General features: G+C 49.9%; 56 protein-coding genes and 1 tRNA gene (1 of these 57 running past the window's edge). 29 read left to right on the top strand and 28 right to left on the bottom strand.

Annotated elements, in window-relative coordinates; translation table 11 throughout:
* On the top strand, positions 1–479 hold the 3' portion of the coding sequence (locus QFX39_RS03905; RefSeq protein ID WP_300477668.1) for a HemK2/MTQ2 family protein methyltransferase. 139 nt of this gene lie to the left of the window's left edge; 479 of the gene's 618 nt are visible here — the last part of the coding sequence; the start codon falls outside the window, past its left edge; the stop codon is at positions 477–479.
* Here QFX39_RS03905 and dapF read toward each other — a convergent pair.
* Both dapF and lysA read right to left on the bottom strand, forming a co-directional pair.
* The gene (dapF, locus tag QFX39_RS03900; RefSeq protein ID WP_300477667.1) at positions 463–1,335 is read right to left on the bottom strand and encodes a diaminopimelate epimerase; all 873 of its coding nucleotides are present in this window, start codon (positions 1,333–1,335) and stop codon (positions 463–465) included. The two genes, QFX39_RS03905 and dapF, sit on opposite strands and share 17 nt — an antisense overlap.
* 5 nt (positions 1,336–1,340) lie before the next feature.
* Entirely contained in the window at positions 1,341–2,627 is a 1,287-nt protein-coding gene (lysA, locus tag QFX39_RS03895) for a diaminopimelate decarboxylase (RefSeq protein ID WP_300477665.1), read from the bottom strand.
* An 84-nt stretch (positions 2,628–2,711) separates the two neighbouring features.
* On the opposite strand from lysA, the gene QFX39_RS03890 reads away from it, so the two are divergent.
* The gene (locus tag QFX39_RS03890; protein WP_300477663.1) at positions 2,712–3,119 is read left to right on the top strand and encodes an NUDIX domain-containing protein; all 408 of its coding nucleotides are present in this window, start codon (positions 2,712–2,714) and stop codon (positions 3,117–3,119) included.
* Positions 3,120–3,136: 17 nt separating this feature from the next.
* On the opposite strand, the gene QFX39_RS03885 is transcribed toward QFX39_RS03890, so the two are convergent.
* Positions 3,137–4,312, bottom strand: a complete 1,176-nt coding sequence (locus QFX39_RS03885; protein ID WP_300477661.1) for an acetylornithine transaminase — start codon at positions 4,310–4,312, stop codon at positions 3,137–3,139.
* Positions 4,313–4,389: 77 nt separating this feature from the next.
* On the opposite strand from QFX39_RS03885, the gene QFX39_RS03880 reads away from it, so the two are divergent.
* Positions 4,390–4,815 carry a peptidylprolyl isomerase gene (locus tag QFX39_RS03880; RefSeq protein ID WP_013296499.1) on the top strand — a complete coding sequence of 142 codons (426 nt, stop codon included), beginning with the start codon at positions 4,390–4,392 and terminating at the stop codon, positions 4,813–4,815.
* A 90-nt stretch (positions 4,816–4,905) separates the two neighbouring features.
* Here the strand turns inward: QFX39_RS03880 and QFX39_RS03875 are convergent, their stop codons facing one another.
* From QFX39_RS03875 to hisF, 4 genes are read right to left on the bottom strand one after another with little or no spacing between them, the layout of a single operon-like run.
* On the bottom strand, positions 4,906–5,415 hold the full coding sequence (locus tag QFX39_RS03875; protein ID WP_300477657.1) for a GAF domain-containing protein: 510 nt from the start codon (positions 5,413–5,415) through the stop codon (positions 4,906–4,908).
* Positions 5,408–5,965 (bottom strand): hypothetical protein, encoded by a 558-nt coding sequence (locus tag QFX39_RS03870; protein WP_300477655.1) that lies wholly within the window; start codon positions 5,963–5,965, stop codon positions 5,408–5,410. Before QFX39_RS03870 ends, QFX39_RS03875 begins: the two co-directional genes overlap by 8 nt.
* Positions 5,943–6,875: a DNA glycosylase gene (locus QFX39_RS03865; RefSeq protein ID WP_300477653.1), complete on the bottom strand. Its 933-nt coding sequence runs from the start codon at positions 6,873–6,875 to the stop codon at positions 5,943–5,945. The genes QFX39_RS03870 and QFX39_RS03865 overlap by 23 nt, the downstream gene beginning before the upstream one ends.
* A gap of 7 nt (positions 6,876–6,882) precedes the next feature.
* The gene (hisF, locus tag QFX39_RS03860) at positions 6,883–7,722 is read right to left on the bottom strand and encodes an imidazole glycerol phosphate synthase subunit HisF (protein WP_300477963.1); all 840 of its coding nucleotides are present in this window, start codon (positions 7,720–7,722) and stop codon (positions 6,883–6,885) included.
* A gap of 134 nt (positions 7,723–7,856) precedes the next feature.
* Between hisF and QFX39_RS03855 the strand changes: the two genes are divergently transcribed.
* The 6 genes from QFX39_RS03855 to QFX39_RS03830 all read left to right on the top strand — a co-directional run bounded on the left by QFX39_RS03855 (position 7,857) and on the right by QFX39_RS03830 (position 11,104).
* Positions 7,857–7,932 (top strand) — tRNA-Arg (locus QFX39_RS03855).
* Between the two features lie 128 nt (positions 7,933–8,060).
* A complete protein-coding gene (locus QFX39_RS03850; protein WP_300477652.1) occupies positions 8,061–8,450 on the top strand; it encodes a hypothetical protein in 390 nt (129 codons plus the stop codon).
* 233 nt (positions 8,451–8,683) lie between these two features.
* Positions 8,684–9,565 (top strand): cysteine peptidase family C39 domain-containing protein, encoded by an 882-nt coding sequence (locus QFX39_RS03845; RefSeq protein ID WP_300477651.1) that lies wholly within the window; start codon positions 8,684–8,686, stop codon positions 9,563–9,565.
* A gap of 38 nt (positions 9,566–9,603) precedes the next feature.
* Positions 9,604–10,035: a hypothetical protein gene (locus tag QFX39_RS03840; RefSeq protein ID WP_300477650.1), complete on the top strand. Its 432-nt coding sequence runs from the start codon at positions 9,604–9,606 to the stop codon at positions 10,033–10,035.
* Between the two features lie 66 nt (positions 10,036–10,101).
* On the top strand, positions 10,102–10,368 hold the full coding sequence (locus tag QFX39_RS03835; protein WP_300477648.1) for a hypothetical protein: 267 nt from the start codon (positions 10,102–10,104) through the stop codon (positions 10,366–10,368).
* A gap of 472 nt (positions 10,369–10,840) precedes the next feature.
* A complete protein-coding gene (locus QFX39_RS03830; RefSeq protein WP_300477646.1) occupies positions 10,841–11,104 on the top strand; it encodes a hypothetical protein in 264 nt (87 codons plus the stop codon).
* A gap of 109 nt (positions 11,105–11,213) precedes the next feature.
* Here QFX39_RS03830 and QFX39_RS03825 read toward each other — a convergent pair whose 3' ends face one another.
* Entirely contained in the window at positions 11,214–11,729 is a 516-nt protein-coding gene (locus tag QFX39_RS03825; protein ID WP_300477645.1) for an FmdE family protein, read from the bottom strand.
* A gap of 161 nt (positions 11,730–11,890) precedes the next feature.
* On the opposite strand from QFX39_RS03825, the gene QFX39_RS03820 reads away from it, so the two are divergent.
* The gene (locus QFX39_RS03820) at positions 11,891–14,692 is read left to right on the top strand and encodes an FmdE family protein (RefSeq protein WP_300477643.1); all 2,802 of its coding nucleotides are present in this window, start codon (positions 11,891–11,893) and stop codon (positions 14,690–14,692) included.
* Between the two features lie 23 nt (positions 14,693–14,715).
* Here QFX39_RS03820 and QFX39_RS03815 read toward each other — a convergent pair whose 3' ends face one another.
* The gene (locus tag QFX39_RS03815) at positions 14,716–16,470 is read right to left on the bottom strand and encodes an ATP-dependent DNA helicase (protein ID WP_300477642.1); all 1,755 of its coding nucleotides are present in this window, start codon (positions 16,468–16,470) and stop codon (positions 14,716–14,718) included.
* A 92-nt stretch (positions 16,471–16,562) separates the two neighbouring features.
* Between QFX39_RS03815 and cobI the strand changes: the two genes are divergently transcribed.
* Positions 16,563–17,261, top strand: a complete 699-nt coding sequence (cobI, locus tag QFX39_RS03810) for a precorrin-2 C(20)-methyltransferase (RefSeq protein ID WP_300477641.1) — start codon at positions 16,563–16,565, stop codon at positions 17,259–17,261.
* Positions 17,262–17,313: 52 nt separating this feature from the next.
* On the opposite strand, the gene QFX39_RS03805 is transcribed toward cobI, so the two are convergent.
* Entirely contained in the window at positions 17,314–18,063 is a 750-nt protein-coding gene (locus tag QFX39_RS03805) for a V4R domain-containing protein (RefSeq protein ID WP_300477639.1), read from the bottom strand.
* 123 nt (positions 18,064–18,186) lie between these two features.
* On the opposite strand from QFX39_RS03805, the gene QFX39_RS03800 reads away from it, so the two are divergent.
* The 3 genes from QFX39_RS03800 to QFX39_RS03790 are packed head-to-tail and all read left to right on the top strand — an operon-like array spanning position 18,187 to position 20,356.
* A complete protein-coding gene (locus QFX39_RS03800; RefSeq protein WP_300477638.1) occupies positions 18,187–19,401 on the top strand; it encodes an FprA family A-type flavoprotein in 1,215 nt (404 codons plus the stop codon).
* A 5-nt stretch (positions 19,402–19,406) separates the two neighbouring features.
* On the top strand, positions 19,407–19,820 hold the full coding sequence (locus tag QFX39_RS03795) for a ferritin family protein (protein ID WP_300477637.1): 414 nt from the start codon (positions 19,407–19,409) through the stop codon (positions 19,818–19,820).
* A gap of 2 nt (positions 19,821–19,822) precedes the next feature.
* A complete protein-coding gene (locus tag QFX39_RS03790) occupies positions 19,823–20,356 on the top strand; it encodes a rubredoxin (protein WP_300477635.1) in 534 nt (177 codons plus the stop codon).
* A gap of 101 nt (positions 20,357–20,457) precedes the next feature.
* On the opposite strand, the gene QFX39_RS03785 is transcribed toward QFX39_RS03790, so the two are convergent.
* Entirely contained in the window at positions 20,458–21,237 is a 780-nt protein-coding gene (locus QFX39_RS03785) for a hypothetical protein (protein ID WP_300477633.1), read from the bottom strand.
* Positions 21,230–22,582, bottom strand: a complete 1,353-nt coding sequence (locus QFX39_RS03780) for an FAD-dependent oxidoreductase (RefSeq protein WP_300477631.1) — start codon at positions 22,580–22,582, stop codon at positions 21,230–21,232. Before QFX39_RS03780 ends, QFX39_RS03785 begins: the two co-directional genes overlap by 8 nt.
* 204 nt (positions 22,583–22,786) lie before the next feature.
* On the opposite strand from QFX39_RS03780, the gene QFX39_RS03775 reads away from it, so the two are divergent.
* From QFX39_RS03775 to tusB, 6 genes are read left to right on the top strand one after another with little or no spacing between them, the layout of a single operon-like run.
* Positions 22,787–23,179, top strand: a complete 393-nt coding sequence (locus QFX39_RS03775) for an arsenate reductase ArsC (RefSeq protein ID WP_300477629.1) — start codon at positions 22,787–22,789, stop codon at positions 23,177–23,179.
* Positions 23,180–23,827 (top strand): DUF166 domain-containing protein, encoded by a 648-nt coding sequence (locus QFX39_RS03770; protein WP_300477628.1) that lies wholly within the window; start codon positions 23,180–23,182, stop codon positions 23,825–23,827.
* Between the two features lie 57 nt (positions 23,828–23,884).
* Positions 23,885–24,250, top strand: a complete 366-nt coding sequence (locus tag QFX39_RS03765) for a DsrE/DsrF/TusD sulfur relay family protein (RefSeq protein WP_300477627.1) — start codon at positions 23,885–23,887, stop codon at positions 24,248–24,250.
* A 1-nt stretch (position 24,251) separates the two neighbouring features.
* Positions 24,252–24,608 (top strand): DsrE family protein, encoded by a 357-nt coding sequence (locus tag QFX39_RS03760; RefSeq protein ID WP_013296526.1) that lies wholly within the window; start codon positions 24,252–24,254, stop codon positions 24,606–24,608.
* A gap of 9 nt (positions 24,609–24,617) precedes the next feature.
* Positions 24,618–25,217, top strand: a complete 600-nt coding sequence (locus tag QFX39_RS03755; RefSeq protein ID WP_300477626.1) for a (Fe-S)-binding protein — start codon at positions 24,618–24,620, stop codon at positions 25,215–25,217.
* A complete protein-coding gene (gene tusB, locus QFX39_RS03750; RefSeq protein ID WP_300477624.1) occupies positions 25,202–25,540 on the top strand; it encodes a sulfurtransferase complex subunit TusB in 339 nt (112 codons plus the stop codon). Before QFX39_RS03755 ends, tusB begins: the two co-directional genes overlap by 16 nt.
* A 74-nt stretch (positions 25,541–25,614) precedes the next feature.
* Here tusB and feoB read toward each other — a convergent pair whose 3' ends face one another.
* The 3 genes from feoB to QFX39_RS03735 form a co-directional block, all read right to left on the bottom strand.
* The gene (gene feoB / locus QFX39_RS03745; protein WP_300477622.1) at positions 25,615–27,570 is read right to left on the bottom strand and encodes a ferrous iron transport protein B; all 1,956 of its coding nucleotides are present in this window, start codon (positions 27,568–27,570) and stop codon (positions 25,615–25,617) included.
* A gap of 1 nt (position 27,571) precedes the next feature.
* Entirely contained in the window at positions 27,572–27,802 is a 231-nt protein-coding gene (locus QFX39_RS03740; RefSeq protein ID WP_300477620.1) for a ferrous iron transport protein A, read from the bottom strand.
* Between the two features lie 134 nt (positions 27,803–27,936).
* Positions 27,937–31,944, bottom strand: coding sequence for a cobaltochelatase subunit CobN (locus QFX39_RS03735; RefSeq protein ID WP_300477618.1), 4,008 nt, complete (start codon positions 31,942–31,944; stop codon positions 27,937–27,939).
* A 236-nt stretch (positions 31,945–32,180) separates the two neighbouring features.
* On the opposite strand from QFX39_RS03735, the gene QFX39_RS03730 reads away from it, so the two are divergent.
* Both QFX39_RS03730 and QFX39_RS03725 read left to right on the top strand, forming a co-directional pair.
* On the top strand, positions 32,181–32,492 hold the full coding sequence (locus QFX39_RS03730; protein WP_300477617.1) for a ferredoxin family protein: 312 nt from the start codon (positions 32,181–32,183) through the stop codon (positions 32,490–32,492).
* A gap of 132 nt (positions 32,493–32,624) precedes the next feature.
* Positions 32,625–32,774, top strand: coding sequence for a hypothetical protein (locus tag QFX39_RS03725; protein ID WP_300477616.1), 150 nt, complete (start codon positions 32,625–32,627; stop codon positions 32,772–32,774).
* A 34-nt stretch (positions 32,775–32,808) separates the two neighbouring features.
* Here QFX39_RS03725 and QFX39_RS03720 read toward each other — a convergent pair whose 3' ends face one another.
* Both QFX39_RS03720 and glp read right to left on the bottom strand, forming a co-directional pair.
* Positions 32,809–33,966: a site-2 protease family protein gene (locus tag QFX39_RS03720; RefSeq protein ID WP_300477615.1), complete on the bottom strand. Its 1,158-nt coding sequence runs from the start codon at positions 33,964–33,966 to the stop codon at positions 32,809–32,811.
* A 74-nt stretch (positions 33,967–34,040) separates the two neighbouring features.
* Positions 34,041–35,255 carry a gephyrin-like molybdotransferase Glp gene (gene glp / locus QFX39_RS03715; RefSeq protein WP_300477613.1) on the bottom strand — a complete coding sequence of 405 codons (1,215 nt, stop codon included), beginning with the start codon at positions 35,253–35,255 and terminating at the stop codon, positions 34,041–34,043.
* 94 nt (positions 35,256–35,349) lie between these two features.
* Between glp and QFX39_RS03710 the strand changes: the two genes are divergently transcribed.
* The 3 genes from QFX39_RS03710 to QFX39_RS03700 are packed head-to-tail and all read left to right on the top strand — an operon-like array spanning position 35,350 to position 38,459.
* On the top strand, positions 35,350–36,255 hold the full coding sequence (locus QFX39_RS03710; RefSeq protein WP_300477612.1) for an ABC transporter ATP-binding protein: 906 nt from the start codon (positions 35,350–35,352) through the stop codon (positions 36,253–36,255).
* Positions 36,256–37,338 (top strand): ABC transporter permease, encoded by a 1,083-nt coding sequence (locus QFX39_RS03705; protein WP_300477611.1) that lies wholly within the window; start codon positions 36,256–36,258, stop codon positions 37,336–37,338. It begins immediately after the preceding gene.
* Positions 37,335–38,459 (top strand): ABC transporter permease, encoded by a 1,125-nt coding sequence (locus QFX39_RS03700; RefSeq protein WP_300477609.1) that lies wholly within the window; start codon positions 37,335–37,337, stop codon positions 38,457–38,459. The genes QFX39_RS03705 and QFX39_RS03700 overlap by 4 nt, the downstream gene beginning before the upstream one ends.
* Before the next feature lie 67 nt (positions 38,460–38,526).
* Here the strand turns inward: QFX39_RS03700 and QFX39_RS03695 are convergent, their stop codons facing one another.
* Genes QFX39_RS03695 through QFX39_RS03680 form a run of 4 tightly spaced genes read right to left on the bottom strand, consistent with a single transcriptional unit; the run spans position 38,527 to position 45,608 of the window.
* On the bottom strand, positions 38,527–39,087 hold the full coding sequence (locus tag QFX39_RS03695; protein WP_300477607.1) for an SEC59/DGK1/VTE5 family protein: 561 nt from the start codon (positions 39,085–39,087) through the stop codon (positions 38,527–38,529).
* An 8-nt stretch (positions 39,088–39,095) separates the two neighbouring features.
* Positions 39,096–41,240, bottom strand: coding sequence for a phosphoribosylformylglycinamidine synthase subunit PurL (gene purL / locus QFX39_RS03690; RefSeq protein WP_300477605.1), 2,145 nt, complete (start codon positions 41,238–41,240; stop codon positions 39,096–39,098).
* A gap of 2 nt (positions 41,241–41,242) precedes the next feature.
* A complete protein-coding gene (ileS, locus tag QFX39_RS03685; RefSeq protein WP_300477603.1) occupies positions 41,243–44,380 on the bottom strand; it encodes an isoleucine--tRNA ligase in 3,138 nt (1,045 codons plus the stop codon).
* A 22-nt stretch (positions 44,381–44,402) separates the two neighbouring features.
* On the bottom strand, positions 44,403–45,608 hold the full coding sequence (locus QFX39_RS03680) for a methionine adenosyltransferase (protein WP_300477602.1): 1,206 nt from the start codon (positions 45,606–45,608) through the stop codon (positions 44,403–44,405).
* Positions 45,609–45,701: 93 nt separating this feature from the next.
* Between QFX39_RS03680 and QFX39_RS03675 the strand changes: the two genes are divergently transcribed.
* Positions 45,702–46,067, top strand: coding sequence for a DUF192 domain-containing protein (locus QFX39_RS03675; RefSeq protein ID WP_300477600.1), 366 nt, complete (start codon positions 45,702–45,704; stop codon positions 46,065–46,067).
* A gap of 41 nt (positions 46,068–46,108) precedes the next feature.
* Here the strand turns inward: QFX39_RS03675 and QFX39_RS03670 are convergent, their stop codons facing one another.
* The 7 genes from QFX39_RS03670 to QFX39_RS03640 all read right to left on the bottom strand — a co-directional run bounded on the left by QFX39_RS03670 (position 46,109) and on the right by QFX39_RS03640 (position 55,205).
* Positions 46,109–46,501: a HEAT repeat domain-containing protein gene (locus tag QFX39_RS03670; RefSeq protein WP_300477598.1), complete on the bottom strand. Its 393-nt coding sequence runs from the start codon at positions 46,499–46,501 to the stop codon at positions 46,109–46,111.
* A gap of 105 nt (positions 46,502–46,606) precedes the next feature.
* Positions 46,607–47,302 carry a dihydromethanopterin reductase (acceptor) gene (locus tag QFX39_RS03665; protein ID WP_300477596.1) on the bottom strand — a complete coding sequence of 232 codons (696 nt, stop codon included), beginning with the start codon at positions 47,300–47,302 and terminating at the stop codon, positions 46,607–46,609.
* The gene (glyA, locus tag QFX39_RS03660) at positions 47,303–48,574 is read right to left on the bottom strand and encodes a serine hydroxymethyltransferase (RefSeq protein ID WP_300477595.1); all 1,272 of its coding nucleotides are present in this window, start codon (positions 48,572–48,574) and stop codon (positions 47,303–47,305) included.
* Between the two features lie 211 nt (positions 48,575–48,785).
* Positions 48,786–50,765, bottom strand: coding sequence for a H(2):CoB-CoM heterodisulfide ferredoxin reductase subunit HdrA (gene hdrA, locus QFX39_RS03655; RefSeq protein ID WP_300477594.1), 1,980 nt, complete (start codon positions 50,763–50,765; stop codon positions 48,786–48,788).
* A gap of 183 nt (positions 50,766–50,948) precedes the next feature.
* Positions 50,949–51,848, bottom strand: coding sequence for an AEC family transporter (locus QFX39_RS03650; RefSeq protein WP_300477592.1), 900 nt, complete (start codon positions 51,846–51,848; stop codon positions 50,949–50,951).
* Positions 51,849–51,867: 19 nt separating this feature from the next.
* Positions 51,868–52,803, bottom strand: a complete 936-nt coding sequence (gene radA, locus QFX39_RS03645; RefSeq protein WP_300477590.1) for a DNA repair and recombination protein RadA — start codon at positions 52,801–52,803, stop codon at positions 51,868–51,870.
* A gap of 23 nt (positions 52,804–52,826) precedes the next feature.
* A complete protein-coding gene (locus QFX39_RS03640) occupies positions 52,827–55,205 on the bottom strand; it encodes an OB-fold nucleic acid binding domain-containing protein (protein WP_300477588.1) in 2,379 nt (792 codons plus the stop codon).
* A gap of 326 nt (positions 55,206–55,531) precedes the next feature.
* On the opposite strand from QFX39_RS03640, the gene hacA reads away from it, so the two are divergent.
* The 3 genes from hacA to QFX39_RS03625 all read left to right on the top strand — a co-directional run.
* Entirely contained in the window at positions 55,532–56,788 is a 1,257-nt protein-coding gene (hacA, locus tag QFX39_RS03635) for a homoaconitase large subunit (protein ID WP_300477587.1), read from the top strand.
* 15 nt (positions 56,789–56,803) lie between these two features.
* A complete protein-coding gene (locus QFX39_RS03630; protein WP_300477585.1) occupies positions 56,804–57,292 on the top strand; it encodes a 3-isopropylmalate dehydratase small subunit in 489 nt (162 codons plus the stop codon).
* Positions 57,293–57,297: 5 nt separating this feature from the next.
* Positions 57,298–57,671, top strand: a 374-nt coding sequence (locus QFX39_RS03625; protein WP_300477584.1) for an isocitrate/isopropylmalate family dehydrogenase, incomplete at its 3' end; no start/stop codon positions are given.

The following is a 57,671-nucleotide window of genomic DNA, read 5'->3' as shown; positions in this document are numbered from 1 at the left end:
CCGGTACTGGGCTGGTTGCCATAAAGGCCTCAGAGAAGGCCGATGTGACTGCAACAGATATAAATCCCGCTGCAGTTGAATGTGCCAGAAAAAACGCTGCCCTGAATGGCTCCACGTTAAGGGTACTCCAGGGTGACCTCTTTGATCCTGTGAGGGGTGAGAAATTCGATGTTATACTCTTCAACACCCCCTACCTCCCGGTGGGAGAGGAGGATCTCACAGAGGACCCCATAGACCTTGCCTGGAATGGGGGACCCGACGGGAGGAGGGTTATAGACCGCTTCCTTGATGGTGTGGCCGAACACCTCAAGCCCGGTGGAAGAGTCCAGCTCGTTCAATCCTCACTCTCAGACACCAGTAGGACACTTGAAAGGCTCCGGAGTCTTGGTTTTGATGCGGAGGTTACCGCGAGTGAAAGGTACTTCTTTGAGGAGATAGTACTCATAAGGGCCATTATGAAAGCTAGGGATCCCTTATGAGTATCCCATCGAACACGAGGACTGCATCGCCCTCCATGTAGGCCCCCAGCTCTGTACCCTCCTGGTAGACGTCTATTTTCAGTTCACCTCCAGGTAGATGCACCAGGACGCTGTCATCCAGTTTTTCGAGTTTAACCCCTGCAATAACACTGGCAGTGGCCCCTGTTCCACATGCCATTGTTGGCCCGGCGCCCCTCTCCCAGGTTACCATGATGATCTCAGATGGATCAACCACCTCAACAAAGTGCACGTTGATCCTCTCAGGAAAGAGGGGGTGATTCTCTATTGCAGGTCCAAGCCGCTCCAGGTCCACCGATCCGGCATCATCCACAAATATCACCGCATGGGGGTTCCCGACGCTCAGGGCTGTGAGTTTGATATCCTCACCCTCAACCGGGAGGAAACGGTCTATGAACTCATATTCCCCCACATCCATGGGTATCTGGTCTGTCTTGAATGTTGCTGTGCCCATATCAACCCTTGCGGAGACCACTGAACCATCATCCCCGATCTCAAGCTCCACGGTTTTGATGCCTGCAAGGGTTTCAGCGTCAAGTTTTTTCTTTCTCACAATTGCATTTTCGTATACAAACTTTGAGAAGCACCTTATTCCGTTACCGCACATCTCTGCCTCGCTTCCATCGGCATTGAATATCCTGAACCTTATATCCCCTTCACCAGCTGGTGGCTGGACAAATATGACGCCATCGGCCCCAACAGAGAATCCCCTGGTACAGACCTCCCTGACGAATTCAGGCTTTTTATCCTCGGGTATGCATTCCTGTGTGCTCTCATCTATAACCACATAGTCATTTCCAAGTCCATGCATCTTGGAGAACATTACCATCCTCGTCATTCTATCTACCTCTTAAGAAGCCTTGCAGGTACAACCTGCCCTGCCAGTAGATCAGCGAATGTCTCCCTCCTCCTCACAACCTCGGCCTCGCCATCCCTTACAAGCACCTCAGCCGGTCTTGGGCGGGAGTTGTACTGGGATGCCATTGAGAAGGAGTAGGCACCTGCATTCATGATGGCAAGTAGATCGCCCTCATTGACCTCAGGCAGGGGTCTGTCCCTGGCAAAGAGGTCCCCTGATTCACATACATTCCCTGCTATGTCTATCTTTTCTGAGGGCCCGGCAAGGGGCCTGTCTGCAACCAGGATGTGGTGGTAGGAGCCATACATTGCAGGCCTCAGCAGTGTGTTGAAGCCCGCGTCAACCCCTGCGAATTTCCTGTAGCTCTCCTTTACTGTGTTAACGCGTGTTAGGAGATACGATGCATCACCAACTATGTACCTTCCAGGCTCAAGGCACATAACAGGCTTTCCAAGACCATAATCAGATAATTTATCCTTAAAGAGGCCAGTTATCCTTGATGCAAATTCATCAATGTCCAGTGGCTCCTCATCTGGAGTGTATGGTATACCCAGACCTCCGCCGAAGTCTATGAATTCAAATTCGACCCCTGTCTCCCCATGAACCCTTCCCGCGATATCCATCAGGGACTCAACTGCCAGCATGAAGGGCTCCGGGTCAAGTATGCCTGACCCTATATGAGCGTGTATACCCACCGGCTTAAGGCCAAGGTCTAGTGCGAGTCTGTAAACCTCCGGGGCCTCGCTTTCCATGATGCCGAACTTGCTCATCTCCCCGCCGGTGATGCAGTGCTCATGGTGGCCTGCACCCACAAGGGGGTTGACCCTGAATGATACCTCAAGTCCCTCAGGGGCCATCTCCGCCAGCCTCAGAAGCTGTGACCTTGAATCAATATTGATCCTCACACCCGCTTCAAGGGCAAACTGCAGCTCATCATCCCTCACATTGTTGCCTGTGTAAAGGATCCTTTCAGGGTCAAAGCCTGCCATGAGGGCGGTGTAGATCTCCCCAGGGGACACAGCATCGATTCCGCTGCCCTCCTCCTCCAGTATCCTCATGACCGCGAGGTTGGTGTTGGCCTTGCATGCGTAGAATACCTGGAAGTCTGGATAGTTCCTGGAGAATGCCCTGTGGAGCCTCCTGTAATTGTCCCTTATTCTCATCTCGTCGATGACATAGAGGGGGGTGCCGTATTCATCTGCCAGTTCAACTGCATCGGCGCCTCCAATCACAAGGTGTCCCTTATCGTTAACCTCAATATCAGAAAACATAATCGGTGATCCTCCCAGATTAATTAATGAATCAATCAAATCTTTCATTCAACTGACTAATAAAAGTTCGTGGGATGTGAAAATATGAAACCATTCATACCGGTTGTTAGGGCCCTTATAAGGGGTGATGATGGTGTTCTCATTCTGAAAAGAGCCGGTGATTCGGCAACAAACCCCTCACTTTGGGAGCTTCCCGGTGGAAAACCTGATGGTGGTGAAACACTGGATGAGGCATTATTAAGGGAAGTTTATGAGGAGACAGGCCTTGAAATCAGGCCTGTGCATGTTCTGGGTGCATTTGAGCAGGTTTTCCCGGAGAAGGTATCGGTCAACATTATCTTCTCTACTGAGTTTAGAGGGGGCGTTCCGAAAATCAGCAGCGAACACGAGGACTGGTGCTGGTTCACTGGTGGTGAAATGGACTTTTCACCCTGGCTCCGTGAATTTAAAAATAAAAATCCATGGCTTTTTGGGCAGACCAAACCTCGATGACACCACTTTACCATTACTTACTGAACCTCGGAGATGACATGTCCAAGGACATAGACCGCTGCGTCTATCTCCTCCTTCTTTATGACAAGTGGAGGCGTTATCCTTATCACGTTATCCGCAGTACAGTTTACCAGCACCCCCATCTTCCTTGCCTCGTCAACGACACTGCTGCAGCCGCCATCAAGTTCTATCCCGATCATGAGGCCCACGCCACGGATATCCTTCACAGAATCACAGCCCTGCAGGACCTGCCTGAGCCTTGCCATGAAATAGGAACCCATCCTGGCTGCCCTCTCAGGGAGCTTCTCATCCAGCAAAACCTCAATGGTTGCTATGGCAGCTGCACATCCCAGCGGGTTCCCCCCGAATGTTGATCCATGGTCTCCTGGTTTGAATGCCGATGCAACCCTTTCATCTGCAAGTACTGCACCTATTGGGTATCCTCCACCCATGGCCTTTGCAACCGTGGTGATGTCAGGTCGCACATCAAATAGCTCCGATGCGAACATTGCCCCGGTCCTTCCAAAACCTGTCTGTACCTCATCGAGTATGAGGAGAACATCGTTCTGCCTTGCAAGTTCCCCCACGTCCCTCAGGTAGCCCTCAGGGGGGACGATAACGCCGCCCTCACCCTGCACTGGTTCAAGTATTATGGCTGCTGTGTCATCTCCTATGGCATCTGCCATTGCCCCCAGGTCACCGTAGGGGACGTGTTTGAATCCCTCTGGCAGCGGCCTGAATGGTTCACTGTACTTCTTCTGTCCCGTGGCGGTTACAGTTGCAAGGGTCCTTCCATGGAAGGAGTTCTCCGCGGCTATTATTTCGGATTTTCCTGTGAACTTTCTTGCAAGTTTTATGGCCCCCTCATTTGCCTCAGCACCGCTGTTTGCAAAGAAAACCCTGTCATGGGGGGATATCCCTGTGAGGAGCTTTGCAAGTTCCGCCTGCTCCCTGGTATAGTATATGTTGGATGAGTGGATGAGCCTCTGGGCCTGGTGACAGATTGCAAGGGCAACCTTGGGGTGGGCATGTCCAATGCTATTAACCGCAACACCGGCAAAGCAGTCAATGTAGGAGTTACCATCAATATCCCATACAGTGGCGCCCTTTCCATGTGATAGTACAATGGGCTGCCGCGTGTAGGTCTGCATGATAAATTTTTTTTCAAGTTCAATTACTTCCTCTGAATCCATGATATCACCGACATGTGGTGGACTTATATTAATCTTGAACCTAAAAGGATAATAAATATGTATGTTATGGTGGTTAAATGAAAAGGGCTGTTATTGAAACCGTTAAGGGAGAAATAGAGCTCATCCTCTTCCCTGAGGATGCCCCGAATACAGTTGCCAATTTTGAGAAACTTGCAAATACCGGCTTCTATGATGGACTCACATTCCACAGGGTAATACCTGACTTTGTGATTCAGGGTGGCTGCCCGGTGGGTGATGGTACCGGTGGTCCAGGTTACACCATAAAGTGTGAGATAAACCCCAATAAACACGTGAAGGGGGCCCTTTCAATGGCCCATGCAGGGAGGGACACCGGTGGTAGTCAGTTCTTCATAACACTCTCCCCCCAGCCTCACCTTGATGGGGTTCACACCGTCTTCGGGCGGGTTGTGAAGGGCATGGATGTTGTTGAATCAATAGAGAGGGGTGACCGTATGCTGAAGGTCAGGGTCTACGATGAATGAGAATTCCCTCTTCGATTTCATTGAGGATCAGGATGAGGACATCCCGGTCAGGGTCTACGACGAGTGATGTTTTCCCGGTGGTGTGAAATTCTATCTGAGGGGTATCTCGCCACGGTAGAACCTTCTAAGGACCCCTGCGTAGACCTCTGCGATCTCCTCAGCCACCCTGAGGTGGCCCTCATTGTAATTTTCAGGGGGATCCGCTGCCACTATCTGCCCTAGGATCCCCTCATCATCCTTCACCGCCACGGATAGGAATTTTGAAACCTTTATGTGTCCCTCAGGTATCCCATGGGCTGCAGGGTGTCCTGCCGGGTTGTTGGTGAAGAATGACTCCCCTGTATCAAGGGAGTACCCTAGGAGGCCCCCGTACCTCCCGCTTTTGGGGAGCCTGAACCTTGCCTCGCCCAGTTCCTCATAGTAACTGCAGTAATCGGTCAGGTGGGAGAACCTTATACCGACACTGTCACCATTTTCAGGGTCAACGTAGGCAACATAGCAGTACCTGCTTCCTGTTCTCATTTTTATTTCATCAAAGACAATATCAGAGGCTTCCTTAACAGACGAAACAGATTCAAGTTTTTCCCTCAGATCATTCATTCTGGCCCTCCAGTGACCTTATATAACTGTAGAGTGGGTGCCCTGGTCGAACCCTGTCCAGGACCCTGCCCCGCACCTCATAAAGGGGGTACCTTCCCCCATCGGTTATGACAGCGGCACCATCCAGCCCCTCAACCCTGAGGATCCTGGATCCAACCATTACCTCATGGCCCATCCTGAGGCCGGAGGTGCTATCCCTGATGATTATGTATCCCCCCTTCTCCCTGATTATCTTAATGGTGGGCTTCTCAGTCTTATCCCTGATCCTTAAGAGTACAGTTTCATGATAGCTCTCCCCGAGTCCCTTCACCTGTTCTGTGAGTTCCTCCTCAAGGGCCGATCTGAGACGCATCCATGCCTCAACCTCCCTGCAGCCTATCCTGTCCCTTGTTGACCTCTGAGGACACTTCCAGCAGTATTTTTCATCCAGGACCCTCCTGAGTTCCCTGAAAGATTTCCCTGCGGCCCTCCTGAATTCATCAATAACATCCTTCATCTTAAAGTTCCCGGGCACAGGTTGCCCTTCATCATTGGCCTCTGAGTTTTTCAAGTAGCCCTGACCTCCTTGCATGGTTGAAGAGGTAGAGCTGGACGTAACCAGCCATTTCACCGTACTCTCGGGCTGCAAATTCAGAAATATCCCTGGCACTGAAGTTTCTATCAGGGTACAGGTGGTTCATTATCCTCCTCACCCATACATCGACAGGGAAGGCCTCGGTCTTCCTGAACCCATAGAGGAGTATGCAGTCAGCCACCTTCGGTCCGACCCCTGGCAGTTCAAGGAGGACCTCCCTGGCATCCTGGTAGTCCATCCTGTGGATTTTGCTGATATCAAGTTCCTCAGAGAGTATCCTTGAGGTCTCCCTTATGTAGGGGGCCCTGTAGCCCACCCCACATGACCTGAGGTCAGTGAACCTGAAATCATCGGGTAGTTTATCCTCGCGCCTCTGAAGGTCCTCAAGTGATTCCTCCTCAACCCCTGCAAGGGTGGCAGGAGATGGGAAGGTGTAGAACCTCTCCCCCAGGAATTCGTGGCAGTCACCCCAACCCCTTTTGATATCAGCCACTGCCCTTGTCCATCTCTTAATGGAGCAGTTGGCGGAGGCTATGGATGAGATTATGCACTCAAATGGATCCTTTGCAAGGAATAGCCTCAGGCCCCCTGATGATTGAATGGTGTCTGATAGCCCCTTATCCTCAAGAAAACTGTATAAATCTTCAATTTCAAATTTAAGGTCGAATATGTACTCTATCTTCTTCTTTAAAGGTTTTCTGGGGACATCAATGTAGGGGTTCACCCTGAGGACTTCATCCTCAACCCTCACCTCCACAGGGCATGGCACTCCCCCGATTATGAGGAGCTCCCTGAAGGCGCCGTCAGTCCTTCTCCATGGTGGCTGGGATGTCTGGCCACTCTCCTGGGTCAGTTCAAGGTCGAATTCCCTTACAGGTATATCCATGTATAGTTTAACCCCGTTTTTCCTGTAGCCTGACCGGGATACCCCTTGAATGAAGGTACTCCTTCACAGCGGGGACCGGATACTCGTTGAAGTGGAATATACTTGCAGCGAGGGCCGCGTCTGCCTTTCCATCTGTGAAGGCCTCGTATATGTGCTGGGGGTTTCCCACCCCCCCTGATGCTATGACAGGTATGTCCAGGTTTTCGCTCATGGTTCTTGTGAGTGGAATGTCATAGCCCTCCTTTGTGCCGTCGCGGTCCATGGATGTGAGGAGTATCTCCCCTGCCCCCCTGTCCTGGCACTCCATTGCCCAGTTTATGGCGTCTATCCCTGTGAATTCCCTTCCACCGTATATGCTGCACTCGTACCAGCAGTAGCCGTCGTCAACTTCTATTATGAATCTCTCATCGGATTCCCGGGGGTTTTCAATGTATCTCTTCTTGGCATCTATTGCCACGACACATGCCTGGGACCCCACGAGTTTTGATGCCTCACTGATGAGTTCAGGGTTTTTTATTGCCGCCGTGTTTGTTGAGCACTTATCTGCGCCGGCCTTCAGCATCTTAACGTAGTCTTCTGGTTTCCTTACGCCTCCGCCCACACATATGGGCACGAAGACGTTCTCGGTGGTTGCCTCTATCACATGGGTCATGGTCTCCCTTCTCTCATGGGAGGCTGTTATGTCAAGGAAGACTATCTCATCGGCACCATCCTCGTAGTAGCGGGTTGCAAGTTCCACAGGGTCCCCCGCATATCTTATCCTCTTGAATTCAACGCCCTTCACGACCCTCCCATGCGGAACCTGGAGGTCGCAGTCAAGACATGGTATTATCCTCTTTGCAAGCATTTCAATCGCCACTGGCCCATTAAGATTCCTGAAAGTTTATGTATATCTAACGGGTACCCTCTATAAATCTGTGGTGGTGTACGGCTTATGAGAAAATATTTAAATGGTTAAGTTTAAATAGAGAAGTGTCTGTAGGGCCCGTAGTCTAGCCTGGAATATGACGTGGGACTTCGGATCCCAAGGTCGGGGGTTCAAATCCCCCCGGGTCCGTATTTTATTTTGTTTTGAATTTATTAAATAAAAGCCTAAAATCATTTATTCTACAGCCCATTCATAGCTATCAAGTAATTACCTAGTTCACAAGTATCATTGCGATGGGTAATATGATGGTGGTTTTAATGAAGTCAGAGAAGAGTTATTTTGTAAGTATGGCTGGAATGGTGATTGTTCTCATATCAACACTACTTCTCATCCTATCCTCAGGGGGCATCCCGGCAAGCGGACTCTTTCAACTCATCTACCACCGATTGAACACAGCCCTGTTTTACATTCTGCTCAATCTGCTCCTCCTAAGTCTCCTGAAGGCATGGTGGGGGGAGAACTGGCAACCATGTCTCCTATCCCTTGCCATCATCAACATCACAGGTATCACCTATTCAACACTCATGGATATCAGTTTAACCAAAGGCACAATAGAGAGCCTATGGTCAGCCATTCTCCCAGCCGGAATAATCAACATCATCCCAGAACCCCTCAAACACAAAAGAACCCAAAAAAAGAGGGGATGAAAAAATAATATCCACCAATTAACAGTATCCCCAAAGCTATAACAAAAAAGGGATATAAAGAGTTCTCGAAGACAAACCATGCGCCCAATAACCCTGATGATCACCAGCTGACAGGAAAGCAACCCGCAGAAGAATCCTTTCCCATCAACGTGAATAATACATTAGAAGTGAACCGTAATATATATATGAGTTTTTCTTATAGATTTATTATCAATTTATGGTGGTGATGATGGATGAGAAAGTTGTGTCTTTGGGGTTTGCTGATCCTCTTCACACTCGCAGTATCCTTTAACGCTGCTGCGGCCGCAGAAACCCCACAGGATAACAGCAGCAACCCCACCGATCCCATGGAACTATCCACAGCAGATAACCCTGAAGTGAACTTCACGGATCCAGCAGAGTTCACCATAGACGATAACATCACAGCCGACACCACAGGAGTGGTTATGCAGACCAGGAACTACACCTGCGGGCCGGCAGCACTCGCCACACTACTCCAGAACCTCGGAATAAACACAACCGAAGATGAGCTCGCAGACCTCGCCGAAACCACAGAAGACGGAACAACAATGCAGGGACTCATCAAAGCAGCAAAGGCCAAAGGCGTGAACCTCATTGGAGTGAAACTCAACATCACTGAACTCCGCGGGAACATGATCGCCTATACAGTGAGTGACGGCGAGGGACACTACACCCTCATCAGGGAAGTCACCAGCAACACCGTTAAACTCGCAGACCCCACACAGGGAAACATAGAAATACCACTGGAAGAATTCCAGAAAATCTACACCGGCTACACCCTCACAACCACCAACCAAACAGAAACAACTGAAAACACAACAGAACCAGAAAACCAGACAAACCCAGAAAACCAAACAGAAACAGAGCCCCATATAAACACAGGAAAAATCCTAAGCACCGAGGAAATGCAGAGGATTAAAGGGCGGTTATGGTGGCTTCCAGTGACTTTATATGGGCTGGGTAATCTAATCATCACAATCAGAGATAAATATGTTCCTCAAAGATACTGGAAATATTGTGCTTATCATCCGCCAAACAAGAAGGTGAAAGCATACGTGGGGCGTGATCACTGCATACATTATGTAGAATACTAACCACCAAACCAATTATTTTTTAAAAGAGGAGGAAAGCTATGAAATATAAAAGGTTTATATTAACGCTGCTGGCGGTTTTTGCCATAACTGCAGCTATAGTTCTATCAGGGTGGCTGCAGGGGGATGAGCTGGCCCCATTCTTCTATGCTGTCTCAGGGGACCCTGTTGATTCAGCAGCCTATATTCTCATTTTAGATGTCATTGCTATACTGTTCATGACTGGTTTGAAGGAGGTTATCATAGACACGGGTGGATGCTATGACCATGGCTTTACCGGGACACTGCTGATCAGCGCCCTGTTCACACTGGGATTCAACCTCATAGGTTTAACAAACGCCATCCTCACTGAAACACCCATCAACAAAAATGTTGTGGGCACCACATGCGTCGCGCTTACAGTAACCGCCACCGCATATATCGCCTTTACAGTGTTAACCATAATCAAGCCAGTAACTGATTCAAAAGATTGAGAAAAAAGCATTATTAAAATACAGTAAGCAAAAAAATAAAAAATGGCATGGTGAGGAGTTTAACTGGTGGAATGTTTATTACATGGTTTGCCGGGACATTGCAGGGGGATCCTGGTAAAGGATGCTCCCATATCCTCTTTGAACCTGCAGAAGGGCGTTATTATCGTGCACATTGTGGGTGGTGGTATTAAAGTACCGCCATTCCTCCTTATTCAGAGGTTTTTAGGCCTATTCACGGTTTTTATGGTAATTTCATTCCTCTATGTGTTTGATGTCCATGTAGCATCAGAGTTCATGGTTTTTCTCTTGATGCTTACCATGCTCTCCCTCTAGGTTATAGAACTTCAAACCAGCACAATAGAGGGCATCTTAAAATTTTTGTTGAGACGGTCCTAACAGCACTCCTCCTCTACATCATACTGGTACTTCAACCAACGCTAAACACCTTAAACTGGTATGTTGCCATCATATTACTGACAACACTCCTCCTGATCAACACACCCCAACTGAAAACCCTCCTAAGAACCAGCAGTAAAAACAAAAAGACATAGGGTACCTTTTTGGGATGCTAAGACCCTATTTATATCAATGTTGAGGTAGAAGGGTGGCTTCATTGTGGAGATATTGGGAAAGTAGATTTTCGATGGGTTCCAAGATTATAGTGAAAGCTACATGGTCTGGTACCGTCACGAGGGTTATGGATATGCATCATGATGGGGCCTCCCTATTCATTGATAGGTGGTGATTTAGTGCGAAGTGCATATGTACTCATGGCTGGGGTTATATTGCTCCTTTTTCCTGGATGGTGAGCAGAAATTCAGGTTTCCTTCTGGGCCTGGCATTCGCCATCTTCACGGGACTCGTTATCGCACGCTTCAGTAAGCCTGCTGAAGAAAAGAGCAACATGATAATATCAGCAGTATCCTGTTACACAATCCTTGTCATGCTGCAAGCTCTTAGAGGTTTTCCATTAAATTCGTGGACATTGCTGTTCACAGCAGGGTCATTTTTCCTCTCACTGATCCTCATGCAAACAGGAAGCATTCTAAACAGCGCCCTCCCCCAGTAAACATTTAATTTCTGGGAAGCCAACCTACCAGGTAATCCATTTAACGTTTTTTATATCTGGATGATCATCTGGTGGAAGTGAATATAACCTGATGATAAAAAATAAAATTTTAGGCCCTGAAACATGGGATGCAGACTATTTCACCATTCTTTATTCTTGCCCTGTGCTCTGAAACCGGTTCTCCACATTCAGCACATCTCACAGATCCATAGATCCTCGCCTTCTCTGGAATCTCCTCCACCACATCGGTGACATCAAAGAGTTCATGGGGGTCCATTTCAAGTATCCTGTCTGTCATCTCAGCCCTGTCAGCAACTCCCAGTTCATCCATGAGTTCATCAATGGTCTTTTTAAGGGATATCCTTATCCCCTCACCTGTTTTTCTGTTCAGGAACGTGTAGACATGTTTTCCATGGTCCCTGAATATCAGGTTCCCCTTACCGAATGTGCACCCTGTCATGAACTGGATGGAGTCTATGCTGCAGCTGTCGTTCTCAACAACCGCCACTATCTCCTCATCCTCTGATCTTCCAAATCTCTCTGCCACGATCTTTCCAACCATGTATCCAAGGGCTGTTCCCGCACAGGAATGACCGTGAAATTTGACTATGTCACTATAATCCATGTTATCACCCATTCTATCTCTGGAGGCCACACTAAATATAAACGTTTGTGCTGGATCCAGAGAATATTATTACTCATACTTATATTAATTTAAAAAAAGTAATAATATTAATTTTTATAGTAGTAAAATTATCTTAGTGAAAAATGGATGGAGGTGAAAAAATGCGTGAGCTATTTCTGGTCTCAGTGCTCTTACTGATGGTCCTAATGACAGGATCAGTGGCGGCTGCAGACAACACAACCTGTGAGGTTGGCGTACTTGTCAGTTACCAGTATAGTGATGACACAGCCAGAATAAACCCAACATTTGAGATCACAGACTCGGGGGTTGGTTTGAATTACACGAGAACCTACGACCCATCAAGCGGCTACACAAAGCTGATATTCCAGCACACAAATATAAGCTCAGCAAATCTTACACTCACGGTGAGGGCCCCTGGATACATAACCGCAGAGAGAAGACTCAACCTCACATTAAACCCGAGGGATCCCAGAGACACAAGGTACTACTCCAGCCTGAACCTTCTGCTCAATGCAACAGAAGCATACCGTCTTGGCAGAGATGTGACCGAGAGGGCCGACAGAATCCTGAACTTCACATCAGGAAGTGAAGTCCTGGTTATAACAACCGCAGGTCTTGTTAAATACAGAAATAAGACGACCGAAGACGTGATAGAGGGCATACTCAACAGGGCAGGGGGTGTTATCAGTTATGGAAAGGCAAACATACTCACCCTCAGGAGAACAGCAGTGGATCCACTCTGCACGGCCTTCATAATAAAAAAGGGCAAAGACCTTCTTATGGCTTTTTACAGGAACAGCACCCTTGTTTATCTTGGAACCGTCTCCCAGAACATGACCATCACCCAGTGGAACAACCTGACCTCAAGGCTGGGGGAAGACGCCTTCCCGTTCGCAAGCCTTGCCAATGCATGGGCTGTTGGAGCCCCCGCTGACCTTCTCAAGCAGGCAGCTTTCCACGGTCACATGTGTATTGGAACAATCAGCGGCTATGCCATGAGCAAAACGTTATGCATGTACTACCCGCCACTTCAGGACTGGTCAACAGGTTCCCCAATAGAAATCACCAACTATGTAACAATAGGTGTTCCAGGCGGATCAGATGACGACGCACTCATAGTTGCACTCGACAATACACCTGGAAAGAGGTCATACCTTGGCTTTGATACATCAGGTACTGGTGCAGATGCGAGTATGGTTGGCTTCATAAGATGGAACTCAAGGACAAATACGGGTACCCTTGTTGTCATGAAGTTTGACCAGCAGGCACTCATCGACCTCTACAAAAGGGAAACAGGTGCAATAGCAGTATCAGAACTCAAATTCAATGCCTGGCTTGTTAAAAAGGTTACACAGAACCCCACATCACTTGTAACCATAGTCAAAGAGCTCGATAATCTCACAGCCGATCAGTACTACTACCTTGTGGGAAGGGAGGTCAACTATAACCAGGTGAACGAAACCCACGGCCTTGACATGGAATACATAAACAGACTCAATCTTCCAAATGCAACCAGGGCAACCCCCGCCACATCAGCTGGTGGTGTGAATTACACGGAGCTCAGGGAGATCGGAAAAAGGGCTGCTGAGATGGCAAAGAACATATTCATGGCTGAGAGGGGTGTGAACCTTGAAAGAGATAGTCTCAACATTGCCGTCCTCACATCGGCAGGTTACGTCTACCTCAACGGCACGCCAACAGATGCATGTTATGACGGAATCTTTGAGGTCCTTGGTTCAAGACTCAGCAGGAAAAATCTGCTACCGATCCACAGCCCATTCTACAAGCCCCTGTGGTTCACATTCGTCCTTAAGGGAGCCGATGGAAGAACACTGGACTCAGTATACATAACCTACAACCCCACAACAGGTGCCCTCACTGCATGGGCCACACCGGATGGTATACGGGTCAACGACATAGGTCCCGCAGCCCTTAATGACGCCGCAAGAGACACCGCAAATTCAAGGATATTTGGAAGTTCATATTTCAGCATAGAGAGCATAGCAAACGCATGGAAGTACGACATCCCCTACGACCAGCTCGTGACGTTCCTATTCCACAACCATGTCTGCCCCGGTGTTCAGCCAGGTTTCTTCATAACAGAGTATGCCTTTGAGAACTATCCTCTGGAAGCTGGCCAGCAGTACCAGTGGTTCGGGACAAGCATATACTGCAAGGACGACGCCCTCCTCTACCTCATGGGTGTGAGTCCTGGTACAGGCACATACTTTGCGAAGAGGGTCCTCCAGGATGAACTTGAATCACCCATGATCCCCGGTGGAAGTGAAGAGGGAATACTCATACTATGGGACCCCGTGAAGAAGGTTGGTAAGGCGGTGATGATAAGCTTCAGATGGCCACAGTTTGACCTCAGTGACTGCACCACAAGGAATGCCATGTTCGAGAAATGGGCTGCCGCCTTCATAATGCTCTACAGCGGCCAGACACCAGCTTACATGACATCTCCCATGGTGCTAACAAAGGAGGTTGAAAAGTGGATAACAGAGGACGAGCTGAGGGTGATACAGAGTGGTGCAAATGGTAACCCGCTCGCATACCTGCGTTCAATACCTGCAAGAACTCTGGATGACCTCATACCTGTGAACAATGGAGGATCACAGAGTGGGAACCAGGGAGGTGTTCCTGGTGGCTCCACAGGCGGCTCAACTGGTGGTGTGTCCTCAGGTTCTCATGGTGTTACAGGTGTCCATGCCGGTTACTCACCGGGTGTTGACCTCAGTACTTCACCTGCCGGTGAGAGTGCTGCATCTGAAGTCTCAGAGGAGTCCCCGGTTGAAGGTAAGAAGGCATATGAGGTTAAGAATGCGACATCATCTTCCAGTGGCGGAGACTCATCATGGTATGTTTATGGTATCGTGGGCGTCCTTGTGGCTGCTGGTCTCGTGGCCTTCGGGTTCCTAAGGGGTGGAGCTGGAAAATAAAAAAACTTTTTTCTTTTTATATATCACTCATTGACTATGGCCTCCTTGAAGAACTCAGGGAGGAGCGACCTGTAGAGGGGGCTTCTGAAGAGCATCTCTATGTTACCGTCCAGTATGTAGGTGTAGCATGAGTCGTCATGAGCCCTCATACCACGCCCATATGCCTGCATCAGTGTCATTATGGTCTTGTAGGCGTACCACCTCTGGTCCATCCTCTGCCTCCTGTTCACCTGCTTATCCCCAAGGTAGGGGAAGGGTATCTTGTAGATCACCTGGAACCTGCACTTATCATAGGGTAGATCAACGCCCTCGCTCATTGATGGGCTCACAAGGACCAGTGGTTCAGTGGAGTCCTCAAAGTATCTTAGAACGGCCTCCCTGTTGGATGCCTTGTGGTCGATGAGTCTCCTGTTTGGTATGTTCTCCATTATGAACCTCTGGCAGCGGTAGTTGTGTGTATGTATGAGTCCCTTATCGTTTCTGTGCCTCTCAAGGATTCTGTTCAGTATGGGGATGGTCTCCGGGGCCGTCTGCTTTATCCGGTTCCTTGACATTTTCCCGGCGATCTTCAGTTCTATGGGTCTTCTTGATGCCGGGAATGGGCTGTCGACCCTTACTATGTAGGCCTCATCGGGTTTTATGCCCAGCCACTGGCAGAAGAGCCTCTCATTCAGTATTGTGGCGCTCATGAAGAGGCATGATTCAGAGTAGGAGAAGAGGCGGTCATGTGCATAGTGGTGGACCCTGAGGGGTTTGAATGAAACCGATTCACCGTCGGAATCAATAACCCAGTTTTTTGGTTCATCCTCAAGGCTCATTTTAAGTTCCGAGAGCCTCTTGATGGTCCTCTTTATCCTGTCCCTCCTCTTCCTGGGCAGTGATTCCAGTTCAAGGTCGCTGTAGTGGTCTGCTATGGCTTCAACCTGGAGGATCCACTCGGCGGGGTCATCCTCCTGCATCATGCTGGAGGGTATCGTCCTCTTAATGTCCTTCCTGAGTCGCCTGTTGGATATGGTGACCTCCAGTCGCTTCATGAGTTTATCCTCGATGTTGTGGGCCTCGTCCAGTATCATGAGGTTCCTCCTGTCAAAGTGGCCCACGTAGTTCAGTTCAAGGAATGCATAGTCATAGTTCATGAGGGTTATGGGGCTGTTTATGGCCTCTGCCTTCTGTTCCCAGTAGTGGCAGTGCTCATCTGTCCTGAAGAATACCCTGTTGCCATATGAGTCCCGGAATGCCTCCTCACCCAGGAGTGTTTCGCCCCTCACAACACCGTAGGGGCAGTGGAAGTTCTCTGATGATGGGGTTGTCTGGCAGGTGCCCATGTCACAGGTTGACTCCAGGTCGTCGTTGCGGCAGAGGAAGTTGCCCCTCCCCTTCACAACCGGAAACCCGAATTCAGTGGCATACTGGTCCTGGAGCTGTTTTGTCATTGTGAGTATGTATGCCGGCTGGTAGATCCCTGCTAGGGTACATGCTATTGCCGACTTCCCGGTGCCTGTACCTGCCTCGAGTATAACGTAGCGGTAGCCGTCCTCAAGTGCCTGGTAGATGTCGTTTATGATATCAAGCTGTCCTGGTCTTGGCTGGGGAAAGGGAAAGTTCTCTATGATTTCGCCGGGTATGTGGGGATACCTCTTCTGGAGGTCCTCGTTGATGGAATCTGATTTCTCATGGGATTTTATGAGGTTCCTGAAGAATGAAAGGCGCCCCCTGCCCCTGCATGTGCAGTTATCCCTCATCATTCCACAGTCGGGACAGAAAAGTGGGTTTTCCATGGGGTCTATTTAAGGGTGAGGAACTATATAAGTTTAGAGAGTGCCACTGAAAACAAATTCATTATCTGCAGAATGATCATCAGGTGTTTCTAATGAATGGAAAACTCATAGGTGTGGGTGTTGGGCCAGGTGACAGTGAACTTTTAACCATAAGGGCCCTGAAGGTTTTAAGATCAGTTCCAGTTATATGCGCTCCCCGTTCCTCATCTGAAAGAGACAGCATAGCCCTTTCAATTGTGAAAGATGTTTTAAGTGAACGTGACGATGATTACAGGGTAATTGACCCTGTATTCCCCATGACAGATGATAGGGATGAACTTGAAAGGCACTGGGATGAGGCTGCCCGCCTGGTTTCAGGGGAACTTGCCTCAGGGAGGGACGTTGCATTTATAACCCTGGGTGACCCCTCCATCTACAGCACCTTCAGTTACCTTCAGAGGCGGATTGAGGATATGGGCTTCGAGACAGAGATGGTTCCAGGTGTGACATCATTCACAGCATGTGCTGCAAGTGCAGGTACGGCTATCGTGGAGGGTGATGAGATCCTTGTTGTGGTGCCAAGGGTTGATGAGCGCTTCAGGAGCATAATTGAAAACGTTGATGCCTGCGTTATAATGAAAACCTCACGTCACGGGAGGCGTGCCAGGGAGGTTGTGGAGTCTGACCCCCGGGATAGGTATGTTGTATCTGTGGAGAACTGCAGCATGGACGATGAGGTGGTTGAGAGGGGCTTCCCGTCAAAGGGGAGGTACCTTGCAACGACCATAGTGAGGTTCAGGGGCAGCATCTAATGGTGAAAGCCCTGCTGGGGGTTCCTGGATAGTCTGACCATGAACTGAACACTCATGGGTTTATGATGAATGAGCACCTCTCATCCCCCCTTGCATAGCATTCTGTCTCCTGTATTTCAACATCAGAATTGAAGTATCTGCCAAAGACTGCCTCTAGTATCCCTGAGTCCAGGGCACAGGCAGATTCCCCGATGTCAGGGAGCAGCCCGCATTCAAAGCAGTCGTAGGCCCTGATTATAAGTGGATCCGTGCTTTCCACCTTGAGGGTCCCCAGCCGGTTTATCCTCCAGAATCTTCCCAGGTTTTCAAGGAGGTCCTCAAGGTTCTTCGCGCTTAAACTGGGGTATATGACCTCCCCTATCTTCAATCCCACCTCGTGGAGAATGGGGTCGATGTTCATACCCTCCTTTATGAGTTCAACCCGGAGTAGATGGAACATCAGCCTGAAGAACTCAAATGGATCCCCCACTGAGGTCAGGTGCTCTGCAAGAAACTCTGTTTTTTCCTCATCCAGTTCCCGGCGCTTTTTTCTTCTGAGTTTACCCAGATACCTTGAGTTTATTGAGAAGACCTTTATTCTCCTATCTGCCGGGTCCTGCCTTTCAACTATAAGGCCAGCCATTCTGAGATCCGAGAGGTGCTTTGATACCGTGGACTTGGATTTACCGGTTATTCTGACTATATCCTGAAATCTGAGTTCCCTCTTCATGAGTTCCGATAGTATAAGTGATTTAACGGGACTCTCGATTACCTCTATTCCATTATCTGTTGCAAATATTGTGAACTGCTGTCTTTCCCTCATCGAGCAGTGTTATGTTTCACCACCCATAAAATTGTTTCACTACCATAGAACAGAAAAAATTATATATTAGTTCGTAGGTTATAGTACATTCGATGACATACGAACTAAATATCCGGTGATAAGATGAAGGCCGCAGCAAAAAGAATATCCGATGGAGTATACTGGACGGGAGTCCTGGACTGGGATCTTAGAAACTACCATGGATACACCCTGCAGGGAACCACATACAACGCCTACCTTGTCTGTGGAGATGAAGGGGTTGCACTGATAGACAACTCCTACCCCGGCACATTTGATGAGCTCATGGCAAGGGTTGAGGACGCCCTGCAACAGGAGGGAATGGACGGGATTGACCACATAGTCCAGAACCACGTTGAAAAGGACCACAGCGGGGTCCTTCTGGAACTCCACAGGAGGTTTCCTGAAGCCCCCATCTACTGCACAGAGGTGGCTGTTAAGGGGCTCCTGAAACACTACCCCTCCCTCAGGGGAGCAGAGTTCAGGACCGTGAAAACAGGGGATGTGCTTGATCTTGGCGGGAAGACACTGACATTCCTGGAGGCCCCGCTGCTCCACTGGCCAGACAGCATGTTCACACTCCTTGATGAGGAGGGGATACTCTTCTCAAACGACGCCTTCGGGCAGCACCTCTGCTACCCCCAGCGCTTTGACAGGGAGATATCAGAATACGTCCTCATGGATGCCGCCAGGAAGTTCTATGCAAACCTCATAACCCCGGTCTCAAAGCTGGTACTCAAAAAATTCGATGAAGTTAAGGAGCTTGGGCTTCTCGAAAGGATCCATATGATCGCCCCATCCCATGGGCAGATCTGGACAGAGCCCATGAAGATCATAGAGGCCTACACAGGCTGGGCCACCGGCATGGTGGATGAGAGGGTCACGGTGATCTACGACACCATGCACGGCTCAACCAGGAAGATGGCACATGCCATAGCAGAGGGAGCCATGAGCGAGGGGGTCGATGTTAGGGTCTACTGCCTCCATGAGGATGACAGGAGCGAGATCGTGAAGGATATACTTGAAAGTGGCGCCATAGCACTTGGAGCCCCCACCATATACGACGAGCCCTACCCCAGCGTCGGAGACCTCCTCATGTACCTCAGGGGCCTCAAATTCAACAGAACCCTCACCAGGAAGGCCCTTGTATTCGGGTCAATGGGTGGAAAGGGTGGTGCCACAGGCACCATGAATGAGCTCCTTGCAGGGGCAGGATTTGATGTCATTGACGAGGATGAAGTGTACTACGTGCCCTCAGGTGAGGAACTCGACGCCTGCTTTGAGGCAGGGAGAAAACTTGCAGCTGAAATAAAGAGGTGAGTAACATGAACGAAAACAGGACAGGCATATGCAGGGATACTGAAATTGAAAAGGTGGTTGATGCCAATTTCAGGGGTGAATGCGCCGAGGTTGGCATGTATCTTGCAATGGCGAGGCAGGCCCAGAGGGAGGGCCTCGCTGAGGTGGCAGAGGCCCTCAGAACAATAGCCCTCGAGGAGGCTGAGCATGCCGCCAGGTTTGCAGAGCTCAATGGCGTGATCAGAGACAATCTCAAGGAGAACATCGAGATGATGCTTGAGGGTGAAGAGGCTGCCAGCAGGGAAAAGGGTGAAGCGGCCCTCAGGGCCGCGGAGTGTGGTGTTGATGAGGCCCGTGATTTCTTCCATGAGAGCTCAAGGGATGAGGGAAGGCATGCCCGTATGCTCAGGGGCATTCTTGAGAGGTACTTCAAGGGGTAGAGATGTACGTCTGCAGGATATGCCAGTACCAGGTCCCTGACAGGGAGTTCAGCGAACTTGGGGATGGCTGGGTCTGCCCCCAGTGTGGTGTGGGAAGAGACCAGTTTGAGCACTCCACCGATTCATCATCCCCTGAGCAGCCATTCATGCTCATGTTCAGGGCCATCACAGAGAGCCTCTGGAAGGTCCTCGGCAATGGTTCCCAGGGAGTCACAAGGGAGATGGGCTTCGTCCTGGCAGAGATCATTGACCCTGAGGATCCAGTAAAATCAACAGCAGAATACTTCCTCAGCCATGGATTCGCAGCATCCATCGAGTGCTCTGAAGGAGAGAAGCATGTGATGGATGTGAAAAACTGCAGGTTTTATGGTTTCTGCCGCTCCCTTGAGGACGATGGGGTCACAGTATCCACCTGCCCCTATGCAAACACCGCTGCAGCGGCCCTTGAGACCTCCACAGGATACAGGTACAGGATAAGGAGGTTTCCAGGGGAATACGGCCACATCATCGAACTTTCAGGAGTATCAAAAAAATAGGGGCTGCCAGATCATCCCATCATCCTCTTAATTGAATTTTTTTCTTATCCCTGCCAGATAAAACAGAATTTTTATGAATTGAATAAAATCAGGGCCCTGTACTATTTATTATAAAGGTTGGCGTAGGATGGTTCAGACGCTATTTCCCCCACTATCCTCTCTGCAAGTTCAAGTGATCTTTCACTGCCATCAACCAGTATGTAAAATGCCCCCTCGGCACCGCAGACTCCTCCAGCTGCAACAGGCTCTGCAGATCCGCCTGTTAGAAGTTCCAGGGCATCAATCTCGGTGAATACCCTGCCTGGTATTGGAAGCATCCCGGGCCCCTCGGCAGCTGCTGAGTTGAGTTTGAGTGCAGTAGAATCAAGGTCCCCGGGTATTATCTTCTCAAGGCACACGGGTACTATAAGCCCTGTTTTTCTCCCCACAGCGGCCTGGAGTGCAGCAATTACCGTGCCCCCCATTGGGTGGCCTATGTAGACAGCGGCCCTTCCTGATTGATAGTCGAGGGCGTTGGCACCCTTGAGTATGAGGTCCCCCCTTCCAAGTTCGTCTGCAACATCAAATATTTCAAGACCACGTTCCCATCTGCCGTCTCTGATCACGACGTCGCCTGGAAAATCTGTGCCCATCCGACCCATATCCTCCCTGCTGATATTTTCGGGGACTGTTATACCCCTGTGAAAGCCCCTTCGATCAAATCCATCCTCACCGATTCCTGCCAGGATCTCCTCTGCTATGTAGCCATTGGTTGTCCCTGCAATTATAACGAGGGTTCCATCCTCAAGAACCCTCTCCACCTCTGGGTGCTGAAGCATTCCCCTGGCAATCAGGCGTTTACCCGCCGCAGGGGTAATGAGAAACTGCCTCATTTCAATCATCCTGCTTGCTGTTCACCCTTTTGAGTTTTTCACAGGCATCCTCCGCTGCGAGGATTATGGGGTCTATGACCATTGAAACAGGGGGCGCATATGAAAACTCGGTCCAGGCAAGGTCTGAACATGTGAGTCCCTGTGATATTGCAAGTGACATGGTGTCAACCCTTTCAGCCACCCTCTCCTTTGCAACCATCTGGCACCCGATTATCCTTCCCCTGAGGTCACATATCATTTTCACATCAATTCTCTCGGCGCCGGGATAGTATCTGGCCTTTGTAAGGGCCCTCTTCTTTCCTGAGACCACCTTTATCCCGCTCTGGAGTGCCATGACCTCTGTGAGTCCAACAGCACCGAACTCGAGTTCACCTATCTTTGATACCATGGCGTTGAGAACTGGTCTGAAGGTTGCATCAATACCCACTATGTTCCTTGCAGCCACCCTGGCCTGTCTCACGGCAGTTGATCCCAGTGGTGACTGGGTCCTGAAGCCTGTCACGGCATCGTAGACCTCAACGCAGTCACCGACGGCATAAATGTCAGGTACACTTGTTTGCATTCTCTCATTGACCTTCACTGCCCACTGTCCCAGTTCGCATCCCGCCATCCGCGCAAGTTTTGTCTCTGGCCTCACCCCTGTTGCGAGGACCACCAGGTCGGCCTCAATGCACTCATCTCCCACAGCAACCGCCTCGACCCTTTCGTCTCCGGTTATCCTCTCAAGTGCCTTTCCAAGGACAACCCTTATCCCCTTCTCCTCAAGGTACTCCTGTACTATGGCTGCCATGTCCGGGTCCAGGGAACGTGGGACGATCTGTGGCAGCATCTCTGTCACGGTGACCTCAAGCCCCATTTTCAGGAGCCCATATGCTATCTCAAGACCTATGAGCCCTGCGCCCACCACCACGGCTTTTTTACTTTTGGAGGCCCATTCACTTATCCTCTCACCATCTGTGAGTGTCCTTATGGTGAACACCCCCTCAAGGTCAACCCCCTCCACCGGTGGTATGAATGGAGAGCCCCCTGTTGCAAGGACAAGGACGTCGTAGGGTATTTCCTGGCGTTTACCATCCTTCACATAGGTCACGGTTTTTTTATGGGAGTCAACCTCTTCCACCTCGGTTTCTGTGAGGATATCTATGTTGCGTTCCCTGTAGTCCTCTGGCTGGTGCATCACTATATCATCAAAGCACTCAACCTCCCCGCACATAACGTAGGGTATGGCGCAGGGTGAATATGCCACGTGCTTGTCACGGGTTATAACAGTTATCTCTGCATCCTTATCATATTTTCTTATGTTTGAGGCCGTTGAAAGTCCCCCGGCCCCTCCTCCAACTATAACAACTCTCATTTATTCCTTTCTCCCTCAGAGTTATCACTTATGGTTTTATTTTTTATCTCATAAATAACTCAGATATATTTATAAATTTGAATTTATGAATAGATTTTCAGTGCACTGATTTATGTCCCAGAAACTGTAAAGGGAACCACTTCGATGCATGAATAGATTTTCAGTGCACTGATTTATGTCCCAGAAACTGTAAAGAGGATCACCATGAAGAAGAGGGTTCTTTTCATATGCAGAAACAACTCAGGAAGGTCCCAGATGGCTGAGGCTCTTCTCAGGAACATGTATGGGGAGCACTACCATGTCCAGAGTGCTGGAAGCCAGCCAAGGGAAATCAACCCCCTGACAGTGAGGGTCATGGAGGAGATTGGAATCGATATGAGCTCCCATAAGCCCACCGACCTCAGGGAACTCGAGGGTGAGGAGTTTGATTTGGTTGTGAGTCTCTGTGATGAGGCATGCCCTGTATTCCTGGGGGGTAAGAGGTACATGCATGCAGAGTTTCCAGACCCTGCAGGTGGGGATATAGCCAGATTCAGAAGGATACGTGATGAGATTGCAGAGTGGATAAGGACTGAATTCAAGCCGGAGGATGATTGAATGGTAAGGGTTGCAATAGTGACAGACGGCCCCTACGGTGAAAGGGCCCATGAGAACATAGGTGAGGAGTTTGAAACAGATTTCATTGAACTCAAGGCTCCCTCAGGCATATTCGCAGATGAAGTTGAAATACCAGAGGAAAAGATTGAGCAGATAGTATCAGCGGATATCGTTATAACCTACATCCTCCACCCTGACCTCACACTTGAACTTGTGGACCGCATCCACAATAATGTTGACTGGATAATAGTGGGTGCCTGGAGGGGTGAGGGCTTCAGGAATCAGCTACTGGGCTACGGGAATGTCACAGCACCAGAGAACATGTGCGACCTTGAGGAGAACGGGAATCCGTCCTTTGATGAATTCGTATCAAAATTTGGAAAGCCAGTGGTTGAGGTTGATGTTGAAGAAGACAGAGTAAAGAACATAAGGGTCCTCAGGTGTTCACCCTGCGGTGCAACACGGTTTGTTGCAGAGGAACTTGTTGGGACTGAGGTGAAGGATCTGCCTGTCCGTGCAGGTCTTAAGATACAGCATTACCCCTGCAGAGCCGCCAAGATGAGGTTATTTGCAGATGATGAGTGCAAGAAGGAGCTGGCGGCCAGAATCCACTGTGAGGCCTTTGAGAGGGCACTTGAAAATCAGTGAAAACTATCATTATTATTCATAATAAATTATTTATTTTATGGATACGAAGATAGATCCATGGAGAAAAAACTGCTCACAATAGTCCTCCTGGAGGGGCCCTACCGCCACCAGTATGCTGACATAGCATCAGAACTGGCAGAAAGCGCCATTAAAAACGGGTACGATGTTAACATATTCCTTTACATGGATGGAACACATGTACCGAAAAGGGACCAGGCCCCCCAGTCATTCCCCAATGTTGCAGAAAAATTCCGGGCCCTTGTACGGTCCGGTGTTAATGTGATATCCTGCATAAGGTGCTCCACCGCAAGGGGCTACACCTGTTCAGAGAAGCCCTACATAAAGGGTGTGGAGATAAAAAGTGTTTATGAACTGGCAGAATGGATAAAGAAAAGCCACCGTGTGATAAGTCTGGGTTGTTAAAATGAAATCCTCACTCATAATAATAGACAGGGCCCCCTACGGGTCTGAAGATGCATTCAGTGGTTTCTACGTTGTCATAGCATGTCTGAACAGTGGCCTTGACTCTGATGTTCTCCTAATGGAGGACGGTGTCTACGCTGCAGTTGCAGATCAGAAATCAGAGAGCATAGGCTACCCCAATGTGGAGGAGCTCACATACCTCATATTTCCAGAGGGGAGCATACTGGTACACGAGGGATCCCTCAGGGAGAGGGGGCTTGTGGAGGAGGACCTTGTTGAGGCTGCAGAGATAATAAACGATGAGGAGCTCCATGAGATAATCTCTGCAAAGGGTGAAACCGCAGTTATCAGGATATGAGGTGCCTTTATGGAAATGGATGAGGTTAAAAGGGAGCTCATCCCTGATGGGCCCCTTGTAAGGGAGGTTACACTTAAACAGGTTAAGCCATGCATTGCAAGTGAGGGGAAGATAAGGGTCCTTATGGAGCTTGACTCTGAAATCGGAGACATCATCCCCCTCCTGGCAAATATGTATCCGCCGGGTGCTGTGAATTATGTTAAGAAGAAAAACATTCTCACCCTCACCATCTACGACAGGCTCATAAGCCTCTACCCCTCAGGGAAGGTCAGCATGAACAAAAACCATGACGTGGATGAGGCCTTTGATATCATAAGGAGGATCATGGAAAGGATAAACCAGGCACACGAGGCCTACATGAGGGGTGTGCGTGGAAGGGACGTGGAAAGCATTGGACCCCTCGATATACAGAGGTGCCTCCCTGGCAGCAACTGTGGAGAATGCGGTGAATCAACATGCATGGCCTTTGCAATGAAGCTCCTGAACGGTGAGCAGAAACTCGATAACTGCCACCCCCTCAAGGAGCCATGGATGCAGGAGAATGTCCATTGCCTCGAGAAACTTCTTGGTGAGCAGCTCATGGAGACACTTGGGTGGAGCGGTTACTGATGGGTTCTGTTGGGTTCCTTGTAACTAAAAGTCCATCTGAACTGGGTTTCAGGACATTCCTTGACCTTGTGGGGATATGGAGGGAAGATGAACTCATCGTATACCTCATATCCAGTGGTGTGTATGCTGCAATGAAAAAAAACAGGTATTCCCACACCATCAGAGAACTGTCAGAGACCGAGGCTGTTTTTGCAAGGAAGGAAGATCTAATGGCAAGGGGCATAACCCGTGACATGCTCATCGATGGTGTGGAAATACTTGAGGGTTTTGACAGGATAGTTGTGGATATCATGGAGAAGCACCGGATGGTCTTCACCATCTAATCTTCCGGTTTTACAGGTTTTCTTGCGCCCCTTATACCTCCACGGGAGACCATGATTTCACCTCCATTCTGTGATCATAAACCAGTCAGAGTACCTGCCGTGTAGACAAGGAAGGACACAACCCAGGCAACCAGCAGGGAATATGCGGGGGAAAAGAGGGCCCATTTTGTACCGGCCTCCTGTTTTATTACGGCAAGTGTTGCAAGGCAGGGGGTGTAGAGCAGTATGAATACCATGAAGGAGAAGGCCTCCAGTGGCGTGAAAATCCCCTGAATGGTTGCTGCAACATCACCGGTGCCGTATACCGTCCCGAAGGTACTTATTACAAGCTCCTTTGCGGCAAAACCGAATATGATTGCAACCGCAGAATGCCAGTCCCCAAAGCCCAGTGGCTGGAAAATGGGTGCGATCACTGACCCTGTAATCCCCAGGATTGATGATGAAACGTCGCCTGCCGGGAAGTTTGATAGGAACCATATCACCAGAGAACCTGCCAGTATGATGGTCCCTGCCCTCTTTATAAACTGAACACCCCTCAGGTAGGTGTGTATGAGCAGTGCCTTAATTCTCGGCACCCTGTAGGGTGGAAGCTCCATGAGGAACAGGGACCTTTCACCCCCCACGATTCTATCACCGAGTAAGCGGGCGGTCAGTATGGCCACCAATATTCCAAGAATGTAAAGTGAGAATATCACCCAGCCCTGGTAGATAACCGGGAAGAGGGCTGCTGTGAATAGCACATAGACAGGGAGCCTTGCGCTGCATGACATGAAGGGCACTGTTAGTGCCGTTATTATCCTCTCCCTCTCAGAGTCTATCGTCCTTGTGGCCATGACGCCAGGTACGCAGCATCCAAAACCCAGCACCATGGGGATGAATGACCTTCCACTGAGACCCCCCAGGGTATTCATCACACGATCCATGACAAATGCCGCCCTGGCAAGGTAACCTGAATCCTCAAGGAATGACAGGAGGAAGAAGAGGATGAATATGTTTGGTATGAAGACCAGGACCGACCCTACACCACCTATCACCCCATCAGATAGGAGAGATGCAAGCAGGGAATCACCCATGATACCATGAACCGTAGCTGCAAGGTATGAAAAGGCGGAATCCAGCAGGTCTGTCAGTGGGGCCCCTGCAGTGAATGTCAGCTGAAAAATCAGCCACATCACCCCAAGGAGTACCGGAAGGCCAAGGTACCGGTTGAGCGCAATTCTGTCAATAATCTCTGAGCCTGTAACCCGATCCACTGGGGGCTTTCTGAGTGTACTCTCAAGGAGGGCCTCTATAAGCCCATACCTGGCATCGGATACAATTACGTCGGCCTTCACAGAGTATTCATCCTCAAGGATCCTGCGAATCCTCCTGAATTCATCATGAACTTCCTCCCCGACCATTGAGGCCACCCTCTCATCGCCCTCAAGGAGCTTTATGATGATCCATTGTGGTGGAAATTTGAGTTCGCTGCTCCTGATGAGTTCATATAGCCTGCTCAGAGATTCATGTCTCAGGAATTCATATCCTGGGGTCCTGGGTTCGTCTTTACTCCATTCAATTACCCGTTCAAGGAGATCATCCTGCTCGCCTTCAGTTGCCTCGATCCTCACAACAGGTACACCAAGGAGTTCCTCAAGCTTCCCATAGTCCAGAATGTAACCCCTCCTCTCGGCCTCGCGGTTGAGGTTCACTGCAATGATGGTGTTAAGGCCAAACTCCATTATCTGGAGGGCAAGGTAAAGGTTTCTTTCGAGATTGGATGCGTCAACAACGTTTATCACAAGATCAGGAGGCTCCTCAAGGAGGTAATCTATAACCACCCCCTCCTCTGGAGAACCAGCTGTGAGGCTGTAGGTTCCGGGGAGATCTATAACCTCAAGGTCACATCCCCTGAACTGGAGGTGGCCCTCCTTCTTTTCAATGGTTTTGCCTGGCCAGTTGCCTACGTGCTGGTTTAGACCGGTGAGGCTGTTGAAGAGGGTGCTTTTACCAACATTGGGGTTTCCTGCAAGGGCTATTTTCAGTGACAAGCTAATCTCTCCTCACCCTTATCCTTGAGGCCTCCTTCCTGCGGATGGATAAGGGGTGGCCCCTGACCCTCACCTTGAGTGGGTCGCCGAGGGGTGCAACCTTTTCAATGGTTACCCTGGAGCCCCTGACGATCCCCATTACCGTGAACCTGTGCTTTATCTTACCGGCAATATCAACTGAGGTGACCGTTACCCTTTCTGATTCGGATATTCTATCGAGTGTAGTTTCCATGACACCACCTTTTTAGGTATTCCTAAACTTTAGTTATACCTAAATCACCATCACATATAAATTTTTAGGTTTTCCTAAAATGGGTTCCATGGGGGTGAAAATAGGACAATAAAAAAAAAATAAAAATTAGGGATTTAATTTCTTCCCTGATAGAAGTATCCTGCTCCAAGGAGGCATACAATTCCTATGATACCAGCAAGAGCATAGAGCGGTGTCTGGGTGCTTGCTGAACCGCTCTGACTTGAAGCAGCAACCTCATAGGCCTTACCTGACTCACCGGCAGGTTCTGACTGTGAAACCTCACTGGCCTCAGATGACTCACCAGAACTGGCAGCCACACTGGGTGCGGAACCTGATCTTCCACCTACTGAACCTGATGACGGTGCACCGGTCTCTCCGGCGCCATTGCCATCGCTATCTGTTCCTGTGGAGATATCAGACCCCGTATCAGATCCAGGCACATCAATGGATTTGCCTGTGGCTGCGGCCATTGCACTTGCAAACTTCCTCAGAGCAGCCTGGTTAAGGGAGGAGAGCTTCACAACCCACTCATTGAAGACGATGTTGGCACAGGTATGGTGACAGCAGACAACACCATACTCATTGACCGCCGAGATATACTCATCTGCAAGCCTCTGAAGCGTTGCTGAATCAGCCCTCCACAGACCCCTCCTGCTGGCCTCAAGAAGCCATGCCACGGTGGAAGCATACGAGTAGGGCTGAGCACTCCTGAACCTGTCCCTCACAGAGGAATCAAGGACATAGGTCTCAGCGACCCTCTGCCACATCCAGTCCTGTACAAGTTCAGGTGTAACTGCGCTCCACCCGAAGAGGTGTCCTATCTCCTTTGAGATCTGATGCCCCCCTGAGAATCCCTGGCTGAGCATTCCCTCAATCCACTTGGGGTTGTAGGTCCTTGTCCTCAGTTCAGCTGCAAGGAAATCTGAGAGTGTCTCAATCCTCGGGGTGAACCTTGTGTTGGCAATGTAGGATGCAACATTCTTACCTGACATTGCCCTTGCAGCCATTGTGAGCCCTCCAAGGTACTGGTAGACATCATCGTTGTCCAGGACCCCGTAAACACTGTCCCTCACCTGCACGGTTGCATCTACATTTGATAGCTGCTTCATGAAGACCTCCTTCGCATCAATGGCGTATAAGTCCTTTCCATAGATGAATCCCATGTGGTTAAGGTAGGTTTCAACGAGCTGTGACTGGTTGTTCCACTTGGCAGTGGACTCCACAACAGCCGGTATCCCTGTACCGTAACTTCCAGGTGCGCTGCCGAATATCCTTGCTCCTGCAAGTGTATCTGCCATTGGCAGGCCCCTGGCGGTGTAATTTGTGAGATCCTGAAGGTAGTGTTTTCTGAGATAGTTCTGGTTCACCGGTTCATCCAGTTTCATCACAAGCCTTATTGCCTCGTCCATCCTGTCTATGCTGTAGGCAAAGGTATCCCTGAAGAGCCCGCTGATGGTTACAAGGACATCGATCCTTGGCCTTCCCAGGGTTGCAAGGGGGGTCACGTTGATCCCTGTGAATCTTCCTGACTTATCCCATACCGGCTCAGCACCTATCAGTCTCAGCACCATGGCTATTGTCTGTCCATTGGTCCTCATGGTTTCAATGGCCCAGAGAACAACCCCAACGGTTTCAGGGTACCTGCCGTTCTTTGCAAGGTAGTCTGCTATGAGATCATCGGCCATCTTCTTACCGATCTCCCATGCAGCCCTATCCGGTGCCAGTCTGGGGTCAAAGGAGTAGGAGTTCTTACCTGTCGGCAGTAGATCAGGTATCCTGATGGGGTCGGCGCCTCTTCCCGGCTCAACGAATCTGCCCTCAAGGGCCCTCAGGAGATTGCTGATCTCACAGTCACTGGCCAGCTTCTCCCTTATGGCGTTCCTGAACTCTGTGGTGTTACGTGTCGCCGGGTCAAAGCTCACAATGGCCTCAACCATTGCATCAAGTAGCTGACCGCTCAGTGGTTCTCCGAATACATGCAGACCGTAGGGTATCAGTGTTGCTGAAAGTTCATCGAGTCTGTGTTCAATCCTGTCAAGGGCCTCCTCAAAGGATGCGTTGAGGTCAAGGTTCAGTTCCCTGTGAAGGTCCAGTTTCACCGTGAGGTTCTTTATCTCCTCTGCAATTATCAGTTTACGCTGGGGATCCTCTGATGAGTGGTAGCTGTTGATCTTGTGCTGGAGTTCAGCCAGGTCACCGTAGAGTTCACCCACAACCATGGGTGGGATGTTGTGGTTGATGAGCACCGCATATCCCCTCCTCTTGGCCTGTGTTCCTTCACCGGGGTTGTTGACGATGTAGGGATAGATGTGGGGAAGATCACCTATCATGACGTCTGGCCAGTCAAGTGAGGAGAGTCCAACGGATTTTCCTGGCAGCCACTCAAGGGTTCCGTGTGTTCCGAGGTGTATAACTGCATTGAAGTTCTTCTGAAGCCAGAGGTAGAATGCCAGGTACTGGTGGTGGGGTGGGAGCGTGGTTGAGTGTATGAGGTCAGCTGCGTCCTCTCCAAAACCGCGCATTGGCTGTGGTCCAAGGAATACGTTTCCAAGCATCACGCCGGGTATCACGATGCTGCCATTGTATACCATCACGTTCCCTGGTGCTGGCCCCCAGGTTGCTGTTATGTTGTTCCTGAGGGCTTCAGGAAGGAGGCTGAACCATGCCAGGTATTCTGATACGGGTATGGTCACTGCACCTGCCTTCACAACCTTTGCAAGTTCCCCTGGGGCCCATGATCCCACATTGAGGCCCGGTCCAAGGAGTATGCTGATTACCTCTGCAGTTGACTTTTCATCCACCGTGTAGCCCGCTGCCTTCATGGCCCTCAGTATCGTGCTTATGCTCTCTGGTACGTTGAGGTAGCTGGCACTGATACCATCCTTACCTCCCCCTATGTTGTAGTAGATAAGGGCTATCTTCTTCTCTGAGTTTGAAAGTTCCCTCAGTTTCACCCAGTTGATCATTCTCTCTGTGAGCCTCTCTATCCTGTCGGGTATGGGTACGTAGTACGTGTACCTCAACCCTGTCTGAGGGTCAACCATCTCTACGCCGCCACCGATCATGATGGGCTCTATTCTCCCATCAATCTCTGGCAGGGCTATCTGCCAGTAGACCTCGGATGAGAGTCCTGATATGCTCTCGTTCCATGTTTTGAGGTTTGACGCATATACCGCTGAAAGTGCGGGCACATCAAGTTCCCTCAGTATGCTGGTGGAGTTCACCGGATCCCCGTTGTAGAGGTTGAAACCCATACATGTTATGAGTCCGCTTATTCTCGGTGTCCTGTTGCCATCCAGGAAGAACTTCTCTATGACATTCCTCTTTGTTGGTGTGTCCGCTGCAAACCCGAGTATCACATTGTAGCCCTTGCGCTCGAGGCTATCAACTATCGCCGTGTGCATCCTCATGTCGCTTCCACGGTAGTAGGTGTCAAAGGTCAGGATACCTATCCATGGTTTTCCCGGCTTGTAGTGTCCGCTCTGCACATACCAGGAATAGTACTGGTCCCAGCTGGTGAACTGCTGTGCTGAGTCAGGATGGTAGACAAAGGACTTTATGGCTGGAATTGCTGTGAGGTTCTCCCCTGTTCTGAGCTTCATCCCCACATCCCTCAGAAGGAGAAGCATCATCCTCCTGAAATTTTCAGGGCCCCCCTGGTCCCATATATTCTTAACAGTTGCATTGTCCTCGCCTATCTGGGGATAGCTCTTGAAGGTGTTCCCTGTTCCTATGGCTATGATCCTTCTTGCTGATGTGACGTTGAGGATCTGGTTGACCTTTGCAACCGTGTTTGGACTGCTTATCATCTGTATAAGTATCACGTCGGCCCTTCTGCCAGCCTCAATGGCTGCTGCATCGATCTGCGGGTCGTTTCTCAGGAGTTCATCATTGGTGAACATTGAGAGGTTGAATCTGTAGCCGTTCTGGCCTGCCAGTTTATACCCCTCCACTATCGCCTTTGTACTGGATGTTGACCCGGTCAGTATCAGAAGGTTGTAGTGGGATGAGTTCTCTGCAATAACGTCCCCAGTGGTGTTGCTGCTGTTATCCGATGCTGAAACACCTCCTGTAAACATGAGTACAATGATCAGAATTAATGGAATCACTGATCTTCTCATCTTTTCACCTCCATTTAATTTTATTTTAAATCAAATATTGTTGAATTAAGATTTATATAAAATTTGCTTTAATAATAATAAAGTATATTTTAATATACATCCATGAATTTAAATATATTGAATAAAATATAGTCTTATGATACCCCCGAATCCATTGAGAGGTCAGACACAGCTGACCGGAATGTTGTGGATTTATAGGGAGTTTCAATGAACTCATCAACATCTGGGTGATGGAAATGCCATGGTTTGCTGGATATCCACGTGAAAAAATAAAATGGTACCCCACAATAGACCTTGAAAAATGCGTAAAATGTGGTATGTGCATGAACTGTGGACAGAAGGTCTACAGATGGACAGAAGAAGGACCTGTGGTTGCACAGCCCTACAAGTGCGTTGTCGGTTGCAGCACCTGCGCAACCCTCTGCCAGGGAAACGCAATAACATTCCCTGATAGGGAAAAATTGAGGGATCTCTACAGAAAAGAAGGTATCTGGGCCAAGGTTAAAAAAGAACTGCTCAAAGAAGGTAAACTGAACCCTGAAGAGTGATGGATTTCTTTTAAAGCTGGGTCACTGAAAAATCTAATGGGCTTACTGTCTTAAGGCAGTGAGATTGTGCATAAACCCTTCTCAGGTCAGTGACCCAAAAAAATACACTGATGAACCAACATATCCTTATCCATGACAAAAAAGATGGTCGGGGTAAGGTGCCAGTGCCATGAGCCCCCTGCCAGGGAGAGCGGCATGAGGACGGTTATGTGTCCCCGCTGTGGTAAGGTCTACAGGACCGATAAGGAAGACGATGTCTGCTTCAGCTGCCAGAGGCGCTGATCAGAACATCGGTCGGCAGCGTATAGCTCAGCTATCAGAACATCATCAGGATACCACGCCCTGTACCCCAGATTATACTCACCGCTATGATGAGTATAACAAATATGGAGACATAGCTGACCGCCGGTTTAACAATCCTCTCCGGTAACCTGTAGCGCAGGAGCTCCTCAAACATGAGGCCTCCATCAAGGGGCTTGGCAGGCAGAAGGTTCACAGTACCCACAGCGAAGTTCAGGAAGAATATCCAGAAGAAGAGCTCCTCCAGGTATGTGAGTGCAAATGGCAGGGTGCCTCCAAAGACAGATGCCACAGACTCCCTCACCTGCAGGTGGTTACTGGTCCTAATACCCATGTAGGCCCTGCTTGAGTTGTTGGGGTTTCTGCCTGTCTTGAGCCTGAAAGTCCCCTGATCAGTGTCTATTGTGATAACCTCACCAACCCGTATCCTCTTAAGGGCCATTCCATATGTGGTGAGGTTTGTGGTTGGCATTCCATTTATGCTCTCAATAACGAGGCCCGGTTTGAGGACCTCACTTGCAGGACTTCCAGGGACCACACTGTCTATCTGAACACCATCGGCCTGAAAGGCCGCGGGCATGGCATATGCTGAAATACCAAAGAAGAGTGCAAAGCATATACCCGCAAGTATGAGATTGGCCACTGACCCGGCGGCATATATCCTCAACTTTGAAATAGGGCTCACCTTCTTGATGTCATCCTCATCAGGTTCAACGAAAGCACCCGGAAGTATTGCCAGAAGAAGGAGGCCAATGGATTTTATGCGGACCCCCTCAACCCTTGCAAGTATCCCATGGGCGAATTCATGCACCACTATTACCGTGGCAAGGCCCAGTATACCGTAACCCAGAGGCACATAAACCGGTGACCCTGGTATGTCAACACCCGGCACGATGAGTGATGCCTGTGGAGTCACAAATATGTTCTGAAGGGACATCACCATAAGGTAGAGCATGTAAAACATGAAGAAGAACGCCACAGGGATGCCTGCATTCAGTATCCACCTCCAGAGTCCTGGGTGGCCTGACGCGATGCTGTCGATGAATCCCCTCATCCTCTTTGTTCTCCGCAGGAGGAGGGGTCCCTGTATCTCAATCTTGAACCTGTCCCTGAAAAGAACAGCGAATGTCCATATCAGGATAAATGCGATGACGTAAAACCACAGTGCATTCATATTACATAACACCTGTTTTAATGGTTGTTGAAGCGCTCATATAAAAGCTATCATTCATATGTGCTGGGATGGTTTCAGAGTGTCATTGAATCAAAGAGGAGGACCTCACACTCCTCACCTTCAGCTATACCCTCAAGGTTCTCATCTATTACTATGTAGGCATTTGACTCCACCATTGACCTTATTATACCCGAACCTCTGCTCTGGACAGGTTTGACTGTTCCGTTGTCTGCACTTGCCCGTACGTATTCCGTCCTGCCGGGTCCAGATGCAACCTTGCCAAGACACCGCCTCTTCACTGTCCTGTGCCTGTAATCCATGTGCTGCATCCTGAGAAGATAATACCTTGCAAGGACGTCAAACTGCACCATGGCAGCGACAGGATACCCTGAAAGCATGAAAACGGGTTTACCTTCAACCATTCCAAACGCCACAGGTTTTCCTGGCCTAATTGCCACCCCATGGAATAGTACGTCGCCAAGGCTGTCCACAGCATCCACAACCACATCCCCACGACTCACCGCTGTTCCGCCGGTTGTTATGACCATATCATATTCCTTCACTGCCCCTCTGATTTCATCCACTATGATATCCATGTCGTCGGGGGCGTGGATAACCTCTGCCTCCCCACCTGCACTCTCTACAAGGGCCTTGAGGGTGTAGAGGTTTGAGTTGGGTATCTTGCCTGGTTCAAGGTCCGCTGAAGGTTCCATGAGTTCATTACCTGTTATTATCACCTTTACCAAAGGCCTTTTATACACCCTCAGCTGGCTGTAACCGGCCGATGCCGCCATGGCAATTTCTGCAGGTCTTAGGAGGGTTCCTTTACTCAGAACTGTATCCCCTGCCCTGAAATCCTCGCCTGCCGGTGCCACGTTCTCTCCAGGAAATACCGGTCTTACAACACTGATCTCAGGTCCTGAACTGACAGTGTATTCCTCCATGACAACAGCGTCCGCTCCGCTGGGTATGGGGGCTCCTGTTGCGATTTTAACAGCCTCCCCCCTACCCACATCCACATCAGATACATCCCCCGCCCCTATGGAGTCGATGACAGTGAATCTTGATGGATTCTCAGGGGAGGAACCGAATGTGTCCTCGGCCCTAACCGCGTATCCATCCATCGCTGACCTGTCAAAGGGTGGGGAGTCAAATCTGGCTTTTAAATCCTCCGCAAGAACCCTTTTATGGGCATATAGCAGATCCAGGGTTTCAGTATCAGTTAATCTCTGATTCTCATCAAGAATCCTGAATGCATCCCTCACTGGTATGAGTTCTGATAGAAACATGTGACCATCACCGCTTAAGTACTGTTTATACTATTAATATATAAAGGGGATATAAATTCCCGCTGGAAAAGAATCTTTGATTCGTGGAGGTTTCATGATAGAGGTGGACTCTGTCTCTAAAAGCTTTGGAAGAATAAGGGCCCTTGATAACCTCAGCTTCAGTGTGAGGGAAGGGGAACTCATGGGCATAATCGGCCACAACGGTGCCGGTAAGACCACCGCAATACGGATAATAGCAGGGATACTGCACCCTGACTCTGGCACGGTCCATGTGGGTGGCTATGATGTTACCAGGGACCCCCTCAGGGTTAAAGCAATGATAGGTTATCTTCCAGAGGAACCCAACCTCTATGAGCGTTTCAGGGCTGCGGATCTCCTGAGGTACTTCGGTGAACTCTATGGTGTCCCCGGCGATGTGCTGGATGATAGGATATACGAGTTACTTGAACTTGTGGGTATGAGTGAACGTGCAGAGGACCCCATAAACACATTCTCCAAGGGCATGCGGCAGAGGATCGGGATAGCAAGGGCCCTCATACATGACCCTCCAATCATAATATTCGATGAGCCCACCATGGGCCTTGACCCGGCGACAGCATTCTCAATAAGGGAATTCATAAGGGAGCTGAAGGGCTCAAGGACCATGATACTCTGCACCCACTACATGGAGGAGGCCGACTACCTCTGTGACAGGGTTGCCATAATAAACAGGGGTCATATACTCGACATTGGAACACCTGATGAACTCAAATCCAGGGTCCGGGGGGACCTGATACTTGAAGTTAAGGTCTCAGAGCCCTCACTGGTCAGCAGAGAATCTCTTATGAAGGTAAGTGGTGTTAAATCCATTGAAATCGATGGTAAAATCATCAGGTTATCCCTTGGTAGCCGTGAATCCATAACAGAGGTTATAGAGAATATTCCTGGAACTGTCTTCAGTGTGAACACCCGGGAGGCAACACTGAACGACGTGTTCATACAGAGCCTGAAGGGGTCCTAGATGAATCTCCTAACAGTTACAAAATGGGAACTCAGGGGCACATTCAGAAGCCGTAAATTCCTCTTCATATTCATATTCCAGATACTGGTACTTTCACTCACCATATTCATGTTCAGCGGCTTCATTGAGATGATCGGTGAGGGAAGCACTTTCACCCCCTCCCTCAGGGGTTTTGCAGAGCTCAGTGTCACCGACCCCTCAGGTATCATCTCCGGGCAGCTGAACCCCGACGTCCTCTATATACATGGTGGTGCACCATCCAGGCTCCTGGTCGATAACTTCACAGGCATCCCCCTGAATGCAACACTCTACCTTGACTATTCTGATCCAAGAAGGACCGTTGTGAGGGACGAGGTGGAAGCCGCGGTTGAAAGGGCCTCCACCATTATAACCAGGGAACTCATTGAAACCCCAACACCGAGACCTGAGGTCCGTGAGGAGACAAGGGGTGAGGCCCTTCCACTTCAGCTTGTGAGACGGGTCATGGTTTCCATTCTCCTCTTTCTCCCGGTTTTCCTGTTCGGAAACCTCGTGGTGGACAGTATCGTGGGTGAAAAGGAGAGGAAAACAGGTGAAGCCCTTATTGCAATGCCCATAAGGCGCTCTGAGATAATCATCGGGAAGTGCCTCTCTGTTACCGCGACGGTGGCTTTGCAGGTGGGTGTATGGATGATCCTAATAATGGCGGCCGGTTTTCAGATAAGCAACCCGGCAGGTGCCTATCTAACCGTTGTGCTCTCATCAACACCCATCATAGGGCTCACGGCACTCATATCGGTCTATGCAAAGAACTACCGTGAGGCCGGGATAGGTATAACCTTTGCCTACATAATCGCAGCAGCATACCTGATTGTGCCGGCCCTAGCCTACATGGCGGGTTCCTCAGGGTCCCTCTCACCCATGACCCTCACCATAAAGCTGATAGCCGGGGTTAACCTGAATGCAGCTGACCTCATACCGCCCCTGTTCTCGGTCATCATACTCAACATCCTCTTCTATGGCCTTGCAGTCAGATTATTCAGCAGGGATGATGTGGTTTTTGGTCCAAGGCCCGGTATTTTAAGGTTGATGGTGAGACCATGAAACTGAAGGCCATTACAGTTAAGGAAGCACGGGACATATTCTCAAACAGGATCTACATGCTGCTTGTCCTCGTGCAGGTCATAATAATACTGGGTGCCTATGGACTTGCAGTTGTAAGTTCAGTTGCAGCGGATCCAGAGCTCATTGGGGAGTGGGGTGGTTCCAAGTTCCTCAAGGTGGGTGTTGTGGGGGATGAACGTCTGCTCATTGAGGGCCTTGAAAGGGAGGGTCTGGGTGTTACGGAATTCCCGGATCTTGCTGATGCCAGGAAAAGTTTGGGTTCAGGGGTGGTTGCCATTGTCTACACCAGCGGTGGGGATGTCCGTATCGAAGCAGACACCGGCAGTGCATTCTACACCATCATGAGCGAAAGGCTTCAGCGTGCTGCCTCCTGGTACGCGGAGCAGAAACAGCTCAGAGACTCAGGAATCCCTGCATCCACAGTCAAAGCCCTGGAGAATCCCGTTAAACTTAAAATTATCCCCATTAACAGGGAAAGGTATGCTCCCCTTGCAGTTGAAAGCTCCTACTTTGTGGAGATAATGTACGGGTTCATAATACCCTTCGTGGTTTTCCTCCCATTCTTCCTTGGGAGTAACATTGTAACCGACAGCGTGGTTGGCGAGAAGGAAAGGAAAACCTTCGAGGTCCTCCTGATGGTCCCTCTATCCGAGACAAGCATCATTCTAGGTAAGATAACCCCTGCACTCATTTTTTCATTCATTCAGAGCATCCTGTGGCTCGGGATAGTTATACTCCTTGGGGTGCCGGTTTACAATATCCCCCTAATGTCCATCATAATGTTCCTCACGGGACTGGGGTTCACAGGGACCGGCCTCTTCATATCCATCCTTGCAGACAGCACAAAGGAGGCCAACTCTGCCATCACTGTGGTGCTCTTCTTTGCGACATTCCTGCTCTTCGTGCCCCTATTCATGGATATGGGGATCCTCAACCCAATAATACGCTTCATACCCAGCATCATAATGGTCAAGCTCTCATCAAGCCCATATCTCAACCCGGGTCTCATATATGACATGTTACCAGCGGCCCTTTTATCTGTAATCCTCTTTGCGGCTTCAGTGGTCTCATTCAGGAGGGAGGGAGTCATAAGACTCTGAAATTCAAAAAAAGCATGTTTTTTGTCTCATCACGTTATAAGACTCTGAATCCTCACAAAAAATCTGTTCAGTGGGCGAGGAGCAGCATCACAGCCCCGGCACCGACGGGAATGGTTAGGTTATCCTCAACCGGGGTGTAGGCCTCCACCAGCATTCCCGCAAGAGCCCCTGTAAATGCTGTTAGGGGGTCAAGGAAAAAGAGGGCCCCCATGAACCCTGCAAAGAGGAAGGCCACTGAACCCTCAATGCTCTTATCAGGGTTAAAGGGGAGGGTATGTGAACCATACTCCCTGCCAATGATTGTGGATAGTGAGTCACCAAGGGTGAGTATTATAACTGAGGCACTGGCCACTGAAATGTTGAAACCAAAGAGGGCATATGTTAGGGCCATTCCCAGAAAGTAGTAGATGAAGCCCCTCTCGGTATCATCCCTCCGGCAGCTCCTGAGAACATAGGAGAAGAAGGGGAGGGTGAACCTCCTGTCAAGCTGAAATATCACCTCACCCATGAGTGCTGCTGTGAGTGAGAGTGCCACCATGGGGAGGGAGCCGAGGTAGCCTGCAAGGATCACGAACACTATGCCTGCTGCATGTATGATCTGCCTGAAGAACTCCCTCCTGTACCTCAAAAAAACACCTATGTGGACATGTATGCCTCAATAACCCCATGGTAGGCATCATAAAGTTCAGATACATCCAGTGCCACATCATCAAATTTCAGGGTGCTGCCACCAGTGGTTCCTATGACAGCACAGGGCACTTCAATTTCCTGGATTATCTCCTCCACGGATCCCGTCACGGTTAGGATGTACCTTCCATTTGATTCAGCGAATAGGGCCTCATGGATGTTACTGAAGCTTCCAGGGATCTTCCCTGTGTCTATGGTTGCCCCGATACCTGCCTTTATGGCCATCTCAGCGACTGCAACACCTATACCACCTGCTGAACAGTCATGGATTGCCGTTACCTGATTCCCGAATCTTTCAATTATCTTCCTGACTGAGTTTGCAGCGTCAAATTCTGCCCTGAGATCTGTTTCGGGTGGCTTACCATCAACAATGCCATGAACTGTCCTGAGGTACTCTGAGGCGCCCAGTTCAGGTTTTGTATCCCCGATGACGAGTATCTTCTCGCCCTCGGCCTTGAAGTCCATTGTCTTTATGTTATCAAGTGCTAGCCTCCCTGCGACTCCAACCACGGGGGAGGGGTTCACTGTGACCCCCTCGGTTTCATTGTAGAAGCTCACGTTACCGCTTATTACCGGCGTGCCGAAGGTCTCTGCCATCTCAGCCATTCCCCTCACGCATTCCCTGAACTGCCAGAAAACCTCTGGTTTCTCCGGGTTTCCGAAGTTGAGGCAGTCCACTATGCAGAGTGGCCAGGCGCCCATTGAAACAACGTTCCTTATTGCCTCCCCCACAGAGGCTGCGCCGCCACCGTATGGGTCCAGCTTTGTGTGGATGCTGTTGCAGTCAACGGTGAGCGCAACTCCCGTCTTCTCATCGACCCTGAGGACCGCTGCATCATCACCAGGTTTCACAACGGTCCTTATCTGAACCTCATGGTCGTACTGGCGGTAAACCCACCTCTTACTTGCAATGTTAGGTGATGACAGGAGTTTAAGGAGCGCTTCATTGAGAGGGGGGTGCTTGACCTCCACCTGCCCCTCAGGTAAATCTGGTTTTTTTGCCTCCCTTTCAATTACAGGGGGATCCGCGAGGAGTTTTGCTGGAAGGTCCGCTATAAATTTCCCTTGGCTTTCAACTATCATCCTTCCGGTATCTGTAACCTCCCCTATGACCGCGGCCGGGAGCTCATATTTCCTGCAGATCTCCATTGCCTCATCAACCCTGTCGGGGCTGAGAACGAAGATCATGCGCTCCTGTGACTCTGAGAGCATTATCTCATAGGGTGTCATTCCCTCCTCCCTCAGGGGTATCGCCTCCAGGTTGACCCTTGCACCGTTATCACACTTGGCCACGAGTTCAGAGATGCAGCACGTTAAACCCCCGCCCCCGAGGTCCTTCACGCCTGAAACCTCTATTTTCTCCATTATCTCAAAGCTTGCCTCCATCACCATCTTCTTGGTGAAGGGGTCGCCGACCTGAACCGCTGGCCGGTCCTCCAGTTCAGATGAACTGGTGAGTTCCTCCGATGCGAAGGTTACGCCATGGATTCCATCCCTGCCTGTTCTGCCCCCCATGAGGAGGAATACGTCTCCTGGCCGCGGGGCTATCCCCCGTTTTATCTCATCCTTGCGCACAAGGCCCGTGCACATAACATTCACAAGGGGGTTCAGCTGGAAGTTATCATCAAATTCAACCTCGCCTGCAACTGTTGGAACCCCCACACGGTTCCCGTAGTCTGATATACCCTTAACCACGTGTTCAAAGAGGTACCTTGATTTCTGGTCCTCAAGGTATCCGAATCGAAGGGAGTCAAGGAGGGCTATGGGCATGGCACCCATTGAGATTATATCCCTCAGAATCCCGCCTATACCGGTACCTGCACCCCCATATGGTTCTATCGCAGAGGGGTGGTTGTGGCTCTCAATTCCAATGGCCATGGCCAGCTCATCGGTGACCTCAACCACTCCGGCGTCATCACCGGGGCCTATGATTACCCCCTCACCCTCGGTTGGGAAGAGGCCGAGGACCGGGCGGCTGCTCTTGTATGAGCAGTGCTCAGAGAACATCACATCCAGCATCCCGTATTCGAGGGGATTCGGATCCCTCCCAAGTTCTTTCCTTATGAATTCAACCTCTGAATCTGTTAAAACCATTTTCACACCTTATCTAAAGGTTTTATGGATATTATAAGGTTTTCATCCGATATCTTCCATTCCTTGGTGTATTCGAGTTCAGTGTAATCAAAGGAGAGATGGCTGGCCCTGACCTCATTTTCAACGAATTCCCTCTGGGGCTCGGTCAGTTCCCTGAACTCTGGGCTGCATTTCACTGAAACCTCTATTCTGGCCTCAACGTCCAGGTCAAGGTCCTTCCTCATATCCTGGATCCTCCTTACCAGTTCGCGGGCCATTGCCTCACTCATTATCTCAGGTGTGAGTTCCGTGTCAACGAATACGCTTCCACCCTCAAACTGTGCATTCACGATGTTCTCAGGGAGCTCTGTCTCAAACATTATATCATCGGGTTCCAGGACGATTATTCTGCCGTCCAGTTCAACCCTGAAGCTGCCCTCTGATTCCAGTGCGGCTTTAACCTCAGCGCCATCCGCCTCCTCAAGTTTTCTCATGACAGGTGGCATGTCCTGCCTGAGCTTTGGACCCAGAGTTGCGGGGTTTGGTCTGGCTATTATCTTCATATCAGGGAATTCGGTTGAAGTCCTGATGGACTTGGCGTTGGCCTGTTCCGCTATAACCCCTTTGAGGGATTCAGCGGCCTCCAGAACCTTCTCGTCCTCTGATACCACAACTATCTCCCTTACAGGCCATCTCAGCTTGTACCTTGCAGTGTCCCTTGCCCTTGCACATGCCTCTATTATCTCACGGACGATGTCCATCTCCGCCTCGAGTTTGCCATCCACCGCATCCTCACTCACCATCCAGTCCAGCATGTGTATGCTCTCAGGTGAGTCGGGTTCAGCCCCCCTCACAAGGTTCTGGTAGATGTCCTCGCATACGTGGGGTGCTATGGGTGAGAGTGTCACTATCAGTGTCTTGAGGGCTGTGTAGAGGCTGTGGTAGGCTGCCAGCTTGTCTGGGTCGTCCCTCTCTATCCATGTGCGGCTCCTTATGAGCCTTATGTACCAGCGGCTGAGATCCTCCACTATGAAGTCGTGTATTTCACGGGTTGCCCTGTGGAAGTGGAGGTTATCCAGGGCCTCTGTCACCTTCAGGGCCACAGAGTTAACCCTTGAGATTATCCATCGATCCTCATCCCTGAAGTGGAGGTCCTCCAGTTCATGGTCACCTGGCTGGAACTTGTCAAGGGACATGTAGGTTGTTGCGAAGACGTAGACATTCCAGAGTATGTTGAACATCTTGTTAACATTCTTGAGTTCGTCCCATACGAATTTAAGGTCCTCCCATGGCTTGTTGGCCCATAGAAGGTAAAACCTCAGGACGTCTGCCCCGTACTTCTCTATGACATCCTCAGGTTCAACCACGTTCCCCAGGGACTTGCTCATCTTCCTGCCCTCTTCATCAAGGGTGAATCCGTGCATGAGCACCCGCCGGTAGGGTGTCTCATCGAGTGCTATCACACCGCAGCCAAGCTGTGAGTAGAACCAGCCCCTTGTCTGGTCATGTCCCTCGGTTATGAAGTCGTAGGGGAACCATTCACTGAAGAGTTCCTTCTCTCTGGGGTAGTGCAGGGCTGCCCAGCCTGCAACCCCCGAGTCTATCCAGACGTCCAGGACATCGGGTGTCCTCCTCATCCTGCCCCCGCATCTGCCGCACTCGAGTATTATCCTGTCCACGTGGGGCCTGTGGATGAAGTCCCCCTCAAGCTGGCCCTCAACAGCCAGCTCCCTGAGCTCCTCTATTGATCCGACCACGTGTATGCTGTCGCAGTCCTCGCAGACCCATATGGGAATGGGTATCCCCCAGTAGCGCTGCCTTGAGATGGTCCAGTCCCTCGCATTCTCTATCCAGTTCCTGAACCTGCTCTCCCCTGCCCATGAGGGGATCCACTGTACCCTGTCGAGTTCACTGAGCATTTTATCCTTTATCTCTGTTATCTTGAGGAACCACTGCTCTGTGGCAAGGTAGATTATGGGTGTCTTGCATCTCCAGCAGAACCCGTACCTGTGGCTGATGGTCTCTGCCCTCAGGAGGAGGTTCTTTGATCTGAGGTCATCTATTATGTCAGAATCAGCGTCCTTAACAAAGAGTCCCCTGTATTTCCCTGCCTCCTCAGTGAAGACCCCTGCCTCGTCCACAGGGCAGAATACTGGGAGGCCATATTCTTTACCTATCTCAAAGTCCTCTGGACCGTGACCGGGAGCTGTGTGCACGCACCCTGTACCCTCTGTGAGTGTCACATGGTCCCCCATGATGATCCTGTGATCCATGTCCCTGTGGCATGGCACCTCCTCATCCAGGGGGTGCCTGTAGGTGAGGCCCTCAAGTTCAGATCCCCCAACGGTCTTTATGATCTCCGCCTCCTCCCCGAGGACCTTCTCAACGAGTGCCTCTGCCATTATGTAGGTTTCACCATGGAGACGGGCGTAGGCATAGTCAAAGTCAGGGTGGACAGCGACGGCCATGTTCGCAGGGAGGGTCCAGGGGGTTGTTGTCCATACCAGTATATATGTGTCCCCTGAGACCGGGAACTTCACGTAGATGGATGGGTCCTCCTTCTCATGATAGTCTATCTCTGCAAGTGCCAGGGCTGTTTCACAGCGGGGACACCAAGTTATCACCCTGAGATCCCTTAAAAGGAGGTCCTTCTCATGGGCCCTCTTCAGGGTCCACCAGCATGATTCCATGTAGGCGGGGTCAAAGGTCACGTAGGGGTCATCCCAGTCCATCCAGACCCCGAGGCGCTGGAACTGGGATGTCATCACAGCCTTGTTTTCAACCGCGAATTCCCTGCACTTCCTGACAAATTCCTCTATTCCGATCTCATCCTCGATGTCCTTCTTGCTCCTGACACCCATGATCCCCTCAACCTTGTGTTCTATTGGGAGACCATGGGTGTCCCATCCAGGCTGCCTCCTGACATTGAAACCCCTCATTGATTTGAAGCGGAGGTAGGAGTCCTTCATTATCTTGTTCCATGCTGTTCCAAGGTGAATCTTTCCGCTGCAGTAGGGTGGGCCGTCCAGGAATGAATACCTTGGGCCCTTCTCCCTCAGTTCCTTCACGCGTTCATAGATATCCCTTTCTTCCCAGAAACTCTGAACCTTTTCCTCTATCACATGGGGCTTGTAGGATTTTTCGGCTTCCTGGATTGGCATGAATTTCTCCCTCAGATGGATATTAAAATGTCCTGAGCTGGCCCTTGACCAGCATCTCGGTTATGCTTGGTATGTCCTCGAGCCATGCGTCCATTACTCCTGAAACCTTTCCTGTGATGTCATCCATGGTGTAGCCGTCCTCAAGGATCACCTGGGCTGTGGCGGCCTTGGGGTGGTCAATTGGCTTTCCTATCTGGCTGAGTATCATTATATGGACCTGCTTAACTCCCTCGATGCTCTCAACTATGTCTGCGGCCATCTGGTTTGAGAGGAGGTTGTAAATTTTACCCACATGGTTTATGGGGTTCTTACCTGATGTTGCCTCCATGGACATTGGCCTGTTGGGTGTTATGAGGCCGTTGGCCCTGTTACCCCTTCCCACTGATCCGTCATCACCCATCTCAGCGGAGGTCCCTGTAACTGTTATGTAAACAGATGGCTCATCGTCCTCACAGCGGTCGGCTGTATTTACAAAGACCTCAAGGTTTCTCTCTGTGATCCCTGAGGCCAGCTTGAATACCTCATCCTTCACCACATTCTTGATCTCAAGGTATTCCTCGAGGTCTGATACGTATCTGTCCACCATTGCACAGGCAACTGTAAGGGTTATGTTGTCGTTTTCCCTGAGACCCATGACCTTTATGTCCTCACCCACTGCAGGGTATTTCTTCTTGAACTCAGGGGAGTTGAGGAGGTTCTCTGCCTCCATCACTATCCTCTCGGTCTCTGAGAATGGTGCGAATCCAACCCCAAATGATGTATCATTTGATAGGGGCGCCCTTCCCTTCCTTGCAAAGACGTCCCGCAGGTCCCCTGAACCGTGCCCGATCTTGCACTCCACCACGGTGCAGGTCTCAACATCAAGGTTTATTATGCTGTCCCTTAGGTACTCCTTGGCTGCTGATATGGCTATCCTATCAAGGCCTATCTTCTCTCCATCAACCTCGGCGATGCCCCTTCCCGTGAGGAGTATCTCTATCGGTTTTATAACCTCACCGCCTCCAAACTGTGGTGCGGATTCTCCGGCTGTTATCTGTACCTCGTCGGTGTTGTGGTGCATTATGGCACCGAATCTGTCAAGGTAGGCGTTGCAGAGGGCCCTGCTAACTGATTCAGCGATCCCGTCACTTATACTGTCAGGGTGTCCTATGCCCTTCCTTTCAACTATCTCCACCTTCTGGTCCTCGATTGGTGTCTGGTTAAGGGGTTCAACGATAATATTTCTCACACTGATAACCTCCTGATGAATATGCACAGTAATGGTTTATGGTTTTGAGCTGATGATATAAATAAATATAACACAGTGTTTTCAGGAGAATCTATGATGGAGAAAGAGGTGTTCAATAAGACAAGGGGCGCCACTCTTGGTGCTGTGAGGTTTGCAGATACATTCCTTTCACGTTTCAGGGGTTTGATGCTCAGGAGGAACGTTGAGACTGGACTTGTACTTGAAATACCCGGGGGACGTGGAAGATACGGCTCGGGAATACACATGTTCTTCATGCTGGTCCCGCTTGACGTCCTATTCCTTGATGAGGATATGCGGATTGTTGATATGGCTGAACTCAAACCATGGCAGGTCTACAATCCCGTGAAACCTGCAAGGTATGTTATAGAACTTAAAAAGGGAAAAATTGAGGAAACCGGGACCCGAATAGGCGATATACTGGAATTTAAGGATATCTGATTCCGCCTCAGGGAACCCTAAAATGTGAAATCCCATGGGAGCTAGGATCTCGCCCTCTTTTTTATCTCGGAGATTGCAACCTCCGCCACCCTCTGAACCATTGGGCTCTCATCTCCAAGGAGGCCCTCAAGGTCCTCGACTGAATCCTCATCACCGAGTATTCCAAGGGCCAGGGCACACGCGTACCTCACACCGGGTTTCTCATCTGAAAGATGCTCCCTGAGGGGTCCGACAGCCCTTTTATCATCAAAGGTTGCAAGGGCGAGTGCAGCCGCCTCCCGGACATGGTAGTCCTCATCATCAAGGGCCTCTATGAGTGGTTCCACAGCCCGGGGATCTGCAACCTCTGCAAGGAGTTCAACAGCGTCCTCACGCACAACCCAGTCAGGGTTCTTGAGTTCCTCAAGGAGAAAATCAATCCTCTTACCCTCCATTAAAACACCCCCTACTCCATTATTTCTGTTGCAGATGATAATTAAATTTTATGAAGGAGAATGGGTGCTGACCTTAAAACATACTGTTGGAGGGCTTTGAAATGGTCAGATAGTCCTCAGAATCTCTCCAGGTCCTTCAAACACAGTTATACCCTCCATTGAGGAGAGCCTCTCTGTGTTTCTGATGTCCACCTCCCTCATGTGGATGGTTATTATCCTACCACCTGAGACAGCGCCATATGGACATGAGCTCTGACACAGCCCGCAGCCCCTGCACTTGAGGAGCCTTATCTCAACCCCCGGCACTATGGCGTCCCCGGGACATGCCGCTGCAGCAAGGCACTGCTCGCATCTCCTGCAGAGTTCAAGTTCAAGTTTTGATGGGAGGACCGTTTCAACGTCCCCCTCCTCAAGGTCCACAGGGACGCAGTATACCGGCACTCCCCCCTTACCTGCCTGGGCCACGGCATTTGTTACAAGTGTGTCTGCTATACCATGAACTATCTTGGCCACGGTATTGGATGTTACAGGAGATACCACCAGAAGATCGTATCTCCCCATTGATAGCCTCCCTGTTATTGGGAAGCTGTAGCCCTCGTCACTTTCAAGGACAAGTTCCCTGTAGTATCCGCCAGAAAGTTTCCTGACCCTCTCAAAGAGGCCGTACATCCTCAGGACCTCCTCTGAGGCACCTGATAGGAGTATGGTTACCTCGTGGCCCCTAGAAACCATCTCCTCCAGTGCCTCCACACTCTCAAGGAGGAGGTGCCCGGCCCCTGTGAATGCCCAGGCAATTCTCATCTACAGGATCTCCATGTACTTGTAGGCCTCTGATTCCTCAAAGGCGTAGTGGACCTTTGTGTAGGAGGACATGAACTCTGAAACCTCTTCCTTAACATCTTTTCCGTCAATAACAACCTTCTTTATGTATTCTGCAACCTCTGACATCTCTGACTCCTTCATCCCGCGCCTTGTTATCTCCTGTGTACCTATCCTTATTCCTGATGGGTCGTCTGACCTGTTAACATCGTCCCATGGGAGAAGGTTCTTGTTGAGTATTATGTTGTTGGCCTCGAGTCTCTTGGACATCTCTGCGGCCCTGCCAATGTCTGATACATCCATCACAACCTGATGGGATTCTGTGAAGTCGAGGTGCTCACAGAGTACATTGAATCCAAGTTCATTGAGGCTTTCTGCTAGTTTCTTTGCGTTTCTGATTGTCTGTGCCGCGTATTCACTTCCAAACTCAAGCATCTCTGCGGTTGCTATTCCTAGGCCGGCCACATGGTGGAGGTGGTGGTTACTCACAAGTCCCGGGAAGACCGCCTCATCTATGTCATCTGCAAGTTCCTCCCTGCAGAGGATTATGCCACCCTGGGGTCCTGGGAATGTCTTGTGTGTGCTTCCCACCAGCATATCGGCGCCCTCCCTGAGGGGATCCTGGAAGTATCCGCCTGCAATGAGGCCAAGGACGTGGGCTCCGTCGTACATTATCCTTGCACCCACCTCCTCTGCGGCCTCAACAGCCCCCTCCACAGGGTGGGGGAAGAGGAAGAGGCTCCCGCCAAAGAGTATTATCTTTGGTCTGACCTCAAGGATCTTCTTCTTCATTGCATCGGCGTCTATGTTCATGTTTTCAAAATCAAAGGGGTGTGTGTATATTTTGAATCCCCTGACACCTGCTGCACTGACCTTGGCATGTGATATGTGGCCGCCGTATGGGACCTCCATGGCCATTATGGGGTCGCCAACATCTGCAGTTGCAAAGAAGCATGCGAGGTTGGCCACAACACCCGAAGTTGGCTGGACATTGGCATGTTCTGCCCCGAAAAGTTTCTTTGAGAGTTCAATTGTGATCTCTTCAATCTCATCTATGTACCTGCAGCCCTCATAGAGCCTCTCGCCGGGAAGACCCTCTGCATAGCGGTGTGACAGATCAGAGATGAGGGCCTCCTTGACCCTTGAACTGGTTATATTTTCACTTGCTATGAGGTTGATGCTTGACTCCATCCAGCTATTATGATCCTTCATGAGATCTCTTATCCTCTCGGTATAATCCTGATTGCTGACCATGAAAATCATCTCCATTAGGAAAATAGTTAAAATTACAATATAAAATTGGTGCCGGTGATTTTATCTGCAACAATCATGAGAGCAGAAGATGAATCTGGGAGAGATCATGAAAAAGAGTTTGATGCGAAAAAGGTGCATAAATAGCATTGAGACAGAATAAATCAAATCAAGAGTTCAGATAAAAGAAAGTGTTTTGATGGGGCCAGCCCATCTATTTTGAAGCGGGTTCGTTGAGTGCAGCTTCGATCTGAGCCATGATCTGCTCTGTTTTGAAGTGCTGCTGGTCCATTGCACCTGATGGACAGGCTGCCACACAGGTACCGCAGCCCTTACAGAGGGCCACGTTGACGTTGGCGTGCCCTTCCTCTATGCTTATGGCACCGAATGGACATAGCTCAATGCAGACCTCACAAGCACCGCAGACGTCGGAATCTGTAACTGCGATTATTGGCTCAATTTCCACTTCACCCTTAACCATTGGTATTGCTGCACGTGCAGCTGCACCTGAAGCCTGTGCAACAGCGTCAGGAATGTCCTTTGGACCCTGAGCCACACCTGCAAGGTACACACCGTCTGTCAGTGTGTCAACAGGCCTGAGTTTTGGGTGTGCCTCCATGAGGAAGCCGTCTGCAGATTTGGATAGACCGATTGTCTGCCTAAGTGTCTCTGCACCCTCTGGTGGGACGAGACCAACACCAAGGACAACCATGTCGTAGTCGTACTCTGTGACCTTACCCAGGAGTGTGTCCTCTGATCTCACTGTGAGTGTGAGGTCAGGGTTCTCGATGACCTCAGCGGGTCGTCCCCTTATGAATTTGATTCCGTATTTCTCCTGTGAGCGTTTGTAGAATTCCTCGAATCCTTTACCGAATGCCCTTATGTCCATGTAGTAGAGTGTGACCTCTGTGTCAGGCATTTTGTCCTTGATGAGCTGTGCGTTCTTCATGATGTACATACAGCAGACACGGGAACAGTAGGGCTTTCCAACCTGTTCGTCCCTTGAACCCACACAGTGGATGAAGGCAACCCTCTTTGGTTTTTCGCCGTCTGATGGTTTGAGGACCTTACCATCGGTTGGGCCTGAGGCGTTGATCATCCTTTCGAGTTCAAGACCCGTTATGACGTTGGTGTGTCGGCCGTAACCGTATTCGAGTTTCTCTGTTGGGTCGTAGGCGTCGTATCCTGTTGCCACGATTATTGTACCAACTTCGATTTCGATTTCCTCTGGTTCCTGGTCGTGTTTAACGGCTCCCCTTTCACAGACCTCATCACAGAGCATGCACTCTATACAGTAGTCCTTGTCAATGGTTGCGCAGAGCGGGACAGCCTGTGGGAATGGTATGTAGACAGCCTTGGTCATACCGATTCCCTCGTCGAAGTAGTTTGGCATTTCAATTGGGCATACCTCTACGCAGGAACCGCATCCGGTACAGAGGTCCTCGTCTATGTACCTTGGTTTCTTCTCGATTTTGACCTTGAAGTTACCTATGTAACCGTCAACTTCCTTAACCTCGGCGTAGGTTATGAGTTCAATGTTGTCGTGTTTACCGACATCCACCATTTTCGGTGCGAGGATACACATTGAACAGTCGAGGGTTGGGAAGGTTTTGTCCAGCTGACCCATTCTTCCTGAGATACTTGGCCTCTTTTCGACCATGTAGGTCTTGAATCCCATGTCGGCAAGGTCAAGGGCGGCCTGTATACCTGCAACTCCTCCGCCGATGACCAGGGCCTTGTCATCCACACTAACCTTTGATGCCTCGAGGGGTTCCAGGAGCCTTGCCTTGGCAACCGCCATCCTCACAAGGTCCTTGGCCTTTTCTGTTGCGCCCTCAGGGTTGTCCATGTGGACCCATGAGTCGTGCTCCCTTATGTTTGCGAATTCGAATAGGAACTGGTTGAGTCCTGCCTCCTCAACACATCTCCTGAAGGTTGGTTCGTGGAGCCTTGGGGAACATGCAGCCACAACTACCCTGTTTATCCCGAGTTCCTTGATGTCCTTCTGTATCTCGAGCTGACCTGGGTCAGAGCAGTAGTACTTGTAGTCCTTTGCAACCACAACGTTTGGTAGTTTCGCAGCGTAGTCCCTCACAGCCTCAATGTCGACCACACCGCCGATGTTTACACCACAGTGGCAGACGTAAACACCGATTTTTGGTTCTTCCATTGTTTCTTTTTTTTCTTCTGCCATTAGATCACCTTGCATAGAGATATCTAGCAATGACATTTATTTGATGTAAGGTATAGCACAGTGCTAAATAAATATTTCTATCAAAAACTTTAAGTAAGATTTATATAGTATTACATTTATTTTTATAAAAGGGCTAAAATTTAAAAAAATTTTCATTATATTCCGAATTCAAAATAAATTTTTTTAGAGTATGATGGACCATAGTGGCAGTGACACGAGACACAGTATTGTACTCATGAATATACACGATGATACAAGGTCTACGTCAAGATCATTTTCAATTGCAAGTACCGCTGCAAGCATGGCCGAGGGCATTGATGCCTCAAGGACCGTTACAGAAAAGTCCATTCCCCTAAATGATAAGAGGTAAGCGATGAATGCCGCAATTATAGGGGATACTATGAGCCTCACGGCACTCACAAATGTGGCCTCAGCCAGCGAATCCCGCAGGAACCTGAAGTTCAGTGACAGGCCAAGTGAAATCATTATGAGGGGAACCGCTGCACCGGCCAGATAACCAAGAACCGTGCCTGCAATTCCCACAGGTAATCCCATCAGGTTGAAGGCAACCCCCAGTATGAATGCCCAGAGGGGTGGGAAGGTGGCTGCCCTTTTAACGACTGCAGTCCCCTCAGCCCCTGAAATAACTGACAGTATGAGTCCAAGGGATGTGAACATAACTGTTGTGCCTGTATCATAGAATATTGCCCTTAAAAGACCCTCAGATCCAAATATTCCCTCAGTTACAGGGTAACCCAGGAAACCTGAGTTCATCATTGCCACAGCAACAATTATCCCCCAGGTTTTTTGGGAATCCATACCCCTCCTTCTTGCCCACAGGGATGCTATGGCTCCAGATAATGCCCCGGTGCTTATACAGACCATTGGTATCAGAAAGAGGTCCGCTATTCCACTTAAGTCGGCCCTGTAGAGTGACGTGAATATCAGTGAGGGTATTGCGAGGTTTATGACAATCCTGTTGAGGGGTGATGCATCCTCCTCCCTCAGTATGCTCCCCAGTTTAAGTGCATGTCCTGTGAGGACAAGGATCAGTATGGACAGAACCGTTTCAAACGAGCCCATAAAAATCAAAAATTAGGGTTTAATCAACAATACCTGCTTCTGTTATCTTGAAGACACACTCACCCTCCGGAAGGTGGGGGCTGTCAACAAGCCTCGCTATCCTCTTACCTGCAAGTCCCTTCTTGAGCCACAGGCGGTAGGTCGCTGCATGGCCCAGGACGTGTCCGCCTATCGCCTTTGTGGGGCTTCCGAAGAAGGCGTCGGGTCTTGCCTGAACCTGGTTTGTTACGAATACAGCTGCATTGTAGGTGTTTGCTATGTTCTGGAGGGTGTGAAGGTGCTGGTTGAGCTTCTGCTGCCTTGTTGCTAGGGCCTCCCTCCCAACATACTCCGCCCTGAAGTGGGCTGTTAGGGAATCCACGATGACGAGGCGTATGTTCTTGCCCTCCTGTATGAGCTCATTCACCTTCTCTGCCATAAGTATCTGGTGACTTGAGTTGAATGCCCTTGCAATGTGTATCCTGTTGAGAACCTCCTCAAGGTCCAGTTCAAAGGCGTTGGCTATCTGCTCTATCCTTTCCGGGCGGAAGGTGTTCTCTGTATCTATGAAAACTGCCTCTGCATCCAGGCCGCCCCTTTCCTCTGGCAACTGCACAGTCACCGCTAGCTCATGGGATAGCTGGCTCTTACCTGACCCGAACTCTCCGAAAACCTCTGTTATTGCCTGTGTTTCAATCCCGCCGCCTATGAGTTCATCCAGGGCCTTGCTCCCTGTTGTTATTCGGCCCACGTCCTTTCGGCGTTCCATCACATCAAAGGCGGTTTCAAAGTCTATTTTTTCAGCCCTTCTGGCAGCCTCTATCACCTTCTCAGCCACGCCCTCACCAATTTCCGCCTTCACAGAGAGTTCCTTGGCAGTGGCTGTGGCAAGACGCATCATGTCCCCGAATCCTGCGTCCCTTAATTTCTGTGCCGTTTTGGCCCCCACGTTTGGTAGATCTTCCAGTTCAACCATTTTAATCTCCCTTAAATTTCATTTTAAAATTCAATATTCACAACCTTTCTGGGTATAAACCTCGGTTCCTCATTGTATTCATCAAAATCCGCGTTTCCGATAACCTCCACAGTAACGCCGTTAAGGTCCTCAACCCTCTCCTCAAGGGCTGATTCATCTGCAGACTGGTTTATGATATCAACAACCTCCCTCGTGGACATTCCCAGGACTTTTTCAGCCTCCCTTCCAAAGAAGGTTATGAGTACCTCTCCGGTATCATCCATGATCCTCCCGGGGATCATCAGGAGGTATCGTGGCTCATCCACAAGGGCGCCGCAGAAGTTACAGATGTTCTCGTCAGAGATTTCAAGCCTCTCATTGCATGATGGGCACTTTATGGATAGAATTCTCCTGCCTGACATTTCTGTGAGTTCACCCTTTATCATGACATTTCTTGAATCCTCCTGAAGGTCCTCAATATTCATATGTGGGTAGAGGATCTCCTGGAGCTCCTCAAATGAGGGTAACCCGCTGATATCCCTTTCAGTTGCCGGTTCAATCCTTGAATTTCTCCCTATGCTGAGTTCAAGTCTCTCTCCGCCCATATCATCCCTGTAGATTACGCGGGGGTTTTCTATTCTCACCGCATCTCCAATGCTCAGTGGTTTCTCCGCAGCATCATCCCAGAGGCTTGCCCTTATGGATCCTGTGTCATCAGCAAATTCAACGGTTCTCACAAGGCCGGGTGTCCCGTCACCCCTCTGGAACTCCCTGGGATCAAAGAGATCAACCACCCTCGCAATTATCCTTATGTTCCTGTCGTCCTCCTCAAGTTCATCGATCTTCTTTGTGGTGTAGAGCATCTCCTCAAGCTCCTCAAAGGAGGGCAGGTTTTCAATATCCTCTGGGAGGGGCTCCACTATTCTGGTTGTTCTTCCTGTGTTGAGTTCCACGCTGTAAAGCCCTAGTCTTATTCTGGCATTCTCTATTCTCACCGCATCCCCCACATTCAGGGGTTTTTCTGCCTTATCGTCCCAGAGGCTGACTCTTATCTTGCCTGTCTCATCTGCAAGTTCCATTGACCTCACGATACCGGTCCCATCCTGCCTCTCAAATTCCCTCGGGTCGCTGAGGCTGAATATCCTACCTACAACATCTACCTCCTCACCCTCATCCTCCATTTCAAGTATCTCGGCTATCTTGAGGGGTCTCAGATGTTCCCTGTACTCCTCAAGGACCTTAAGGAGCGAACCATCAGATTCAGGGTTGACGGTGATGCGGGTGTTGAAGTTAGTATTTATGCGGTATGACTGGTTGAACTCATCAAATTCAACCCTTGCACCGGATATCCTTACAATGTCCCCCTTGTTGATCTTTAGGCGGGTGTCATCATCCCAGAGTGTTACCCTTGCAGAGCCTGTATCATCTGTAATCTCAATGGATCTTACAGAGCCTGTTGTTCCATCGTTTCTTTCAAACTCCACAGGGTCATGAACCCTTGTTACAAGGCCCATCACAGTTGCGCTCTCCATCTCATGGAGGTCCCCTATCTTAACCACCTTCTCACTGTACTCGGGAACATCATATTCCCCTGGCACAATCCTTGTGAGGCTGGTGTGTGTGAGTGTTACACTGTCATCCCTTCTCCTTGTCTGGGCCCCCAGTATCTTAACAGCGTCTCCCTCCTTAAGATCAAGCTCCTCCACGAGGCTGACGTCGTTGTTCCAGATTGTGTATGTGGTTGAACCTGTTTCGTCCATTATGTCAAGTGAAATGAACCTTCCCTCACGGCCATCCCTCTCAAAGGTCCTCACGCGGGATATGCCTGTTATTCTTGCAATGACGTTGACCTCCTGGTCCTCGGCAAGGTCAGCGATGGGGGTTATCTCCTCCCTGTATTCTGGAAAGTCCGGAAAATCCGCAGGGTCAAGGACCTCAACCCTTGACCTTGGCATGAGATGTGCCTCCTTTCTGCCCCCGAATCCACCCCTTATTCTAACATCCCTTATCCTGATCACATCGCCCTCATTGAATTTCTTGAGGAGCTTCATGTTCTCTGTCCAGAAAACGGTTCGAAGTTCACCTGTATTATCTGCAATTATCACATTGGCAAGTTTTCCCTCCCTTCCCTTCCTTGTTGTGAAGGTCCTGGGACTTGATATTTTCATGACCCTGCCTGTCACCGGTGCCTCTGCACCCTCCTCAAGTTTGGATATGGTGTCCATCCTGTGCTCTTCCTTCTCTGACAGCATCGTATTTTCATCCCTGAGGATCTCATCAACCACCGTCGTTGCAATTGCAACATCATCCATGAATCCTACGTCCCCATATTCCTCTTTCCTTTTCTCTATTAGCTCCTGAAATTCCTCAAGGGACATTCTGTCCTTAATCCTTTCATATTCCCTCTTAAGTTCTTCCTTCATTTGGGTCCCTCACTTGATTAATAATTATTAAGGACCGTCTATAAAAGACTTGGTGAGGTCCTGGAAACTAATATTCCTGGAACTGTTACTACCTTGTATTACTGAATATTTAAATTTTATTATCAAAGTATTTATTAATGGTGGGTGAAAATATAACTGTAAAATTCAGCCGAGTTTTTCAGTATGAAGGTGGAATGCAGATATCCAGTGAACAGATGGGGACATCTGAACTTTAAGGATGCTCTAATTTTCACAGCCAGCCCCATGGACCCATTGCTGGAAATTTTATGATGCCTTCATCATATTCTGCTAAAGGAGGATAGAAGATGTCTATGACTGTTTCTGAGAAAATACTTGCCAGGGCTTCAGGTAAAGATCGTGTGGAGGCCGGTGAAATAGTTATGGCCAGTATAGATGTAGCCATGACCCATGACCTCACAGGGCCCCTGTCGGTTGAATCCTTTGAGAGGATAGGAAAAGACGGGGTCTGGGACCCTGAAAAAATCGTTGTGATATTCGACCACCAGGTACCTGCAGATTCCCTGGATGCGGCCCAGAACCACATGATAATGAGGGAATTCGTAAGGGAACAGGGCATAAGGAACTTCTATGATGTCAGGGAGGGTGTATGCCACCAGGTGCTACCTGAAAAGGGACACGTGGTGCCTGGAGAGGTTATTGTGGGGACAGACTCCCACACCTGCACCCACGGTGCCCTCGGGGCCTTTGCCACCGGTATAGGATCAACTGACATGGCAATGGTCTTTGCCACCGGAAAACTGTGGTTCAGGGTACCTGAAACGATACGCTTCGAAATAAGCGGCTCACTCAGAAAACATGTGTATGCAAAGGACGTCATACTGAACATCATAGGAAAGGTGGGGGCAGACGGTGCCACCTACATGGCCTGTGAATTTGCAGGTGAAACCGTCGCAGATATGAGTGTATCAGACCGTATGGTGCTCTCCAACATGGCAATAGAGATGGGTGGTAAAACCGGGATAGTGGAGCCGGATGAAAAAACCATAAGGTACGTGGAAAGGAGATCAGATAAACCCTACAGGGTTTTCAGGACAGACCCCGATGCCCCCTCCCTCAGTGTCGTGGAGGTTGATGTCTCCGACCTTGAACCCCAGGTGGCATGTCCCCACAACGTTGACAATGTGAAGCCCGTCAGTGAGGTGGATGTTGAGATAGACCAGGTTTTCCTTGGCTCATGTACAAACGGCCGCCTCAGTGACCTCAGGGATGCCGCTGCAATACTGAAAAACAGGGAGGTTGCAGACAGCGTCAGGATGCTCGTGATACCCGCCTCGAGGGAGGTCTACCGCCGGGCCCTCTCAGAGGGTCTCATGGAGATATTCGTGGACGCAGGCGCCCTGGTGTGCAACCCATGCTGCGGACCATGTCTCGGTGGCCATGTGGGACTTGTGGGGCCAGGAGAGGTCAGCCTTTCAACATCAAACAGAAACTTCAGGGGCCGGCAGGGAAGCCCTGAGGCACAGGTATACCTATCATCCGCGGCGGTTGCAGCCGCATCCGCAGTTACAGGCAGAATCACCCATCCTGCTGAACTTGAATAGTGGAGGTGCTTGGATATGAAAGGAAGAGTCTGGAAATTCCCCGACGACGTGGACACCGACATAATCATACCAGGAAGATACCTTGTGATGCGTGACCCTGAAAAACTCAGGGAACACGTCATGGAGGGCCTCGACCCTGAATTCCCCTCAAAGGTCAGGCCAGGGGACTTCATAGTTGCCGGGAAGAACTTTGGATGTGGATCATCAAGGGAACACGCCCCCCTTGCCCTCAAGGGTGCCGGAATAGCCGCTGTTATTGCAGAGTCCTTTGCCAGGATATTCTACAGGAACGCCATAAATGTGGGCATACCCCTCCTTGAGGCGCCAGGAATAACAGATGAACTCAATGAGGGTGATGAGATAGAGGTGGACCTGGAAAGGGGCGTTATAACACGGGGAGATGAGGAATTCCCCTTCAAGAGACTCCCTGATTTCATGGTGGAAATACTTGAAAGTGGGGGTCTCATACCCTACCTCAGGAAAAAGGGAGAATTTGACGGGTGAATACCATGAAGATAGCCGTTATACCAGGGGATGGTATCGGTAAGGAGGTCATGGAGGCCGCCCTTCATGTCCTCAAAGGACTGGAACTTGAATTGGAATTTGTGTATGCAGATGCAGGGGATGAGTGCCTTGAGAGGACAGGAACGGCCCTTCCAGATGAAACAATTGAAATCATCGGTGAGGCGGACGCCGCCCTCTTTGGTGCCGCAGGTGAAAGTGCAGCGGATGTTATAGTTAAACTGAGGCGTGAATTTGATCTTTTTGCGAATTTGAGGCCTGTTAAGTCCCTTCCGGGTGTTCCGTGCCTTTACCCTGACCTTGACTTTGTCATAGTGAGGGAGAACACTGAGGACCTCTATGTGGGTGATGAGGAGTTCAC

The sequence above is a fragment of the Methanothermobacter sp. genome (genome assembly GCF_030055425.1).
Taxonomy (GTDB): domain Archaea; phylum Methanobacteriota; class Methanobacteria; order Methanobacteriales; family Methanothermobacteraceae; genus Methanothermobacter.
This window is presented reverse-complemented; position numbering and strand designations above follow the sequence as displayed.

Coding starts and splice junctions, on each gene's coding strand:
- QFX39_RS03710 (WP_300477612.1), top strand. CDS start 35,350: ATGATAGAGGTGGACTCTGTCTCTAAAAGCTTTGGAAGAATAAGGGCC.
- QFX39_RS03880 (WP_013296499.1), top strand. CDS start 4,390: ATGAAAAGGGCTGTTATTGAAACCGTTAAGGGAGAAATAGAGCTCATC.
- QFX39_RS03700 (WP_300477609.1), top strand. CDS start 37,335: ATGAAACTGAAGGCCATTACAGTTAAGGAAGCACGGGACATATTCTCA.
- QFX39_RS03740 (WP_300477620.1), bottom strand. CDS start 27,802: ATGGAAACTACACTCGATAGAATATCCGAATCAGAAAGGGTAACGGTC.
- QFX39_RS03630 (WP_300477585.1), top strand. CDS start 56,804: ATGAAAGGAAGAGTCTGGAAATTCCCCGACGACGTGGACACCGACATA.
- QFX39_RS03675 (WP_300477600.1), top strand. CDS start 45,702: ATGATGGAGAAAGAGGTGTTCAATAAGACAAGGGGCGCCACTCTTGGT.
- QFX39_RS03765 (WP_300477627.1), top strand. CDS start 23,885: ATGGAGAAAAAACTGCTCACAATAGTCCTCCTGGAGGGGCCCTACCGC.
- QFX39_RS03735 (WP_300477618.1), bottom strand. CDS start 31,944: ATGAGAAGATCAGTGATTCCATTAATTCTGATCATTGTACTCATGTTT.
- QFX39_RS03755 (WP_300477626.1), top strand. CDS start 24,618: ATGGAAATGGATGAGGTTAAAAGGGAGCTCATCCCTGATGGGCCCCTT.
- glyA (WP_300477595.1), bottom strand. CDS start 48,574: ATGGTCAGCAATCAGGATTATACCGAGAGGATAAGAGATCTCATGAAG.
- dapF (WP_300477667.1), bottom strand. CDS start 1,335: ATGACGAGGATGGTAATGTTCTCCAAGATGCATGGACTTGGAAATGAC.
- QFX39_RS03790 (WP_300477635.1), top strand. CDS start 19,823: ATGTACGTCTGCAGGATATGCCAGTACCAGGTCCCTGACAGGGAGTTC.
- QFX39_RS03850 (WP_300477652.1), top strand. CDS start 8,061: ATGAAGTCAGAGAAGAGTTATTTTGTAAGTATGGCTGGAATGGTGATT.
- ileS (WP_300477603.1), bottom strand. CDS start 44,380: ATGCCAATCCAGGAAGCCGAAAAATCCTACAAGCCCCATGTGATAGAG.
- purL (WP_300477605.1), bottom strand. CDS start 41,240: ATGGTTTTAACAGATTCAGAGGTTGAATTCATAAGGAAAGAACTTGGG.
- QFX39_RS03705 (WP_300477611.1), top strand. CDS start 36,256: ATGAATCTCCTAACAGTTACAAAATGGGAACTCAGGGGCACATTCAGA.
- QFX39_RS03845 (WP_300477651.1), top strand. CDS start 8,684: ATGAGAAAGTTGTGTCTTTGGGGTTTGCTGATCCTCTTCACACTCGCA.
- cobI (WP_300477641.1), top strand. CDS start 16,563: ATGAATGGAAAACTCATAGGTGTGGGTGTTGGGCCAGGTGACAGTGAA.
- QFX39_RS03825 (WP_300477645.1), bottom strand. CDS start 11,729: ATGGATTATAGTGACATAGTCAAATTTCACGGTCATTCCTGTGCGGGA.
- QFX39_RS03840 (WP_300477650.1), top strand. CDS start 9,604: ATGAAATATAAAAGGTTTATATTAACGCTGCTGGCGGTTTTTGCCATA.
- QFX39_RS03720 (WP_300477615.1), bottom strand. CDS start 33,966: ATGAATGCACTGTGGTTTTACGTCATCGCATTTATCCTGATATGGACA.
- QFX39_RS03890 (WP_300477663.1), top strand. CDS start 2,712: ATGAAACCATTCATACCGGTTGTTAGGGCCCTTATAAGGGGTGATGAT.
- QFX39_RS03875 (WP_300477657.1), bottom strand. CDS start 5,415: ATGAATGATCTGAGGGAAAAACTTGAATCTGTTTCGTCTGTTAAGGAA.
- QFX39_RS03800 (WP_300477638.1), top strand. CDS start 18,187: ATGAAGGCCGCAGCAAAAAGAATATCCGATGGAGTATACTGGACGGGA.
- hacA (WP_300477587.1), top strand. CDS start 55,532: ATGTCTATGACTGTTTCTGAGAAAATACTTGCCAGGGCTTCAGGTAAA.
- QFX39_RS03820 (WP_300477643.1), top strand. CDS start 11,891: ATGCGTGAGCTATTTCTGGTCTCAGTGCTCTTACTGATGGTCCTAATG.
- hdrA (WP_300477594.1), bottom strand. CDS start 50,765: ATGGCAGAAGAAAAAAAAGAAACAATGGAAGAACCAAAAATCGGTGTT.
- hisF (WP_300477963.1), bottom strand. CDS start 7,722: ATGCTTGCAAAGAGGATAATACCATGTCTTGACTGCGACCTCCAGGTT.
- radA (WP_300477590.1), bottom strand. CDS start 52,803: ATGGTTGAACTGGAAGATCTACCAAACGTGGGGGCCAAAACGGCACAG.
- QFX39_RS03725 (WP_300477616.1), top strand. CDS start 32,625: ATGACAAAAAAGATGGTCGGGGTAAGGTGCCAGTGCCATGAGCCCCCT.
- QFX39_RS03780 (WP_300477631.1), bottom strand. CDS start 22,582: ATGAGAGTTGTTATAGTTGGAGGAGGGGCCGGGGGACTTTCAACGGCC.
- QFX39_RS03770 (WP_300477628.1), top strand. CDS start 23,180: ATGGTAAGGGTTGCAATAGTGACAGACGGCCCCTACGGTGAAAGGGCC.
- QFX39_RS03640 (WP_300477588.1), bottom strand. CDS start 55,205: ATGAAGGAAGAACTTAAGAGGGAATATGAAAGGATTAAGGACAGAATG.
- QFX39_RS03885 (WP_300477661.1), bottom strand. CDS start 4,312: ATGGATTCAGAGGAAGTAATTGAACTTGAAAAAAAATTTATCATGCAG.
- QFX39_RS03815 (WP_300477642.1), bottom strand. CDS start 16,470: ATGGAAAACCCACTTTTCTGTCCCGACTGTGGAATGATGAGGGATAAC.
- QFX39_RS03730 (WP_300477617.1), top strand. CDS start 32,181: ATGCCATGGTTTGCTGGATATCCACGTGAAAAAATAAAATGGTACCCC.
- lysA (WP_300477665.1), bottom strand. CDS start 2,627: ATGTTTTCTGATATTGAGGTTAACGATAAGGGACACCTTGTGATTGGA.
- QFX39_RS03775 (WP_300477629.1), top strand. CDS start 22,787: ATGAAGAAGAGGGTTCTTTTCATATGCAGAAACAACTCAGGAAGGTCC.
- QFX39_RS03760 (WP_013296526.1), top strand. CDS start 24,252: ATGAAATCCTCACTCATAATAATAGACAGGGCCCCCTACGGGTCTGAA.
- QFX39_RS03670 (WP_300477598.1), bottom strand. CDS start 46,501: ATGGAGGGTAAGAGGATTGATTTTCTCCTTGAGGAACTCAAGAACCCT.
- QFX39_RS03785 (WP_300477633.1), bottom strand. CDS start 21,237: ATGATTGAAATGAGGCAGTTTCTCATTACCCCTGCGGCGGGTAAACGC.
- QFX39_RS03795 (WP_300477637.1), top strand. CDS start 19,407: ATGAACGAAAACAGGACAGGCATATGCAGGGATACTGAAATTGAAAAG.
- QFX39_RS03650 (WP_300477592.1), bottom strand. CDS start 51,848: ATGGGCTCGTTTGAAACGGTTCTGTCCATACTGATCCTTGTCCTCACA.
- QFX39_RS03865 (WP_300477653.1), bottom strand. CDS start 6,875: ATGGATATACCTGTAAGGGAATTCGACCTTGAACTGACCCAGGAGAGT.
- QFX39_RS03805 (WP_300477639.1), bottom strand. CDS start 18,063: ATGAGGGAAAGACAGCAGTTCACAATATTTGCAACAGATAATGGAATA.
- QFX39_RS03665 (WP_300477596.1), bottom strand. CDS start 47,302: ATGAGAATTGCCTGGGCATTCACAGGGGCCGGGCACCTCCTCCTTGAG.
- glp (WP_300477613.1), bottom strand. CDS start 35,255: ATGTTTCTATCAGAACTCATACCAGTGAGGGATGCATTCAGGATTCTT.